The organism is Methylobacterium sp. E-016, from assembly GCF_022829745.1.
Taxonomy (GTDB): Bacteria; Pseudomonadota; Alphaproteobacteria; order Rhizobiales; family Beijerinckiaceae; genus Methylobacterium.
Genome location: NZ_JAKSYF010000138.1, coordinates 1 through 52,783, shown reverse-complemented (window position 1 = coordinate 52,783; position 52,783 = coordinate 1). Strand labels below are relative to the sequence as shown.

General features: G+C 67.6%; 66 protein-coding genes and 1 tRNA gene (1 of these 67 cut by a window edge). 35 read left to right on the top strand and 32 right to left on the bottom strand.

What is annotated here, in order from left to right:
- A protein-coding gene (gene kdsA, locus MKK68_RS20235; RefSeq protein ID WP_244032650.1) for a 3-deoxy-8-phosphooctulonate synthase crosses the window boundary here: on the top strand, positions 1–842 show its 3' portion. It extends 16 nt beyond the left edge of the window; only the last 842 of its 858 coding nucleotides appear in the window; its start codon lies beyond the left edge, outside the window; its stop codon occupies positions 840–842.
- 3 nt (positions 843–845) lie between these two features.
- On the opposite strand, the gene MKK68_RS20230 is transcribed toward kdsA, so the two are convergent.
- A complete protein-coding gene (locus MKK68_RS20230) occupies positions 846–1,523 on the bottom strand; it encodes a class I SAM-dependent methyltransferase (RefSeq protein ID WP_244032649.1) in 678 nt (225 codons plus the stop codon).
- Positions 1,524–1,869: 346 nt separating this feature from the next.
- Here MKK68_RS20230 and MKK68_RS20225 point away from each other — a divergent pair, with 346 nt between their 5' ends.
- On the top strand, positions 1,870–2,112 hold the full coding sequence (locus MKK68_RS20225; RefSeq protein WP_147729487.1) for a DUF6894 family protein: 243 nt from the start codon (positions 1,870–1,872) through the stop codon (positions 2,110–2,112).
- Positions 2,113–2,355: 243 nt separating this feature from the next.
- Complete coding sequence (locus MKK68_RS20220) at positions 2,356–3,702, top strand: APC family permease (protein WP_244032645.1); 1,347 nt, start codon at positions 2,356–2,358, stop codon at positions 3,700–3,702.
- Positions 3,703–3,780: 78 nt separating this feature from the next.
- Here MKK68_RS20220 and MKK68_RS20215 read toward each other — a convergent pair whose 3' ends face one another.
- Complete coding sequence (locus tag MKK68_RS20215) at positions 3,781–4,443, bottom strand: SAM-dependent methyltransferase (protein ID WP_244032760.1); 663 nt, start codon at positions 4,441–4,443, stop codon at positions 3,781–3,783.
- A gap of 273 nt (positions 4,444–4,716) precedes the next feature.
- Here MKK68_RS20215 and MKK68_RS20210 point away from each other — a divergent pair, with 273 nt between their 5' ends.
- The 5 genes from MKK68_RS20210 (at position 4,717) to MKK68_RS20190 (ending at position 6,557) form a co-directional block, all read left to right on the top strand.
- The gene (locus MKK68_RS20210) at positions 4,717–4,950 is read left to right on the top strand and encodes a DUF2171 domain-containing protein (RefSeq protein WP_243933815.1); all 234 of its coding nucleotides are present in this window, start codon (positions 4,717–4,719) and stop codon (positions 4,948–4,950) included.
- Positions 4,951–5,120: 170 nt separating this feature from the next.
- A complete protein-coding gene (locus MKK68_RS20205) occupies positions 5,121–5,333 on the top strand; it encodes a hypothetical protein (protein ID WP_243935838.1) in 213 nt (70 codons plus the stop codon).
- Positions 5,334–5,630: 297 nt separating this feature from the next.
- Positions 5,631–5,906, top strand: coding sequence for a PsiF family protein (locus MKK68_RS20200; protein ID WP_147728969.1), 276 nt, complete (start codon positions 5,631–5,633; stop codon positions 5,904–5,906).
- Positions 5,907–5,991: 85 nt separating this feature from the next.
- Positions 5,992–6,393: a hypothetical protein gene (locus MKK68_RS29555; RefSeq protein WP_279596018.1), complete on the top strand. Its 402-nt coding sequence runs from the start codon at positions 5,992–5,994 to the stop codon at positions 6,391–6,393.
- Positions 6,390–6,557: a hypothetical protein gene (locus MKK68_RS20190; RefSeq protein ID WP_187275395.1), complete on the top strand. Its 168-nt coding sequence runs from the start codon at positions 6,390–6,392 to the stop codon at positions 6,555–6,557. Before MKK68_RS29555 ends, MKK68_RS20190 begins: the two co-directional genes overlap by 4 nt.
- A gap of 87 nt (positions 6,558–6,644) precedes the next feature.
- Here MKK68_RS20190 and MKK68_RS20185 read toward each other — a convergent pair whose 3' ends face one another.
- A complete protein-coding gene (locus MKK68_RS20185) occupies positions 6,645–6,845 on the bottom strand; it encodes a hypothetical protein (protein WP_244032643.1) in 201 nt (66 codons plus the stop codon).
- A gap of 385 nt (positions 6,846–7,230) precedes the next feature.
- On the opposite strand from MKK68_RS20185, the gene MKK68_RS20180 reads away from it, so the two are divergent.
- The 9 genes from MKK68_RS20180 to MKK68_RS20140 all read left to right on the top strand — a co-directional run bounded on the left by MKK68_RS20180 (position 7,231) and on the right by MKK68_RS20140 (position 17,220).
- The gene (locus MKK68_RS20180; RefSeq protein ID WP_244032641.1) at positions 7,231–8,334 is read left to right on the top strand and encodes an LLM class flavin-dependent oxidoreductase; all 1,104 of its coding nucleotides are present in this window, start codon (positions 7,231–7,233) and stop codon (positions 8,332–8,334) included.
- Positions 8,334–9,269 carry an ABC transporter substrate-binding protein gene (locus MKK68_RS20175; RefSeq protein WP_244032639.1) on the top strand — a complete coding sequence of 312 codons (936 nt, stop codon included), beginning with the start codon at positions 8,334–8,336 and terminating at the stop codon, positions 9,267–9,269. The genes MKK68_RS20180 and MKK68_RS20175 overlap by 1 nt, the downstream gene beginning before the upstream one ends.
- Before the next feature lie 25 nt (positions 9,270–9,294).
- Positions 9,295–9,816 carry a cupin domain-containing protein gene (locus tag MKK68_RS20170; protein ID WP_244032637.1) on the top strand — a complete coding sequence of 174 codons (522 nt, stop codon included), beginning with the start codon at positions 9,295–9,297 and terminating at the stop codon, positions 9,814–9,816.
- Positions 9,817–9,925: 109 nt separating this feature from the next.
- Positions 9,926–11,293 (top strand): LLM class flavin-dependent oxidoreductase, encoded by a 1,368-nt coding sequence (locus MKK68_RS20165; protein WP_147841575.1) that lies wholly within the window; start codon positions 9,926–9,928, stop codon positions 11,291–11,293.
- A complete protein-coding gene (locus MKK68_RS20160; RefSeq protein ID WP_244032635.1) occupies positions 11,290–12,615 on the top strand; it encodes an LLM class flavin-dependent oxidoreductase in 1,326 nt (441 codons plus the stop codon). The genes MKK68_RS20165 and MKK68_RS20160 overlap by 4 nt, the downstream gene beginning before the upstream one ends.
- A gap of 209 nt (positions 12,616–12,824) precedes the next feature.
- On the top strand, positions 12,825–14,189 hold the full coding sequence (locus MKK68_RS20155) for an amidohydrolase family protein (protein ID WP_244032633.1): 1,365 nt from the start codon (positions 12,825–12,827) through the stop codon (positions 14,187–14,189).
- Between the two features lie 234 nt (positions 14,190–14,423).
- Entirely contained in the window at positions 14,424–15,176 is a 753-nt protein-coding gene (locus MKK68_RS20150) for a bacteriorhodopsin (RefSeq protein ID WP_244032631.1), read from the top strand.
- Positions 15,176–16,117 (top strand): Brp/Blh family beta-carotene 15,15'-dioxygenase, encoded by a 942-nt coding sequence (locus MKK68_RS20145; RefSeq protein WP_244032626.1) that lies wholly within the window; start codon positions 15,176–15,178, stop codon positions 16,115–16,117. Before MKK68_RS20150 ends, MKK68_RS20145 begins: the two co-directional genes overlap by 1 nt.
- A gap of 404 nt (positions 16,118–16,521) precedes the next feature.
- Positions 16,522–17,220 (top strand): L,D-transpeptidase, encoded by a 699-nt coding sequence (locus tag MKK68_RS20140; protein ID WP_244032624.1) that lies wholly within the window; start codon positions 16,522–16,524, stop codon positions 17,218–17,220.
- 372 nt (positions 17,221–17,592) lie between these two features.
- Here the strand turns inward: MKK68_RS20140 and MKK68_RS20135 are convergent, their stop codons facing one another.
- The 7 genes from MKK68_RS20135 to MKK68_RS20105 all read right to left on the bottom strand — a co-directional run bounded on the left by MKK68_RS20135 (position 17,593) and on the right by MKK68_RS20105 (position 23,883).
- Positions 17,593–19,635, bottom strand: coding sequence for a hypothetical protein (locus tag MKK68_RS20135; RefSeq protein WP_244032622.1), 2,043 nt, complete (start codon positions 19,633–19,635; stop codon positions 17,593–17,595).
- A gap of 4 nt (positions 19,636–19,639) precedes the next feature.
- Positions 19,640–20,086 (bottom strand): hypothetical protein, encoded by a 447-nt coding sequence (locus tag MKK68_RS20130; RefSeq protein WP_244032620.1) that lies wholly within the window; start codon positions 20,084–20,086, stop codon positions 19,640–19,642.
- Positions 20,086–20,382 (bottom strand): hypothetical protein, encoded by a 297-nt coding sequence (locus MKK68_RS20125; RefSeq protein WP_244032618.1) that lies wholly within the window; start codon positions 20,380–20,382, stop codon positions 20,086–20,088. The genes MKK68_RS20130 and MKK68_RS20125 overlap by 1 nt, the downstream gene beginning before the upstream one ends.
- On the bottom strand, positions 20,379–21,098 hold the full coding sequence (locus MKK68_RS20120; protein WP_244032616.1) for a hypothetical protein: 720 nt from the start codon (positions 21,096–21,098) through the stop codon (positions 20,379–20,381). Before MKK68_RS20120 ends, MKK68_RS20125 begins: the two co-directional genes overlap by 4 nt.
- The gene (locus MKK68_RS20115; protein WP_244032614.1) at positions 21,098–22,492 is read right to left on the bottom strand and encodes a DNA-packaging protein; all 1,395 of its coding nucleotides are present in this window, start codon (positions 22,490–22,492) and stop codon (positions 21,098–21,100) included. Before MKK68_RS20115 ends, MKK68_RS20120 begins: the two co-directional genes overlap by 1 nt.
- Positions 22,476–23,060, bottom strand: coding sequence for a hypothetical protein (locus tag MKK68_RS20110; protein ID WP_244032612.1), 585 nt, complete (start codon positions 23,058–23,060; stop codon positions 22,476–22,478). The genes MKK68_RS20115 and MKK68_RS20110 overlap by 17 nt, the downstream gene beginning before the upstream one ends.
- A gap of 139 nt (positions 23,061–23,199) precedes the next feature.
- The gene (locus MKK68_RS20105; protein WP_244032610.1) at positions 23,200–23,883 is read right to left on the bottom strand and encodes a recombinase family protein; all 684 of its coding nucleotides are present in this window, start codon (positions 23,881–23,883) and stop codon (positions 23,200–23,202) included.
- Between the two features lie 66 nt (positions 23,884–23,949).
- Between MKK68_RS20105 and MKK68_RS20100 the strand changes: the two genes are divergently transcribed.
- Complete coding sequence (locus MKK68_RS20100) at positions 23,950–24,135, top strand: hypothetical protein (protein ID WP_244032608.1); 186 nt, start codon at positions 23,950–23,952, stop codon at positions 24,133–24,135.
- Here the strand turns inward: MKK68_RS20100 and MKK68_RS20095 are convergent.
- The 8 genes from MKK68_RS20095 to MKK68_RS20060 form a co-directional block, all read right to left on the bottom strand.
- The gene (locus MKK68_RS20095; protein WP_244032606.1) at positions 24,132–24,728 is read right to left on the bottom strand and encodes an AAA family ATPase; all 597 of its coding nucleotides are present in this window, start codon (positions 24,726–24,728) and stop codon (positions 24,132–24,134) included. The two genes, MKK68_RS20100 and MKK68_RS20095, sit on opposite strands and share 4 nt — an antisense overlap.
- A gap of 28 nt (positions 24,729–24,756) precedes the next feature.
- Positions 24,757–25,008: a hypothetical protein gene (locus MKK68_RS20090; RefSeq protein WP_244032604.1), complete on the bottom strand. Its 252-nt coding sequence runs from the start codon at positions 25,006–25,008 to the stop codon at positions 24,757–24,759.
- A 200-nt stretch (positions 25,009–25,208) separates the two neighbouring features.
- A complete protein-coding gene (locus MKK68_RS20085) occupies positions 25,209–25,436 on the bottom strand; it encodes a helix-turn-helix domain-containing protein (RefSeq protein ID WP_244032602.1) in 228 nt (75 codons plus the stop codon).
- Between the two features lie 84 nt (positions 25,437–25,520).
- Positions 25,521–25,979, bottom strand: a complete 459-nt coding sequence (locus MKK68_RS20080; RefSeq protein WP_244032600.1) for a hypothetical protein — start codon at positions 25,977–25,979, stop codon at positions 25,521–25,523.
- Between the two features lie 2 nt (positions 25,980–25,981).
- Entirely contained in the window at positions 25,982–27,172 is a 1,191-nt protein-coding gene (locus MKK68_RS20075; protein ID WP_244032757.1) for a tyrosine-type recombinase/integrase, read from the bottom strand.
- 142 nt (positions 27,173–27,314) lie between these two features.
- Positions 27,315–27,404, bottom strand: a tRNA-Ser gene (locus MKK68_RS20070).
- A gap of 78 nt (positions 27,405–27,482) precedes the next feature.
- Entirely contained in the window at positions 27,483–28,640 is a 1,158-nt protein-coding gene (locus tag MKK68_RS20065) for a tyrosine-type recombinase/integrase (RefSeq protein WP_244032599.1), read from the bottom strand.
- Between the two features lie 42 nt (positions 28,641–28,682).
- A complete protein-coding gene (locus MKK68_RS20060) occupies positions 28,683–29,192 on the bottom strand; it encodes a hypothetical protein (RefSeq protein ID WP_244032597.1) in 510 nt (169 codons plus the stop codon).
- 108 nt (positions 29,193–29,300) lie between these two features.
- On the opposite strand from MKK68_RS20060, the gene MKK68_RS20055 reads away from it, so the two are divergent.
- The 11 genes from MKK68_RS20055 (at position 29,301) to MKK68_RS20005 (ending at position 39,067) form a co-directional block, all read left to right on the top strand.
- A complete protein-coding gene (locus MKK68_RS20055) occupies positions 29,301–29,513 on the top strand; it encodes a helix-turn-helix domain-containing protein (RefSeq protein WP_244032595.1) in 213 nt (70 codons plus the stop codon).
- Positions 29,514–29,716: 203 nt separating this feature from the next.
- On the top strand, positions 29,717–29,911 hold the full coding sequence (locus MKK68_RS20050) for a hypothetical protein (RefSeq protein ID WP_244032593.1): 195 nt from the start codon (positions 29,717–29,719) through the stop codon (positions 29,909–29,911).
- Positions 29,912–29,914: 3 nt separating this feature from the next.
- Entirely contained in the window at positions 29,915–30,721 is an 807-nt protein-coding gene (locus MKK68_RS20045) for a helix-turn-helix domain-containing protein (RefSeq protein ID WP_244032591.1), read from the top strand.
- The gene (locus MKK68_RS20040; protein WP_244032590.1) at positions 30,711–31,352 is read left to right on the top strand and encodes a hypothetical protein; all 642 of its coding nucleotides are present in this window, start codon (positions 30,711–30,713) and stop codon (positions 31,350–31,352) included. Before MKK68_RS20045 ends, MKK68_RS20040 begins: the two co-directional genes overlap by 11 nt.
- 352 nt (positions 31,353–31,704) lie before the next feature.
- The gene (locus MKK68_RS20035; RefSeq protein WP_244032588.1) at positions 31,705–32,337 is read left to right on the top strand and encodes a hypothetical protein; all 633 of its coding nucleotides are present in this window, start codon (positions 31,705–31,707) and stop codon (positions 32,335–32,337) included.
- Positions 32,338–32,424: 87 nt separating this feature from the next.
- Positions 32,425–32,643, top strand: a complete 219-nt coding sequence (locus tag MKK68_RS20030) for a hypothetical protein (RefSeq protein WP_244032586.1) — start codon at positions 32,425–32,427, stop codon at positions 32,641–32,643.
- An 11-nt stretch (positions 32,644–32,654) separates the two neighbouring features.
- A complete protein-coding gene (locus MKK68_RS20025) occupies positions 32,655–33,725 on the top strand; it encodes a hypothetical protein (protein WP_244032584.1) in 1,071 nt (356 codons plus the stop codon).
- Between the two features lie 107 nt (positions 33,726–33,832).
- The gene (locus tag MKK68_RS20020) at positions 33,833–34,906 is read left to right on the top strand and encodes a head maturation protease, ClpP-related (RefSeq protein ID WP_244032582.1); all 1,074 of its coding nucleotides are present in this window, start codon (positions 33,833–33,835) and stop codon (positions 34,904–34,906) included.
- Position 34,907: 1 nt separating this feature from the next.
- On the top strand, positions 34,908–35,099 hold the full coding sequence (locus MKK68_RS20015) for a hypothetical protein (RefSeq protein WP_244032581.1): 192 nt from the start codon (positions 34,908–34,910) through the stop codon (positions 35,097–35,099).
- Positions 35,100–35,118: 19 nt separating this feature from the next.
- A complete protein-coding gene (locus tag MKK68_RS20010) occupies positions 35,119–35,490 on the top strand; it encodes a hypothetical protein (RefSeq protein ID WP_244032578.1) in 372 nt (123 codons plus the stop codon).
- Between the two features lie 85 nt (positions 35,491–35,575).
- Positions 35,576–39,067 (top strand): phage tail tape measure protein, encoded by a 3,492-nt coding sequence (locus MKK68_RS20005; RefSeq protein ID WP_244032577.1) that lies wholly within the window; start codon positions 35,576–35,578, stop codon positions 39,065–39,067.
- A gap of 62 nt (positions 39,068–39,129) precedes the next feature.
- Here MKK68_RS20005 and MKK68_RS20000 read toward each other — a convergent pair whose 3' ends face one another.
- Positions 39,130–39,537 carry a hypothetical protein gene (locus MKK68_RS20000; protein ID WP_244032576.1) on the bottom strand — a complete coding sequence of 136 codons (408 nt, stop codon included), beginning with the start codon at positions 39,535–39,537 and terminating at the stop codon, positions 39,130–39,132.
- Between the two features lie 59 nt (positions 39,538–39,596).
- On the opposite strand from MKK68_RS20000, the gene MKK68_RS19995 reads away from it, so the two are divergent.
- From MKK68_RS19995 to MKK68_RS19980, 4 genes are all read left to right on the top strand, one after another.
- The gene (locus MKK68_RS19995; RefSeq protein ID WP_244032575.1) at positions 39,597–39,815 is read left to right on the top strand and encodes a hypothetical protein; all 219 of its coding nucleotides are present in this window, start codon (positions 39,597–39,599) and stop codon (positions 39,813–39,815) included.
- Positions 39,816–39,948: 133 nt separating this feature from the next.
- Positions 39,949–40,152: a hypothetical protein gene (locus MKK68_RS19990; protein ID WP_244032574.1), complete on the top strand. Its 204-nt coding sequence runs from the start codon at positions 39,949–39,951 to the stop codon at positions 40,150–40,152.
- 144 nt (positions 40,153–40,296) lie between these two features.
- Positions 40,297–40,698 (top strand): antitoxin Xre/MbcA/ParS toxin-binding domain-containing protein, encoded by a 402-nt coding sequence (locus tag MKK68_RS19985; protein ID WP_244032572.1) that lies wholly within the window; start codon positions 40,297–40,299, stop codon positions 40,696–40,698.
- Positions 40,685–41,179: an RES family NAD+ phosphorylase gene (locus MKK68_RS19980; protein WP_244032571.1), complete on the top strand. Its 495-nt coding sequence runs from the start codon at positions 40,685–40,687 to the stop codon at positions 41,177–41,179. Before MKK68_RS19985 ends, MKK68_RS19980 begins: the two co-directional genes overlap by 14 nt.
- Positions 41,180–41,280: 101 nt before the next feature.
- Here MKK68_RS19980 and MKK68_RS19975 read toward each other — a convergent pair whose 3' ends face one another.
- The 6 genes from MKK68_RS19975 to MKK68_RS19950 all read right to left on the bottom strand — a co-directional run bounded on the left by MKK68_RS19975 (position 41,281) and on the right by MKK68_RS19950 (position 43,560).
- Positions 41,281–41,469 carry a hypothetical protein gene (locus tag MKK68_RS19975; RefSeq protein ID WP_244032569.1) on the bottom strand — a complete coding sequence of 63 codons (189 nt, stop codon included), beginning with the start codon at positions 41,467–41,469 and terminating at the stop codon, positions 41,281–41,283.
- Positions 41,470–41,568: 99 nt separating this feature from the next.
- Positions 41,569–41,871, bottom strand: a complete 303-nt coding sequence (locus MKK68_RS19970; RefSeq protein ID WP_244032566.1) for a hypothetical protein — start codon at positions 41,869–41,871, stop codon at positions 41,569–41,571.
- A gap of 63 nt (positions 41,872–41,934) precedes the next feature.
- Positions 41,935–42,192, bottom strand: a complete 258-nt coding sequence (locus tag MKK68_RS19965; protein ID WP_244032564.1) for a hypothetical protein — start codon at positions 42,190–42,192, stop codon at positions 41,935–41,937.
- 1 nt (position 42,193) lies between these two features.
- On the bottom strand, positions 42,194–42,403 hold the full coding sequence (locus MKK68_RS19960) for a hypothetical protein (protein ID WP_244032562.1): 210 nt from the start codon (positions 42,401–42,403) through the stop codon (positions 42,194–42,196).
- 66 nt (positions 42,404–42,469) lie between these two features.
- The gene (locus MKK68_RS19955) at positions 42,470–42,832 is read right to left on the bottom strand and encodes a hypothetical protein (protein ID WP_244032560.1); all 363 of its coding nucleotides are present in this window, start codon (positions 42,830–42,832) and stop codon (positions 42,470–42,472) included.
- Positions 42,833–43,026: 194 nt separating this feature from the next.
- The gene (locus MKK68_RS19950; RefSeq protein WP_244032559.1) at positions 43,027–43,560 is read right to left on the bottom strand and encodes a hypothetical protein; all 534 of its coding nucleotides are present in this window, start codon (positions 43,558–43,560) and stop codon (positions 43,027–43,029) included.
- A 227-nt stretch (positions 43,561–43,787) separates the two neighbouring features.
- Here MKK68_RS19950 and MKK68_RS19945 point away from each other — a divergent pair, with 227 nt between their 5' ends.
- Positions 43,788–44,318, top strand: coding sequence for a Panacea domain-containing protein (locus MKK68_RS19945; protein WP_244032558.1), 531 nt, complete (start codon positions 43,788–43,790; stop codon positions 44,316–44,318).
- Between the two features lie 597 nt (positions 44,319–44,915).
- On the opposite strand, the gene MKK68_RS19940 is transcribed toward MKK68_RS19945, so the two are convergent.
- The 5 genes from MKK68_RS19940 to MKK68_RS19920 form a co-directional block, all read right to left on the bottom strand.
- The gene (locus tag MKK68_RS19940) at positions 44,916–45,164 is read right to left on the bottom strand and encodes a hypothetical protein (RefSeq protein WP_244032556.1); all 249 of its coding nucleotides are present in this window, start codon (positions 45,162–45,164) and stop codon (positions 44,916–44,918) included.
- Positions 45,165–45,203: 39 nt separating this feature from the next.
- Positions 45,204–45,620 (bottom strand): globin family protein, encoded by a 417-nt coding sequence (locus MKK68_RS19935; protein WP_244032555.1) that lies wholly within the window; start codon positions 45,618–45,620, stop codon positions 45,204–45,206.
- A gap of 90 nt (positions 45,621–45,710) precedes the next feature.
- Positions 45,711–45,971, bottom strand: a complete 261-nt coding sequence (locus tag MKK68_RS19930) for a hypothetical protein (protein ID WP_244032552.1) — start codon at positions 45,969–45,971, stop codon at positions 45,711–45,713.
- On the bottom strand, positions 45,968–46,267 hold the full coding sequence (locus MKK68_RS19925; protein ID WP_244032756.1) for a YARHG domain-containing protein: 300 nt from the start codon (positions 46,265–46,267) through the stop codon (positions 45,968–45,970). Before MKK68_RS19925 ends, MKK68_RS19930 begins: the two co-directional genes overlap by 4 nt.
- 286 nt (positions 46,268–46,553) lie before the next feature.
- Entirely contained in the window at positions 46,554–46,739 is a 186-nt protein-coding gene (locus tag MKK68_RS19920; RefSeq protein WP_244032551.1) for a ribbon-helix-helix domain-containing protein, read from the bottom strand.
- A gap of 257 nt (positions 46,740–46,996) precedes the next feature.
- On the opposite strand from MKK68_RS19920, the gene MKK68_RS19915 reads away from it, so the two are divergent.
- A complete protein-coding gene (locus MKK68_RS19915) occupies positions 46,997–47,257 on the top strand; it encodes a hypothetical protein (RefSeq protein WP_244032550.1) in 261 nt (86 codons plus the stop codon).
- Positions 47,258–48,537: 1,280 nt separating this feature from the next.
- On the opposite strand, the gene mdoH is transcribed toward MKK68_RS19915, so the two are convergent.
- Positions 48,538–50,709 (bottom strand): glucans biosynthesis glucosyltransferase MdoH, encoded by a 2,172-nt coding sequence (gene mdoH / locus MKK68_RS19910; protein ID WP_244032549.1) that lies wholly within the window; start codon positions 50,707–50,709, stop codon positions 48,538–48,540.
- A gap of 86 nt (positions 50,710–50,795) precedes the next feature.
- Positions 50,796–52,307 (bottom strand): glucan biosynthesis protein, encoded by a 1,512-nt coding sequence (locus tag MKK68_RS19905; protein WP_409567279.1) that lies wholly within the window; start codon positions 52,305–52,307, stop codon positions 50,796–50,798.
- Positions 52,308–52,783 lie beyond the last annotated feature (476 nt).

Here is a 52,783-nt window from a genome sequence, read left to right as displayed (position 1 = left end):
ACAGCCCAACGCCCAGAACCGTCCGCGCCGGCACGGTCGCCTTCGGCAACCACCTGCCGCTGGCACTGATCGCCGGCCCGTGCCAGCTCGAGAGCCGCGACCACGCGCTCGAGATCGCGGCCGCGCTGAAGGAGATGGCGGAGTCCCTCGGGATCGCCCTCGTGTTCAAGGCCTCGTTCGACAAGGCGAACCGCACCTCGGGCGGCGCCGCCCGCGGCATCGGGTTGTCCGGCGCGCTGCCGATCTTCGCCGAGATCAAGGCGCGCTACGGCCTGCCGGTGCTCACCGACGTGCACGATGCCGGGCAGTGCGGGCCGGCGGCCGAGGTGGTCGACGTGCTCCAGATCCCGGCCTTCCTGTGCCGGCAGACCGACCTGCTGCTGGCCGCCGCCGCCACCGGCCGCGTGGTCAACGTGAAGAAGGGCCAGTTCCTCGCACCCTGGGACATGCAGCACGTGGCCGCCAAGGTCACCGGGGCCGGCAACCCGAACGTGATCGTCACCGAACGCGGCGCCTCGTTCGGCTACAACACCCTGGTCTCCGACATGCGCAGCCTGCCGATCATGGCCGCGGTGACGGGCGGCGCGCCGGTTGTGTTCGATGCGACCCACTCGGTGCAGCAGCCGGGCGGGCAGGGGGGAAGCTCGGGCGGCGAGCGCCGCTTCGTCGCCGTGCTGGCGCGGGCCGCCGTCGCGGTTGGCGTCGCGGGTGTCTTCATCGAGACCCACCCCGATCCCGATCGCGCCCCCTCCGACGGCCCCAACATGGTGGCGCTGCGGGACATGCCGGCGCTCGTGTCCGAGCTCCTGGCCTTCGACCGGCTGGCCAAGGCGCACCCGTAAGGCTCAGGACGTCGTCGCCGCCACGAGGACGTGCGCGCGCAGCGGCTGCGACAGGACGTGGCGCCCGTCCGCATCCGTCCCGGCGGCGGCCGCGAAGGCGTCGGCGATCGCCGACGCGTTGTCGCGGATCGCGGCACGCCGCGCCGGATCGACCGCCGCCACGCGCTCGAGGAAGGCATCGCGGTCGGCGAAGGCCTCGCGACGCACGAACCTCGTGTCGGACAGGCAGAGGAACGCCCCGGCCGCGATCGCTGCGGCGATGGCGCCCTGCGCCGCGGCGCGGATCGCGGTCTCGTCCTCGACCGGCTTGAGCGCCGAGAAGAAGCTGCCCTCGGCCAGCGGCTCGACCACGACGATCCGGCCGCCCGGTGCGACGACGCGGGCCGCCTCGTCCAGCGCCGCGCGCGGGTCGGGAACGTGGTGCAGGGCGTTGAGGATGACCGCGCCGCCGAAGGTCCCGTCGGATAACGGCAGGGCCTCGGCGGAGCAGATCTCGAAGGCGCAGTCCGGCGCCCGGCGCCGGGCCGCCGCGACCACCGCTTCGCCGGGGTCGATCCCCGTCACCCGCGCGCCGTGGCCGGCCAGCGCAGCCGACATCGCCCCGGGGCCGCACCCGATATCGACGATGCGGCGCCCCGCGATCGGCGAGAACGCGTCGAGGACGAGCGAGAGGGTATCCATGGGGCAAGGTCCGGTCCGGGCGTTCCGGAGCACCATCGCGGGGCGGCCGGCACGGTGCAACCGCCGCGGGGCGGAGAGCGGGAACGCCGCGATCATCCGGCTGCAGCGGCCCGCGGGTTCTGTCGGGGCGTTACGAACGCGCCGCTTCGTGATCGCGAGATCAATCGTCGCGCCTGTTCACCCGTCCATCCCCCTGATAGTTTCCCGTTCATCACACGCATTCGGTTCTCGCAGCAGGCATCCATCACCGGAGGTCCTGATCGGCGTCACCTGCGACCGAACGATCATTCCCACGGAAGAGCGGATGCCGCATCTGTGGGATAAAATCCCACGGATATGTCCCGCAATGCCGCGCTTCACCATCGACCTGCATGACGGCGCGCACTTCGTGCGCGACACCGAGGGCTTCGATCTGCCCGATGCGGATGCCGCGCGCGAGAAGCTCGTCCGGATCATGTCGAAGATCGCGCAGGGCTTCGCGGCCGTCCCCGAGCGCCAGGACTACCTCGCGGTGGTCCGCGACGAGCACCGGAAGGTCGTCTTCCGGGCCCGTCTCTCGCTGGACATCGAGACGTTCGACGTCGGCTGAGCGCCGAGGATGGACCCTCGCGCGGCGCCGGCCGGGCATCGGCGCGTCACCGCGGCGTCGCGGGGCCGGCGGCCGAGCGCCTGGCGATGTCGACGACCTGCTCGGGCGTCGGCGGGTGCCCGCCGATCGGCCGCCGCATCCGCCGAGGCCGGTGCCTGCCCCTCTCCGGGCGGAACCGCGCCGTCTCCGGTGCCCGAGCCCTCGCGCTTGATCGCGCGGGTCGGCGCGGCGATGATCGCGGCCATGTCCGACATCGGTGATCCGCCCGCGGCGCGAACGGCGCCGCTCGTCTCGACCCGGGCGGCGACGTCGATCGTGATCGCCGACATGGTCGGGGTCGGCGTCTTCACCAGCCTCGGCTTCCAGGTCACGGACATCACGTCCGGCTTCACGCTGCTGCTGCTGTGGTTCGTCGGCGGCGTCGTCGCCCTGTGCGGGGCGTTCAGCTACGCCGAGCTGGCGGCGATGTTTCCCCGCTCCAGCGGCGAGTACAACTTCCTCACCCGCGCCTACGGCCCCGCCTTCGGCTTCATGGCCGGCTGGCTCTCCGCGACGGTCGGGTTCGCCGCGCCGGTGGCGCTCGCGGCGATGGCGTTCGGCCAGTATGCGCAGGCGATCCTGCCGGGGACCCCGCCCCTGCCCCTCGGCCTCGCGGTCGTCTGGGGGGTGACCGCCATCCGCCTGGTCGGGAGCCGCCACGGCGATGCGATCCAGGTCGGCTTCACGCTGCTGAAGCTCGCGCTGATCGTGCTCTTCATCGTCGCGGGCTTCGCCGGCGGCGGGGGCGGGTCGACCGACTTCGCGCCGAGCGCCGCCGACCCGGGCCAGATCTTCAGCGCGAGCTTCGCGGTGAGCCTCGTCTTCGTGATGTACGCCTACACGGGCTGGAACGCGGCGACCTACATCGTCGGGGATCTGGCCGATCCGCCGCGCAGCCTGCCGCGGGCGCTGTTCGTCGGGACGGGCGTCGTGCTCGTGCTCTACGTCGCGCTGAACGCCGTGTTCCTCTACACGACGCCGACCGCGGAGCTCGCCGGGCAGATCGAGGTCGCCCTGATCAGCGGGCGCCACGTGTTCGGCGAGGCGGGCGGGCGGCTCGTCGGCATCCTGATCTGCCTCGGCCTGATCCCGACGATCAGCGCCATGATGTGGATCGGGCCGAGCGTCACCGTGGCGATGGGCGAGGACGCGCCCTTGCTGCGCGTGTTCGCGCGGCGCGCCCGCACCGGCGTGCCCGTGGCCGCGACCCTGCTGCAGGCCGTCGTCGCGAGCCTGCTGCTCCTCACCCGCAGCTTCGAGGCGGTGCTGGAGTTCATCCAGTTCAGCCTGATCCTGTGCTCGTTCCTCACCGTCCTCGGCGTGATCAGGCTTCGCGTCACCCGGCCCGACCTGCCGCGGCCGGTCCGCGCCTGGGGCTATCCGGTCACGCCGCTGATCTTCCTCGGCGTCACGCTGTTCATGCTGGTCCACCTGGTCGCCTCGCGACCGCTCCAGTCGCTCGCGGGCTTCCTCCTGATGCTGGCCGGCCTGCTGCTCTTCGTCGTGGCGGACGGGCTGGCCCGGCGCAGGGACCGGACGCCGATGCGATGAGGCCGCTCGATCCCGAAGCCGATGCGTGCGACGCGAGGCCGGCCGAGACCGCTGGCGCGCACCGTTCCCGAAGCGCGATCACGGCGTCGAGGCGGCGCCCGGCTTGGTCGCGCGCAGCACGTCGAGCCGGTACTCGGCGGTTCGCGACTGCGCCAGCACCCGCGCGAAGCCCTTCGCGCCGGCGATGAAGCCTTCGGCCGCGTCGTCGCCGGAAAGCGGGTAGTGGGTGACGCCGAGCCAGTGCACCAGCACGATGTCGGCCTCGGGCAGCACCGCGTTCTCCACCCGTGCGACGAGACGCGCGAGATCGGCCCGGTCGAGGTAGTAGGCCACCTCCGAGATCACGATCAGGTCGAACCGCCCGTTGGGCCATTGCCCCGGAACGGCGGCGAGCTGGAAGCGCGCATTCGCGCAATCGGCGCAGCGGGCGCGGGCCGCCTCGATCACGGAGGGAACCACGTCGAGCCCGACCACGGCATCGCAGCGCTGGCAGAGCTGGTGCGTGAACACCCCGATCGAGCAGCCGACATCGAGGGCGGACGCGTAGCGGGGCCGGGGCAGGGCGGCGAGCGTCGCCTGGTACTTGGCACGCTCGTAGGCGCTCGAGGCGAACTGCCAGGGATCGGCCTCGGTGGCGTACATGCCCTTGAAGTAGTCGGTGTCGAGGGACTTCGCGCGCCGGCCCGTCTCCGTCACAGCCGGCCCTCCCGCCTCGCTCTCCGCACCCGCGACGGCCGTCATCCCGAGCAGCGTGCCGGCGACGACGCCGCCCCCGGATCGCAGCAGGCTCCGGCGTGACGGTCGCTTGCAGTCGCGCACGATGAACCTCACCCCGTCCGTAGGCCTGTGATGAGCGCAACCGTATCCGCCCGGGACAGTTCCGCCGGAGCCCGCCCGCGTCAGGACGGCCCGATCGACAGTTCATGCCCGATCGACGGCCTGTGCCGGGAGCGTGAACGAGGAACATCGACGCGGCGCATCCCGTTGAGACAGCCGTATTATGGGAGAAAACGCATGGTCGACGTCGCGCAGATCAAGGAACACGCCGAGGTCGTCGGCTCGGACGGAGCCCACGTCGGCACGGTCGATCACGTCGACAAGGGCGAGATCAAGCTGACGAAGAAGGACGCGGCCGCCGGGGGCCTGCACCACTACATCCCGGTCGATTTCGTCCAGGCGGTCGAGGGCGACACCGTCCGCCTCGACCGGCCGGCCGAGGAGGTCAAGCGCGAGTGGTCGACGTCCTGACCCCATGGGATCCGCGGCGCCTGGGCGTCGCGTTCCGCCCCCGCACAGGCCCGAACGCGGTGTCCACGGCGTTCGGCGCAACGGGCGACGAGCCCCCGGCCAACCGCTGCCGGGCTCCGTCATCGTCTCCGATGAGCGACCGGGAATGGCATCAACCGTGTTGAGCCGCGATGTCCGATGACGATGCCGAGGCGTTTCTGCGCGAAGTCCGCGCGGCGCTCGCCACCGCTCGCCCCGAGGAACCGTCCCTCGACAGCCTGCAGCGCCTGATGACCTGGCTGCAGACCACCGAGATGGAGGAAGCCCCGCCCGAGGCCGGCCGCGACGGCACGGAGGACGGGAAGGACGGCGAGGGCGCCGTCCCCGAAGTCTCGGAGCCGTGACAGACGATCCGGACGGAAGGGCCGGCCGGAGCGTCGCGCCAGGCCCGGGGAGGCGACCCTGCCCGAGGGGGCAGGCAGGGCCGCCGCAGCGGATCGGGCAGATCTGCTGGCTGCCGAGGCAGTCAAGGCATGGTGCGGCAGACAGGTTGCCGAAGAATGACCGAGCGGCGCCCGAAACGGCGTTCGAATCGGACCGGAGTCGCAGAACCCGCGCAAACGCGTCGATCAACGATCCGTGTGGGGCGGAACGCCGGGCTGGGCGGATCCGTTTCAGCCGCCTCACGGGAGCCTACCATCATGAAGCTCGGTCTCGCCGCCTCTCTGGTCGCCAGCAGCCTTCTCCTCGTCGCCCCCGCACGTGCGCAGGGCACGGCGAACGCGCCCGGCGCGGTGCCGGGGTCGGCGGCCACCGCACCGGCGGCCAATCCCACGGCACCGGGGAGCAAGCCCGCGGCGCCGAAGGCGGATCGCACCGCGCGATCGAAGGAATGCTCGATGCAGGCCGACAAGCAGGGCCTGCACGGCAAGGCGCGCAAGGCCTTCCGGAATTCGTGCAAGCACGGCCGATCCTGATCCGGTCGTCCGGCGCGCCACCTTGATCCCGCTCTCGCCGACCGTGCGTCCGCGACGTTTGCCCATCGGTGATGAGGTCGGCCGGATGCGGCTGTCCCTCCTCGGTGCCTGCATCCTGCTCGCCCTCGGCGGCTGCCAGGATCCGAAGCCCGGCCCCGCCGGCCCGGCCGGGCCGAAGGGCGATGCCGGCCCGCCCGGCCCCCGAGGGGACGCGGGCCTCACCGGCGCGACCGGGCAGCGCGGCGCGACCGGCGACAGGGGCGAGCGCGGCGAGCCCGGTCCCGTCGGCCCCGCCCTCGACGGCCTGGTGCGGCAGGACGTGCTCTGCCGGCGCGACGAGATCCTGATCGGCGCCTATTGCCAAGGCTACGCGGTGCTTCCCTCGGTCACGATCACCGACGGCATCGCCACCGTCGGATGCATGGACCTGCAGTCCAAGCCCGCCAAGAACGCCCGACCGGTCGCGACCTGCCTGAAGAAGCCATGAGCGACCTCCAGTTCTGGCTCTTCCTCGCGGTCGCCATCCCCATCCTGCTCCTGCCGGCTGGGATCGCGGCCTGGAAGGGACGCAACCTCTGGCCCGTCATCGCCCTGAGCCTCGTGTTCTGGCCGGGCGCGCTGGGTTTGGCCCTGCGGACCAGGCGGCGGTGACGGCGCTGACCGGTACTGCCCTGCATGCCCCCGGCATCGAGCGGACGACGCCGTTGCGCACCATGCGCCGCGATGGTCCGCGGCGCCCTACCGGATGATTCGCCCGCCGGCCGATGCGGACGATGCTGGCGGCCCCGGGATCACCGAGCCGCGGTCGCGCTCGCGGATGAAGTCGGCGACCGACTCCGATTGCAGCGGCACCGAGAGGCGCTCGATGTGCGGGTCGTGCGCGAGCGCCTGCGTCATCGCCCGCACGTTGGCGTAGGGGTTGGCCCTCGGCGCGCTCAAGGAAGTAGGGTCCGTCGATCGATGACGGCATCGAGCGCACGCATCCGTTCGCGAGACGGCGAGGGTTCGGTACCGCTCTCGATGTCGCCGATGATGCCGCGGGATCGGACGAAGGGCAGAAGGTCAGGAGCCTTTTGAAGAGTAGAATATAGTTCGCCAGCGGCCCCAGATCGGAGATCGTCTTTCTGGCTCGCCGTCTGCATTAAAAATTCCCTCTCGTTGACTTCGGGCGAGGCCGGGCGGATTTTTCGCAGCCCTTCCCGGTCCCGTCCGACAGGCGTCGGACGCGCGTCCTCGCTCGGGTCGACTGCTTCGGGCGGCTGCACGCGCCATCGCGGCGCGCGGCACCCCGGCCTTCGAACGCCCGAGCGATCAGGAGAGTCCCATGAGCCATCTCCCGCCCGATGCCGTCGAGTTCATCGGCTTCGCGGCCCCCCGGCTGACCTCCGAGATCCATCCGGCGGAGGGTCCGGCGATCGACCGGGACTACCTCGACCGCCTCGCTCAGGCGCACGAGGCCGGCGGCTTCGACCGCATCCTCGTCGCCGCCTACTCGACGGCGCCGGACGCTCTGCTGATCGCGTCCCGGATCGCGGCGGTGACGCGACGGATCGGGCTGATGATCGCCCATCGCACCGGCTTCACCGCGCCGACGGTGGCCGCCCGGCAATTCGCGACGCTCGACCAGCTCACCGGCGGCCGCATCGCCATCCACGCGATCAGCGGCGGCGACGATCGGGACCTGGCACGCGACGGCGATCACCTGAGCAAGGACGAGCGCTACGCCAGGACGCGGGAATTCCTCGACGTCGCGCGCCTGTCCTGGACCGCGGAAACGCCGTTCGACTATTCTGGCAGCTTCTACCAAGTCGAGCAGGGGTTCTCGGAGGTGAAGCCGGTGCGGGCCGACGGCATCCCGGTGTTCTTCGGCGGCGCCTCGCCGGCGGCGCTCGACGTGGCCGGGCGCCATGCCGACACCTACGCCCTCTGGGGCGAGACGCTGGATCAGGTCCGCGACCTCATCGCCCGCGTCCGCGCCGCGGCGGCCCCCTACGGCCGGGATCCGCGCTTCAGCCTGTCGTTCCGGCCGATCCTCGCCGACACGGAGGCGGCGGCCTGGGCGCGGGCCGAGGCGATCCTCGCCAGGACCAGGGCCGTGCGCGCGGCCAGGGGCCTCGGCCCCGCGGCGACCCCGCAGAACGAGGGCGCGCGAAGGCTCCTCGCGGCGGCCGCGAGCGGCACCCGCCTGGACAAGCGCCTCTACACGGCGATCGCCGCCGAGACCGGCGCGGCCGGCAATTCCACCGCGCTCGTCGGCACGCCCGATCAGGTCGCCGAGGCGCTGCTCGACTATCACGACCTCGGCGTGCGCACCTTCCTGATCCGCGGCTTCGATCCGCTGGAGGATGCGATCGGCTACGGTCGCGACCTGCTGCCGGCCTTCCGCGCGCAGCTCGCCAACCGCTCCGCCACCGCGGACGCCGCCTGATGCGCGCGCTCCTGACGGTTCTCGCGCTCCTCGTTGCCCTGATCCCCGCCCGGGCCGAGGACGTCCTCCGGGTCGGCGACCAGCGCGGCAACGCACGCGCGCTGATAGAGGCCGCCGGCGTCCTCGACGGGCTGCCCTACCGGCTGGCCTGGAGCGAGTTCCCGGCCGCCGCCCCGTTGCTCGAGGCCCTGAACGCCGGCGCGATCGATGCCGGCGGCGTCGGCGACGCGCCCTTCACCTTCGCCGCCGCCGCGGGCGTTCCGGTCAAGGCCTTCCTCGCCTTCCGGAACCGCCAGGACGGGCTCGCGATCCTGGCGGCGGCGAATTCGCCGATCCGCACGGTCGCCGACCTCAAGGGCAGGCGCATCGCGACGAACCGCGGCTCGATCGGGCATCAGGTGGTGCTCGCGGCCCTGGAGGAGGCCGGGCTGCCGGCCGATGCCGTCACCCTGAGCTTCCTGCCGCCGGCCGACGCCAAGATCGCCCTGGCCTCGGGCAGCGTCGACGCCTGGGCGACCTGGGAGCCCTACACCTCCACCGCCGAGCTCGCGGGCCTGGTCCGTGTCGTGCGCGACGGCAACGGCATCACGCCAGGCCTCAGCTTCGCCGTGGCGAGCGACGCCGCGCTGAAGGGCAAGCGCGCGCTGCTCGCCGATTTCGGGGAGCGGCTCGCGCGGGCCCGGGCCTGGGCGCTCGCCGACCCCGCCCCCTACGCGAAGGTCTGGTCGAAGCTCATCGGCCTGCCGGAGGCGGTGCCGCTGCGCTGGTTCGGCCGGGCGCAGTACCGCAACGTCCCGATCGACGAGGCCGTGATCGCCGACGAGCAGGCCAACATCGACCTCTACGTGCGCGCAGGCCTGATCCCGAAGGCGCGCGCGCCGCGGGCCGAGGCGATCTTCGACACGGGATTCCCGCAACCGGCTGCGTTACGCTGATCGGCCGACGAGCAGGATTCGAGCGATGCACGATCACCACGACGACCCGCACGACCACCCGCACGTCCAGGGCGAGCCGGGTCCGGGCGCCGAGCGCTGGAAGCACAACGGCGTCCGGGTGATCCCCGGCGACAGGCTCGACGCCAACACGGCGCAGACGCCGGGCATGTTCCGGCAGGCGGCGATCAACCATGCCCGCGTCGGCGCGCAGAAGATCTGGGCCGGCACCGTGGCGATCGAGCCCGACGCCAAGACCGGGGTGCACCATCACGGCGCGCTGGAGAGCGTGATCTTCGTGCTGTCGGGGCGCGCCCGGATGCGCTGGGGCGACCGGCTCGAATACGTCGCCGAAGCGGGCCCCGGCGACTTCATCTTCGTGCCGCCCTACGTGCCGCATCAGGAGATCAATGCCTCGCCCGACGAGACGCTGCAATGCGTGCTCGTGCGCTCCGACAACGAGGCGGTGGTGATCAACATCCCGGAGGTCGAGCCGGTGGAGCGGCCCGAGACCGTCCACTGGATCGATCCGATCCACAAGCATCCTTGAGGCCCGGCGCCGCGAGCGCTGAAACGGCGCAGGTCGCGGCGCGTTCTGCAATGCGGGCACCCGAGAGGCCCAGCGCGACATTCACCATCGGCCGGCGGGGCGGGACACCTTGAGACAGGACACGATGCGCCTCGGCGCGTTCTTCTACGCCACCGGCCACCACGTGGCGGGCTGGCGCCACCCGTCGAGCGAGGCCGACGGCGGCCTCAACCTCGAGCGCTACGTCGGCTGGGCGCAGCGGGCCGAGGCGGCGAAGTTCGACCTCGTCTTCCTCGAGGACGGCTCCGGCATCCGCGACTCGAACCTGCGCTCGAGCGAGCGGACCGCGCGCTCGGCGCATTTCGAGCCGGTGACGCTGCTGTCGGCGCTGGCCGCCGTCACCAGCCGGATCGGGCTCGTCGCGACCACCTCGACCAGCTTCAACGAGCCCTACAACGTCGCCCGGCGCTTCGCCTCGCTCGACCACCTCAGCGGCGGCCGGGCCGGCTGGAACCTCGTGACCTCCACGACCGACGCCGAGGCCGCCAATTTCGGCGAGGCCGGCATCGCCCGCCACGGCGACCGCTACGCCCGGGCCGAGGAGTTCGTCGACGTGGTGCTGGGCCTGTGGAACACCTGGGACGACGGCGCCGTCGTCATCGATCGCGCCAGCGGCCAGTTCTCGAAGCCGGACGGCTTCCGCCCGCTGAACCATCGCGGCACGCATTTCGAGGTGCGCGGACCGCTCAACATCGCGCGCACGCCGCAGGGCCAGCCGGTGGTGGTGCAGGCGGGCTCGTCGGGGCCGGGCAAGGATCTGGCGGCCCGCACCGCCGAGGTCGTGTTCACCGCCAACCAGACGCTCGCGGAAGCGGTCGAGTTCGCCGGCGACCTCAAGGCGCGCCTGCCACGGTTCGGCCGCGAGCCCGGCGACCTCAAGGTCATGCCGGGCCTGTTTCCCGTCGTCGGGCGCAGCGAGGCGGAGGCGCGGGCCAAGTTCGAGGCGCTGCAGGACCTGATCGACCCGGTGGTGGGCCTCGCCCTGCTCGAGCGGATGGTCGGCGGCTTCGACCTCTCCGGGTTCGATCCCGACGGCCCGGTGCCGGAGCTGCCGGAGGCCGAGGGCGCCAAGTCGCGCCAGCAGCTGATGTTCGACCTCGCCCGCCGGGAGGGGCTGACCCTGCGCCAGCTCTACCTGCGGATCGCCGGGGCGCGGGGCCACTCGCAGATCGTCGGCACGCCCATGCAGGTCGCCGACGAGATGGAGGCCCGCTTCCGCGCCGGCGGCGCCGACGGCTTCAACATCATGCCCGCGACCCTGCCCGGCGGCCTCGACGACTTCATCGAGCTGGTCCTGCCGGAGCTGCGCCGGCGCGGCCTCGTCCGGACGGAGTACGAGGGCCGCACGCTGCGCGCGCATCTCGGCACGCGTCCGCCCGCGGGCTTCGGCCCGGCGGCGCCGTCCGGCTCGGGCAGCGGCACGAAGGAGGGGCGATGAGCCGGGACCGACGCCTGCATCTCGGGGCGTTCATGCGCCCGCTCGGCATCCATACCGCCTGGTGGCGCTATCCCGGCGGGTACCCGGACGCCAACTTCAACCTCGAGCATCTCGTCCACTTCGCCCACCGGCTGGAGGCGGCGAAGTTCGACGCCTTCTTCATGGCCGACCATCTCGCGGTGATGAACATGCCGCCGGCGGCCTTGCGCCGCTCGGCCACCGTGACCTCGTTCGATCCGCTGACCCTGCTGCCGGCGCTCGCCATGGTCACCGAGCGCATCGGGCTGATCGCCACCGCCTCGACGACCTACAACGAGCCCTACCACGTCGCCCGCAAGTTCGCCTCGCTCGACCACATCTCGAAGGGCCGCGCCGGCTGGAACCTCGTCACCTCGGGCAATCCCGACGAGGCGCACAACTTCGGCCGCGACGCGCATGTCGAGCACGCCACCCGCTACGCCCGCGCCCGCGAGTTCTTCGACGTGGTGACCGGCCTCTGGGACTCGTTCGCCGACGACGCCTTCCGCATGGACCCCGAGAGCGGGCTGTTCTTCGACCCCGACAGGATGCACGTCCTCGATCACCGCGGCGCGTTCCTGAAGGTGAAGGGCCCCCTCAACGTCGCCCGGCCGGTGCAGGGCTGGCCGGTGATCGTGCAGGCCGGCGCCTCCGAAGCCGGACGGCAGATCGCCGCCGAGACCGCCGAGGTGGTGTTCGGGTCGAGCTCCACCCTGGAGGCGGGCCAGTCGTTCTACGCCGACGTGAAGGGACGCATGCCGGCGCTCGGCCGAGACCCGGACCACCTCAAGATCCTGCCCGGCGCCTTCGTGGTGCTGGGCGGGACCGAGGACGAGGCCAGGGCCAAGAAGGCGCGGCTCGACGAGCTCGTCCATCCCGACAGCGGGCTCGCCAACCTCTCGGTGCGCCTCGGCGTCGACGCCTCGGGCTTCGCCCTCGACGCGCCGCTGCCCGAGATCCCCGAGACCAACGCGAGCAAGAGCGGGCAGGCGCAGATCGTCGACTACGCCCGCAGGACCGGCGCGACGGTGCGGGAGCTGGCGCGCAAGGTCGGCGGCTACGGCGGCCTTCAGATGGTCGGGACCGCGGCACAGGTCGCCGACCGGATGGAGGAGTGGCTCGACGGCCGGGCCTGCGACGGCTTCAACGTGATGTTCCCCTTCGTGCCGGAAGGCCTCGACGACGTGGTCGACCGGCTGGTGCCGGAACTGCAGCGCCGCGACCTGTTCCGCCGGGACTACGAGGGGACGACCCTGCGCGACCATCTCGGCCTGCCGCGCCCGGGCAACCGCTTCTTCGCCTGAGGGCGCCCCCGGCAGACGATCCATCCCGGCACGCCCGTGCGCCGGTCCGAGGCTGATCGAAGCGCCGGGCAGCACCGCACGCCCGGATCGCCTCGACAAACCGGACGAAACGCCGTCAGATCGGCGCTCGAGAACCGCGCGGGGTCCCAGGTCGCACGCCAGAAGGAGCGACCGGCGAAGTCCCGTCGGCGATCCGGGAGGAGAGTGCGATGCGTCGGAACGCGCTGCTGTCGGCCCTGGCCGTCGCCACGAGCCTGTCCTGCATCGGCGGGGCCGCCGCCAAGCCGCTCGCCTTCACCGGCATCCGGCTGATCGACGGCCTGTCGGCCGAGCCGGTCGCGGATGCGGTGCTGGTCGTCGACGGCGACCGCATCGTCGCGGCGGGGCCGCGCATGGCGGTCGCGGTGCCGTCCGACGCCGAGATCCGCGAACGGCCCGGGCACACGATCATGCCGGGACTGATCTCCGATCACTCTCACGTCGGCATCGTAAGGGGCGTCGACGTCGGCGCCCGGAACTACACGCGCGAGAACATCCTCGCCCAGCTCGAAGCCTACACCGCCCGGGGCGTCACCACGATCATGGCGCTCGGGCTCAACGGCGCGATCATGCCCGAGATCCGTGCCGAGGCGCATGCGGGTCTCATCCCCGGCGCCGACCTGTTCGGCGTCGACCGCGGCATCGGGGTGCCCGACGGCGGCCCGCCGCAGGCGATGGTGCGCGTCAGCCCGGATCAGCTCTTCCGCCCGGCGAACGCCGACGAGGGCCGCGACGCGGTCCGCGCGATGAAGGCGCGCGGCACCGACATGGTGAAGCTCTGGCTCGACGATTTCGGCGGCTCCGTGCCGGCCAAGATGCAGCCTTCCGTCTCCGCGGCGGTGATCGACGAGGCCCATCGCCTCGGCCTGCGGGTCGCGGCCCACGTCCACGATCTCGAGGACGCGCGGGCCGTGGTCCGGGCCGGAGCCGACGTGCTGGCGCACGGCGTCCGCGACAAGCCGGTCGACCCGGACTTCGTCGCGCTGCTGAAGGCGCACGACACCTGGTACATCGCGACCCTGGCCCTCGACGAGGCGACCTTCGCCTACGCCGACGCGCCGGCCTGGGCGCAAACGCCCTTCGTCCGGACGGCGCTCGCGCCCGACCTCAAGGCGCGGTTCGACGACCCCGCCTGGCAGCGCGACACCCGCGCGAGCGCCAAGGCGCAGGCCGCGCGCGCCTCGCTGGCCACGAACCTCGCGAACCTCAAGGCGCTCCAGACCGCCGGCGTCCGGATCGGGTTCGGGACCGACAGCGGCGCGGCTCCCGAGCGCGTCCCCGGCGTGGCCGAGCACCGCGAGCTGGCGCTGATGGTGCAGGCCGGGTTCACGCCGATGGAAGCCCTGACCATCGCGACGGCGCGGGCGGCCGACCTCCTCGGCCTCGCCGACCGCGGCCGCCTGGAAGCGGGTCGCCGCGCCGATTTCGTCGTGCTCGCCGCCGATCCGTCCGAGGACATCGCCGCCAGCACCCGGATCGTCGAGGTCTGGCAGCGCGGGCTGCCGCAGGCGGTCGCCCCGTCTGCCGCGCCCTGACGGCGCGTCGCAGCGTCGGCATTCTGGCGGAGCCTGCGACGCTGCCCGGGCACGCCGGCCGAGGTCGAGCGCTCGCAGGACAGGGCGAACCCCGCGTTCGCCGAGGCGGCGACGCGCCGCAGGGGCTCACGCGCCTGTGACGCGGCGGCTTGGCAACAATCGGGGGCGAGGGTGATTGGGCAGGGGCGCCACGGTCCCGGGCGCCCCTTTCATCCCCATACCGACGAGAGATTTATGACGCCTCAATTCTGGCTGTGGCTGGGCTTTGCAGGAATGGCGGCAGGCGCCGCCGTGATCCTGTTCATCGCGAAGCGGCGCACGCCCGCCGAAGAAGCCGACGGGATCATCCACGGAATCGTGCCGATCATCGCGGCCTGCTCCTACTTCGCCATGGCGACGGGCCAGGGCAGCATCACCCTTCCGGCCGGTCCCGATGCGGCGGAGGCTGCGCGGCAGTTCTACTTCGCACGCTACATCGACTGGACCTTCACCACGCCGCTCCTGCTCGTCGGGCTCTCGCGCACCGCGATGCATTCCGGCATGCGCCGGCCGGCCGTCGTCTGGGGGCTGATCGGCTCCGACCTGCTCATGATCGTGACGGCCCTGGCCTTCGGCCTGTCCGACGTCGCCGCCGTGAAGTGGACGTGGTTCGCCATCTCCTGCGGCGCGTTCCTGGCCGTGTTCTACGGGATCTTCGTGCAGTTGCGCGAGGAGAACGCCGGCGAGCGGGCCGACGTGCGCAAGGCCTTCCTGCGCAATGCCGTGTTCCTCACCGGGGTGTGGTGCGCCTACCCGGTGGTGCTGCTCGTCGGCCAGGACGGCCTCGGCATCCTGTCGCCGAGCCTCGCGCTGGCGGTGATCGCGATCCTCGATCTCACCGCCAAGGTCGTCTACGGCATCATGGCGACGCTGGAGACGACCCGCGCCGTCGACCGCGACCTGTCGGAGGGGCGGGCGGCCACGACGCCGCTGCGCCGGGCGGCCTGATGCTCCTGGCGGCTCGATCGTCCCTCTCCCGCCTCGCGGGGCCCGACGGCGCGAGCCGCCACCGCATCCATGCGGGGGTGACCGGCCTGCCCCAGCTCGCCGCCGCGCTCGTCGCGCTCGGGCTGGTCGCCTCCGCGTTCCTCCCGCGCGAAGCCTCCTGGCTCGTCGCCCTGACGGTCGTCATCGTCCTCGGCGTTCCGCACGGTGCGCTCGACGGCGCGGTGGCGGCCCCGCTGCTGCGCCCGCGCTACGGCCGAGCGTGGTTCGGGGTCTTCGCCATTCCCTATCTCGGCCTCTCGGCCCTCGTCCTCCTGGCCTGGCAGATCGCCCCCCTGGCGACGCTTGCGGGCTTCCTCGGGTTGTCGGTCCTGCATTTCGGCGAGGAGGATTCGGGCCCGGGCCGACCGTTCGAGGCGCTCGTGCGCGGTGGCCTCCCGATCGCCCTGCCGGCGCTCCTGCATCCGCCCGAGACGGCGGAGATCTTCTCGGCGGTCGCACGGGTGCCGATGCCGTCGCTTCCCGCCTGGTGGACGGCCGCCGCCTGGCTCTGGCTCGCCCTCGCGGCGGCCTGGCTCCTCGGCCGTCGCGTGCGGCCGGCGGTGCTGGCCGAGATATCCGTCCTGGCCGCCGCCTTCTGGCTGCTGCCGCCGCTCACCGCGTTCACCCTGTACTTCGTCGTCCTCCATGGCCCCCGGCACATGCGGGCGCTGGTGCGGGACCCGGCGAAGGCGCCCGGCGTCGACACGATGCCGCGCGCCGTCCGCGCCGCGCTGCCGGTCTTCGCGTTGACGCTGCTGCTCGGCGCGGGGCTGTGGCCGCTCTACGCCGCCGGCGCCGCGGATGCGCCGGCCAACCTCCTGACCCTGACGCTCCAGATGCTGTCCGCCCTGACCGTGCCGCACGTCCTCCTCGACCGCATCGCGAGCCGGTCGCAAGGCTGATCCCGGAGCCGTCGATGCGCGGATCGCGCGGCGATCCGATCGGATCCGGCTCCGGGCTCGCCCGAGGGACCTCGGCATCGATCACCTACGGCATCGATCCTCTCGCGCCGGCCACTGTAGGCGAGCGCGGCGACGCGCAGCGATCATCACCGCGATCGCCCAGTGTCGGACAGCTCCGAACGCACGCGCGACTTCGCGGCAAGTGCATTCGACCGATGTCTTGAAGTCGCCATCGGCGGACGATCAGAGCCGCCGAGTGACTTTTGCCACACTCCCGACGCAAAAGCCGAGCTTGCAAGTCCCGTCGGCTGTCACCGGTCTCGGCTTGGCAGTACATTGGCGCAGCGTCGGTCGGAGCGTGCTTCGATCGGGTCGCAGGACATGGGACGCTCGGGATCACGATCATGGATGGTGGGCGTGCCGATGCCGGCGCGATGGACCGGACCGCTCGGCTTCGGACGGCGCTTCTGAGCCGCAGGTCGTTCCTGGCCGGCTCGGCGGTCGGCCTCGGCGCCCTCGGCCTCGGCAGCTGCGCGACCACCGACGGCATCCTGCTGGCCGAGGCAGCCAAGACCTACGGGCCGATGCCGGACGAGAAGTTCCCGATCCCGGCGGTCGACATCAGCAAGGTCGACCCGAAATACTATCGCCGGACGGTACGCTACGAGACCAAGGAAGCGCCCGGCACGATCGTCGTCGATCCCGCCAACTACTACGTCTACCGCATCGAGGGCGACGGAGCCGCGACCCGCTACGGCGCCAATGTCGGGCGCGACGGGTTCCTCTGGCACGGCGACGCCTATGTCGGCCGCAAGTCGGAGTGGGCGACCTGGACGCCCCCCAAGGAGATGAGCCGGCGCCAGCCGGAGGCGGCCCAATACGCCCGCGGCATGCCGGGCGGCCTCGACAACCCGCTGGGCGCCCGCACCCTGCATCTCTACCAGAACGGCGCCTACACGCTCTACACGATCTACGCCTCGAGCGAGCCCGACACGATCGGCACCGGCATCACGAGCGGCTGCGTCGGCCTGCTCAGCCAGGACATGATCCACCTCTACGCCCGGACGCCGGTGAAGACCAAGGTAGTCGTCCTCCCGGCGTAGCCGAACGTTCGACCCTGCCCGGGAAGCCGAGCCGGCGCGCCGTCTCGCGGCGGCGGTCTGCGCCGCGCCGAGGAGGGCGGGAAGACAGGCGGAGGGGGTGTCCGCGCGTTCGGTCGAAAATCTCCATTATATTCAGTCCTTTACCGATTTCTCATCAACGCTTACCCACATTTTCACCCACGGCCGTTCGACAAATTTAGGCGAACGATAGCGGACGAAGGCGGCCACCCGAGGGGTCGCTATCGATGTGACCGAGCGGTAATTTCATCGAAACAACTGACCGGTAAGTGTCGCCTGTCAGACTTCGGTCAGACCGTCCGCACCCATTTTTGAGATGGGCCCCTTCCTGCTTCACGCTGGGCGTGGACGTTATTATTCACTCGGCGCTGTTCGGATCATGCTGCCGAGGTCTGCGCGGCGAGCCAAATCCTCGGCGAGCCGCCGGCGCTCTCCTGCCAGTGTGATGCCGTCGCCGATCACGCGACCGGCGAGGCCGGGGTCGAGGAAGTTCAGGACGTTCTTCCAGAAGCCGTCGCCGATCTTGGGCGCGGCCAGCACGCCCTTATCTTGCGCGGCCTCTGCCAACCCCCAGATGCCGAGGGCGCCGAGAGCTTTGCCGACAATCCCCATCTTGCCGCCGCCGGCTGCGCCCGCCGCACCTGCCGCGCCCGCTACGGCACTTCCGCCGCCGAGCTTCACCGCAGCCGCTTCGAGGGCAACCGCCGCCGTGCTGAGCTGCGTCGCCGCGGCCGGCAGACCGAAGCCTGTGAGCGTCTTCAAGGTGCCGTAGCCCATGGCCGCGGCGCCCGTCCCGACCACGCCCAGCGTCGCGGCGGTCCCGACCCCCGGTCGATCCTTCACCGCATCGGCAAGGCCAGCGATGGCGTGCGCGATGGTGTTGAGCATCGGCGCGATGCCCTGCGCGTCTCCCAGCGCCGTCTTGAGGGTCGTGAACGCTTCGGAGACGCCCTTGGAAGCGGTCTCGAAGTCCTTGCCGCCGCCGAGTAGGTTGTCATAGGCGTTGATGCCCATGGCCTGCTTGTATCGGTGCCCGAGTGCATCGACCTGTTCGGGGCTCGAAAGGTACAGCGAACCCATCCGCCGCGCGGTATCGGTGCCGAAGATGCGATAGACCTGCTTGTTCTGGTCGTCGCGCGAGGTGATGCCCTTGGCCTCAAGCGCGGGACGCACCTCCTTGTCGATGAAGTCCTTGAACGTGCCCTTCGTCAGGGTGTCGTAGCCCTTGATCGCCTTGGCCGGCTCGGTGATCGTGATCTTGCCCGCGTCCGAGACTTCCTGACCCTGGCCTGTCAGAAGCCCGAAGTCTTTGAGAACGCCGGCCACCTTCGAGGTCATGGTGCCGCCGACGAACTGACGACCGACCGCGGAGAGCGACGTGCCGGTGCGGGCGCCGCCCATGTCCTCCATCGCGGCGAGCGCGCTCATGTAGAGGTCGTCGGACGACATGCCCTTGGCCATCGGCCCGGCCTGACGCACGAACTGTTGCAAATCGTTGGTCGTCAGAAGTCCCTGCCCGACGACAAGTGCCTTCGTGGCCGCATCAAGCTCTTCCACGAACATCTTCGGGATGATCTTGTGCTGTTTTGGATCGATAGCCTTGCCGCGGAGTTCAATAAACTTGAACAGCCTCCGCATATCTTCTTCGTTCTCGCGCCCGGTAGCGGCCGAGATGACGGAACGTGCTTTGGCAACTTCGGGCAGCAACGCGGCCGAACCTGAGTTGTCCTGCGTCGCCGCGCTTAACTCGCGGAACAGCTTGAACTGCTCGGTGACATTGATGTCGGGGACGGTGCGCGCCGAGTTGTAGGCCGCCTGTAGACCGAGGGCAGCGTCGGACTGACTGTTGCCCGCCATCTTGAATAGGTTGGTCTGGCGCTGAAGCTCGCCGCTGCGGTGAAGGATGCCGCCGCCGATCCGCTCCACGTTCATGCCGGCGAGGATGCCCGACTCCGTAGGCCCCATCGCAATCGTATCGAGGACGCCGGGGCCGTGACCGGGGCGGCGAATGCTTCGACCGCCCGCAGAGCCCGCGCTGCGAAGCTTCCCGATCAGGTCGTTCACCCGCCGCTCAACCGCGGCGACTTCTGTGCCCCATCCGCCGATCGCCGCCTTGACGGTATTCGCCTCGTTGCGAACGCCCCCGAACGCGCGGGCGAAGTCCTTATTGATCGAACTCGAGACTTTGCCGGCCGTACCGGACAGAAGCCCCATCTCTTTGTTGAGTTTTGAAAGCCCCTCGAAGGCTCCCTTCCCCAGCGTCAGCCGACCCATCAGGCCGTTCGTCTTGACGATCTGCTTGTCGAGGCCCGCGAACAACGATGCGATCTCGTGAAGCTGGCGCTGCCAAGCCCCGGTGATCGTGAGTTCGGTTGCAATCTTGTAGATGTCAGCCATCGGCTCAGTCCTCAACAGATCCGCCGAGCAAATGCCGGTGCATCCGCTGGCCTATGATTTCGGCGACGTTCTTGCCGTCCTGCTTAGCTGCGGTGCCGAGCACCGGCCGCGGAGGCATCTTTGAGGTGCCATTCTCGAAGAGAGGGGCGCGCGGGTCGTTTGACCCTACCGAGGCGAGGCGCGCGTTGATGACGCGCCGCTTGTAGCTTTTCCGAAGCGCGCCAGTGCGTAGCAGCGGCTCGTCCTCGGGAAAGCCTTTGCGGACACGGTCGGCCTTCGTGGCGTCGGCGAGGCTCGCCCAGCCGTCATGGTACCGGCCGGGGATTTTCTGAACCTCGGCGAGATGGTGTGCCGAAGCCGTCTCCATGGCCTTGTGCTCGGCCTGCGGAACGGTGCGGGCTACACCCTGTAGGAAAGCAGCGAAGGCGGCAGGGCTGTCGAAGCTACGCATCAGGCGGCCTCCCCCGGCTCGAAAATGCGCCGTAGCCTTTCGTCGCTCTCCTCGATCACGCCGGCCGCGTGCGTGAACACGGGCGCGACCTGTAGCGCCCACCGCTTCAGCGCCTCATGCTGGGCCAGGGTGATGCCTCCGGCGTGGTGCGCGGCAGTGATCGCGTTCACGGTCTCGGCAAGGCCGGCGAAGGCATCGCCGAGCAAGCCAATCCTCTCGGCAGCTAGGTCGCCCGCCTGTTCCATCGAGAACTGCCGCGCTCGCTGCCGGGCCCTTCGTTCGCTGAACTTCATCATTCAGCATCCGCCACCGCTTCGAGTGACTGCATGGTCGCCTCGAAGCCTTCGGGCGACATACCGGACGCCTTAAACAATTCGTTGCGGACGTAGACCGCGACCTGCTGCACCTCGCGATAGTCCGTCTCGATGGCTTCGATCTCGGCCAATGCTGGCCCGTGCAACTTCTTGACGGCCGCAGCGCGCAGGCGATCGAAGGTCTTACTCTCGGGCATCTGCAAAGCGGCGTCGTCGAGCCCGCAGGTGAAGGCGGGCGTGTCGAACAGCGCGGCGGCCTGCTCGGGGTTCGTTGCGATCTCCTGCGCGAGCGTCAGGCGGGCGCCGGGCTCCAGGCTTCGTAGGTATCCGCGGATCTCCTGACGCTGCAGCTCGCCCACGATGTCGGTGCGGTCGGGCTTCGGCAGGCCAAGGCCGGCGCGCTGTGCCTCAAATCGGCCGAGAGCCTTGCGGACGGCGCGACTGGCGCGGGCGAACTCGCCTAGACGCTCCTTACGGACTGTCTCGACCAGTTTGCTCCTCCGACCGACCGACGAGAGGTTGCCGTCACCTTCCAGCTTCGTCGCGACGGCGGTGTGCCGCGTTTCGACCTCGGCAAGCGCCTGGATCGTGGAGACGGCGTGGTCGGTGTGCGGCTGCCCCTTGCGCACACGGTCGGTCATAGCCTGATAAAAATGCAGGTTCATGATGCGTCTTTTCCCTCTATGGCGCTCGGCCATTACTTGATCCAACCCATTCGACGGGCGCGTTCCTCAGAGCAAAGGCCGAGACGCACAGCTTGAGCCGGCGGCAGGCGATTGATTGCTTGGGCGTGACCTGATCGGCCTGTGTCGTAGCCGACGACATGGTAGGTCTGAGACGAGGCGGTCGGCACCGAATGCTTGACCGCAAGCTCGGTTATGGCCCACACAAGTGCGTCGACGCGGTCGGGCGAGTAGCCCGCCAGCGAGCGGCTGAAGTCCGACGTGAACGCGCACATCTGGTCTTCGAGGGGAGCGAAGGTGCCGACGTGGTGGACCTTGTGCTGTTCGTAGAGCGCCGAGACGGGTTCGGCCCGGATCGCCTTGCCGCGGGAGGCGCGGACCTCGCGGTAAGGCACGAGAGGGTCGGCCATGCGGATCGTCGCCTCGACCAAGGCGCCGCCGTTGTTGACCTCGGCGACGATGCGGTCGGCCTGGTGCCGGCGGTAGAGCGCGACGGCGCGCTGCGCCCATTCTAGCGGTCCGAGCTTCGCGGTGGCGTCTTCGAGGACGTAGACATGATCGTCGGCCGAGATACCGGCGGCCACGATGCCGGTCTCGTCGCTGTTCTCGTTGTTCGTGACGGCGGGATCGACCGCGATCACGATGCGCACCAGATCCGGCGCGCTCGTCACCCGGTCCTGGTCGATCCAGGCGCGCTGGAACAAGGCGCCAGGCACATCCTCGAGATACTCGCCCTCGATTTCCTGCCTGCCGAGCCGGGTGCCACCGTACCGCGCCTCCATGGCCTCCACGAAGCCGGGGGCGAGGTTGGCGGCATTGTCCCGCGTCCGGCCGCGGGTGATGACGACGCCCTGGCCCTCGCGGTTCATCAGGTCGCGAAGGATGCGCAACGGCTTCGGTGTCGTCGTCACCACCACGCGCGGACGCGCGCCGAGACGAAGGCCGAGCTGCAACTGGTCCCAAGCCTCCATGTAGCGCCAAGCGCCCAACTCGTCGGCCCAAGCTGCCGCGTGCTGTGGCCCGCGAAGGCGCTCGGGCTCGTCCGCCGAGAACAAGGTCGCTATGGCGCCGTTCGGCCAAGTCAGCCGGCGCTTTGAGGGTTCGTAGAACGGGCGGGCATGGTTCGGGGCGATGGCGAGGATGCCGGATTCACCTTCGACCATCGTGTCCCGCGCGTCGGCGGCCGTCGGGGCCACCAGTGCCAGCCGGCTCATCGTGCCGGACATGGCCTGCTCCTGGCACCACTCGGCGCCCGTGCGGGTCTTCCCAAAGCCGCGCCCCGCCAGCACCAGCCACGTTGACCAGTCGCCGGTCGGGGCGATCTGCTCAGGCCGGGCCTTGCGGTGCCAGCTTCCGGCAAGGCTTTCGCGCAGGGCGGCGGCAAAATCGATCTCACGCGGCGCGGACATCGAGCACCCCCGTCGGCTGGGGGTTGGCCTCTAGCTCGGCGAGGCCGTCCATCACGGCGTCGAAGGCTTCCGGGTAGGGTCGGAGGCGGCTCGCCAGCATGGCCTGAAGCCGGTGCATGATCGGCGAGTGCATCAGCACCGCGACGTTGTTCGTGATGTTCTGGATCGTCGGCGCGTTCGCCATCTCGCCCGTGAACTTGCCGGTCTCTCGGATGACTTCGAGGGCCACGCGGGACAGGGCGGCGTAGGCGTGGTGGTCGTTGCCGGCCTTGGCGACGAAGGCCGCCTGCATCAGGCCGCCGCGGAGCACAGACAGGTTGTCGAGGATCGACCCGCCCTCGGCAGCCGCGCGCTCGGCGAGTTCGGAGATGGGGACATCGGCGGCCAGGGCCGCGCGGTAGTCGGGATCGAGGTTCGCCATGTGCCGGGCGATGGCGTCCCGATGCACGTCGAAGCGTGCCGCGATCTTGTCGAGGCTCACGCCCTTCAAGCGGGCGAGTTCGATCGACAGCCGCTCAGGATGACGGGTGATCTGGCTACGGCGTTCGGATTTGGCCTGAGAGGCCATGGGCGGGGCTCCGGTGACTGAGAGTCAGTCCGTGGGCCATCCAACCCGTGCACCGGTTCCTCATCCAAGGACGCCGGCAATCTCAAAATGAAGGAAGACTATCGGTTAGTCAATATTGGCGCGCGAAAATCCATCGCATTTAAGCAGGCATGCGCGCCAGCATCCGCTGAACCTGTACAGCCTGCCACCGGCCGCCCCGTGGTGTCTCGATTTCGCGGTCGTTCAGCGCCTTGGCGATGCCGCTTGCTGAAACGATGCCGGCCTCGCGGAGTTCGGTCACGACGGGGGCGAGGTCGGCGCTTCGAGCCGCCGCACGGGCCGTTCCTGCGGCCCTGCCAGCCTCACGGGCGGCATCGGTGGCAACGTGACCACGGAAGCCGCCCAGCTTGGTCCCACGGGCCTTGGCGGCGGCTAGCGCGGCCTTGGTACGAGCCGAGATCATGCCGGCCTCTAGCTCGGCCACGGCCACCATCTGATTGAGCATGAACTTCCCGGCCGGGCCTTCGATCTGAGGCAGGTCGGCGAAGCGCACATCGACGCCGCTCGCGAGCAACTTCGACAGGAACGCCACCGACCGCGTGAGGCGATCCACCTTGGCGACGACGAGAGGGACGCGATGCAGGCGGGCAGCGGCTAGCGCGGCGTCGAGGGCCGGGCGGGCGTCATTCCGGCCGCTCTCGACCTCCTGAAATTCGGCCACGATGCGCCAGTTGCCGCCGTTGAGGTAGGTGCGGACCGCCTCCCGCTGAGCGTCGAGGCCCAGGCCCGACTTGCCCTGCCGATCCGTCGAGACCCGGACGTAGGTGACGAAGTCGCCCTTCATGGCCTGCCCTTACGTTGCTAGCATCGAACGTTGCAAGCAACGTAAGTGGATTTGCGAGGATGTCAAATGCCTGATTTTGCGGGCTTTTCTGCCGGGATCAGCACGCGCGAGCCATTCTATGCGCTCGCCAGCTACCTGAGTGAAAGCAGCGCGCTGGCGCCGCGGCTGTCCTCGACCGTCACCTCGTTGCCGCCGGTCTTCCGGGCGTGGTGCACGAGCTCGACGGCGCAACCACAGTGGTCGGCGATCTAGGCCCAAACGGTCGCCACGGCGTTGATGGCGCCGTTGTCGTTCTCGCTCACGGCGTGGCTCGACACGAACGGATCGATAATCAGCACGTCGATCATGTTGGCGAGGATCGTCGCCCGGATCTGCTCGATCACAGGATGCGCGATCGTCAGACCCGCTCGGTTTTGCTCGGCGACGACGACGCGGGTGTCGCGGCCGGAATTGACGAACAGGCGGCCGGCGAGATCGGTGTCGTCGAGTTCGTAATGCAACGCCGTCGCCATCACGCGGCGCTGCAGCTCGTCCATCGGGTCTTCGAGGTTGATGTACCAGACCTTGAACCGGCCGTGCGGCTGACTGCCGATCAGGTCGCGACCAGTGACCATGCTCAGCGCCTCGGCGATCACCAGCGACGACTTGCCGATGCCGCCGGGGCTGACGGTCGCCGAGATGAACTTGCGGATGAGGTGCCGGCCCAAGAGCCATTCGCGCACCGGGATCGCCGACGGCTCGATCCATTCGAACCGGGTCGCCTTTATCGCGGGTCGACCCGGTGGGTCATCCTCGGCACGGCCACGCAGCGGCGGCCACGCGCGCTCCGGGCCGAGCGCGTGCAACGCTTCGGCGAGGTCGTCGGCGAAGGGCTCATGCCTCATGTGGCTGTCCCTTCTGGCGCAACGTTCCGTTCGCCTCCTTCAGCATTGTCATGACACTGATGGCCTGCCGCATGGCAGCCGTCGCCTTCCGGGTGGAAAGCTCGAGGCCGGTGTCGTCACCGACGGCGCCGTAGTCGACGCCCATCGAGGCGTAGAAGGCCACCATGTGCAGGCACTCGGCTACGAACTCGCGCAACGCGCCCGGCGAGCCATGGGCGATGTGATCGGGTGCGCTGCTCATCGGCTCGCCTCCCGCGGACCGAGCCCGCTTAACTCCGCGACAAGCGCCGCAACTTCGGGAGAGACGCCGTAGCGACGAGAAAGCCGTTGGACGATCGGGGTGTTGGTGCTATTTTCGAAAGTGTCGATCTGGCAGACGACAGCTTTCGAGGGACGTGCAGGCCTGGCAGCCTCGCGTCCCTCAACTGTTTTCAGCATGCGCTACGCCGCCTCCATCTCAAGCGACGCGAGATAGCTGCGCAGGCTATCAGCTGGGATGAGGGTCCGAGACCCCACCTTGATCATCCGAAGCTTCCGCTCAGCGATCAGCGCATAGAGCGTGGTCCGGCCGAGGCCGGTTGCGTACAGCGCCTCTGGCACCGTGTAGGCAAGCTTCTCCGGCGACGCGCGCAGGTCTCCCTGCGGCGCCTGAACTGTGTGAAGGTTCATGGCTGCACCTAATGTTTGCCCCACCTGTTCGTGCGGCGACATACGGACGCTAGAACCGACAAAGCCGGTTGGCGTCCTAAACAATTAGCCCGGTGTTTTTTTGCGCCGGAAGACGCTGCTCTGGCTCACCCGCATCGGGCGATGTCGCACGATCTGTTCAATCTGGATCGGAGTGAGTCTGGGGTACTTCGCGCAGAGTATGTCCACGGCAATCTGAGCGGCTGGGCGGCCACTGATCGAGTCGCGCATCCCCTCCATCAGGGATTTGTACCCCTCATAGATCTCTCTGCGCTGATCATTCTCTGATTTGGATCTTGCTTTGCGCCCCGGGCGGAGTCTGAACCCGCCGGAAAGAAACTCTACTAAGAGATCTCGATCGACTCTAGTGAGCGGATGGTCCGATAAGATATAGTCAATGAGGCGCTTCGAGCTGCCTCCGGCATTTTTGAATAGCTCCAAGTGAGCCGCCGCAAGCGCAGAGGCCGCTTCCCGCACTGCATTCGCAAATTCGAAATCGCCGCTCTCTGGCTCAGCATCCGACATGACTATGCTTCCAGTGCAACTTCGACGTACCGCGCCCAAGCATCCATCAGCTCGCGCCGCTTCTCGAATAGGTCGCCTCGACGGTAAGCCCGCTCAACCTTGGACTCGACCGTGTGGGCCAGCGCCATCTCCACCACCTCAGACGGGAAGTGCGTCGTCTCGGAAGTCCAATCGCGGAACGACGACCGGAAACCGTGTACGGTAAGATCGGTACGCCCCATTCGGCGGAGCAGCATGAGCATCACTGTGTTGGACAGCGGCTTGCTGCGCCGTCCGCTGGGGAACACGAAGGTCTCGTCAAAGCCGCGCATTTGCGCCAGGACGGCCAAGGCTGCGGCTGACAGCGGCACGCGGTGCTCCGTGCCGCCCTTCATCCGCTCAGCCGGCACGATCCAAATTCCAGCTTCCATGTCGATCTCAGACCAGCGAGCGCCGAGTGCTTCACCTGTGCGGGCTGCCGTCAAGATCGTGAAGGCCATCAGCTTGGAGGCGATGCCAGGCTGACTTTCCAGCAGGCGCATGAACGCCGGCAGTTCTGCAAAGGGTAGGGCAGGGTGGTGCTCAACCCGCTGCACCTTTGATCGCTTGGGCAGGAGGTTCTGCAGGTGCCCCTTCCATCGAGCCGGGTTCTCTCCGCGCCGGTAGCCGCGCGCTGTCGCCCAATCCAGCACCGACTCGATCCGACCCCGCACCCGAGTGGCGGTCTCAGGCTTCGCTGACCAGATCGGTTCGAGGGCCTGCATCACAAGGCCGGTATCGACCGCCTGCACCGGCAGGTCGCCGAACGCCGGATAGGCATAGGTTTCCAGCGTCGCCGTCCACTGCGCCGCGTGCTTCGCGTTGCGCCAACCAGCCCGGTGCGCCCCGATATAGCTGGCAGCGGACGACCGAAAGGTGATGGCGCGGGCTGCCTCCACTGCTGCGTCCTGCCGTCGGCCAGATCGGATCTCGATCGGGTCCAAGCCTTCGGCCGTGAGCTTGCGGCAGTCCCGAGCCTTGTCGCGTGCCTCGGCCAAGGAGAAGGTGTTCGCCGACCCCAGCCCCATGGCGCGGGCTTTCCCGCCAAGGGTGAACCGATAGATCCAGCTTTTCGCCCCCTTGCCGGAGACCTGAAGCCACAAGCCGCCGCCGTCCCCGTACATGCCGGGGGCTTTCAGGCGCGCGACGCCCAGAGCAGTCAGCTTACCTTGCACGTCCAAGCTACCCACAATGCTACTAACATCGTAAGCCTGAATTTGCGCAAACGCCAGCGACCTGCCGCGAACGGCAGATTGATGATTTACCTTATATTTCGACGACTTAGCGGCCAGTGGCGAACGGGGAGGAACAGCCTTCTGGCGGAAGGGGTGGGATTCGAACCCACGGTGGAGTTGCCCCCACGGCGGTTTTCAAGACCGCTGCCTTAAACCACTCGGCCACCCTTCCAAACCTTTGTGGCAATTTGGTTTTCGGTCGGTAGGGCAGGGGGCCGAAACCCGCCTTTGCTACCGCTTTGCTACCATTTCACCCGGCGGTCTTACCTATGGCCGCGCGCAGTGCCGCGTCAACCTTCGCTGCCGCGTCCTCCTGCATCCCCGGCAGGACGTGGGAGTACAGATCCAGTGTGATCGCGATGCTGGAGTGCCCCAGGCGCTCCTGCGCGATCTTCGGATGGACCCCGCTCGCCAGCATCTGCGTCGCGTGGCTGTGCCGCAGATCGTGGAAGCGCACCTTTGGCAGGTCGGGCGCCTGGGCCAAGATCCGCGTGAATTCATGCGTGAGGCTGTTCGGCTGGACCGGCGAGCCGTCGGCCTGGGTGTACACGTAGCCATCGCTGGCCGCCCGCATCCCGAGCTTCAGCAGTTCCTCTGCCTGCCGGATGTGGTGAGCTCGCATTTCCTCGAGCGCGAAGGAGGGGAGAGCGACGCGCCTGCCACGGCCGCTCTTCGTCTCTTTCGACCGGGTGCCCTTCCGGGTCTGCTCGGTGCTCTCGACAATCTCGATGTGGCCGGTCTTCCAATCGACCGAGCGCCACCGGAGCGCGGTAACCTCGCCACGGCGCAGTCCGCACATCGTCCCCAGCACTACGGCAATGAAAACCCGGCTCGGTCGGAAGTGCGCGAACAGCGCCGCCGACTCATCTGCGTCGAGCGCACGCATTTTCAGTCGCTCGACTTTCGGCGGGTCAACAGCATCAGCCGGGTTCCGAACGAGGAGGCGCCATTTCACGGCCTGGCCAAGCGCCTGCCGCAGTATCCGGTGCATATGGTGGACGGTTCGAGGCGCAAGGCCGCCCTTGCCATCCCTGCGACCGCTGATAAGCGCCTTGCCATAGGCCGCGGAGATCTGCTCCGGCCGAAGCTTGGTGAGCACGGCGCCGCCAAGCAGCGGGGCGAGGTTCTTTCGAGCGATCTCGGTGTAGCGCTCGTGGCTGCGAGGCGAGACCTGCGAGCGGATGTGCTCCAACCAGCGCTCGAAGAACTGCGCGAGCGTTTCTTTGGCCGGCTCGACGTAGTCGCCGCCCTGCATCGTCGTGATGAGGCGCGCGCACTCCTTCTGCGCCTCGCGCTTCGTGCCGGTGAAGGTGTGCCACTTCCGGCGTCGCGCGCCGGTTTCTGGATCTCGCAAGTCCAAGACGACTGCCCATTTGCCAGGCGATCGCTCACGGATGTGACCCTTCATGTCCTGCTCTTCCCGAATCGATGGTGCGGCAGGCTCAGGCTATCAGTCGTCGTCACCGACGACTTCGACCGACTTCCGGCGCTTGTACGGCGGGTTGGAGCCACCCAGCCCAGCGAACCACTTAGCCTGATCTTCCACCGGCAGTTCGACCAGGTTGGTTGCCGCACCGCTCAAGCGGTCGCGTTCTATGCGGGCGAAATGATCCCTCGCGTTCTGGATGATCTTTGCGGCAGTTTGCTCAAACACCTGCGTTGCTGCCTCAGATTCATGCCACCTACATCCATAGGTATCTTCAATGTAGGACAATGCCGCGGCAGTCTTAACAGCTATATCATAATAGTCTTCGCCCCATTCATATTTATATTGCGCTTTCTGAGCCAGGGATATCTCCATACGTGTCTCCATCTCCTCAGAGAGAGATCGACCGTACTTCAATGCGCTTGCTTCAAGATCACGTCGCACCTCATCTCGGAGGCGAATTGTGAGCGATCCTCGCTTATTCTCGATCTTCGGCTTTGGAGCTCGCTTGGCCTTCGGCTCTTGGTCGGTCATCGATCATCCTCCGTCACGATGACGTTAAATCACGTCGCATCGCTTGCCAACCCCATCCGCTGGGGCTATCTCTTGAGTGACGTAATTTCACGTCACCACGAGGCAGGCATGAAAATGGATGAGACCAAGCGCTCCCAGGCACTGACCATCACGGTCGAGGAGGCGAGCCGGCGGCTCGGCATCGGCAAGAACCAGGCTTACGAGGCGGCGGGCCGAGGAGAGATCCCGACCATTCGGATTGGGCGGCGGCTGCTGGTTCCGCTCACCGCCTTCGAGCGCCTGCTCGACGGGCCGGCGATCTCCCGTGGCGGGGTCGCCTGACGCATGGCTCAGAAAACAGAGGAGGGACGCCGCGCCTGCCAGCGCTTGCGTCCCTCGAAGGTTGTCGCTCGCTCGACCGACGCCTTCGAGTTAGCACCCGATACCATCGTGAGCAACATGCTCGCCCGGCGCTTCGGGGTATCGGCGGAGGTTGCCAGTGTGGTCGCCCAACTTGCCGGGCTTGGTCCACGGGATGATGCGCGATGATGTGCAGGGATCTCGCCCCGATCATCGCGCGCATGCTCGTAGAGGGTTGCCTCATTCCCGGTCAGGGGCCTGAGGCCACCATCGCTTTGGCACGACGCCTCTGGCCGTCCGCGGCGCGTGCCGAGATCCTTCGCGGCTACGACATCGCGGTGGAGATTTACGAAGACGACTACCTGTTCGAGGCGGCCTGACCAATGGCGGCGGTCACACTCCTGCAGAAGTGGCAGCTGCTTCAGGCGATCATCGCCGATGCAGATCTGTCCCAGACGTCGAAGCTTGTGGCCGCTCGCCTGCTCTATCACCACAGCGCTCAGACTGGTCGCTGTTGCCCATCCTATCAAACCCTTGCCGACGGCGTAGCGCTGAAGCGACGTGCAGTGATCAATGCGGTTCAGGAGCTCGAAGCCGGCAGCTGGATAGTGATTAACCAGGTGAAAGGTGGTGCCGCCGCCGGCCCCAACCGATACGCGACGAACACCTTTCAGATCGATTTCTCGCGAGGAGATCGGGCTGGGCCAACAGTGCACGACGGTGCACCGTCAACGGTGCACGAGGATGCACTGTTACACGATGACAACAGTGCACCGCTGTGCACCCCCCCAGTGCACGACGGTGCACCGTCAACGGTGCATGGCGATGCACCCTACTCAGGGAAAGATACAGGGAAAGGAAACAGGGAAGAGTCTCCCCCTACCCCCTCGGACTTCGATGAGTGGTGGCGGGCGTACCCCCGGAAGGTTGGGAAGGACGCTGCCCAGCCTGTCTTCATCAGGATTACGAAGGCTCGGAAGGCGACCGTCGCCGAGCTGATCGAAGGCGCAAAGCGATACGCGGCCGAGCGCGCCGAGCAGGATCCCCAGTTCACCAAGCATCCGAAGACCTGGCTGAACGGCGGGCATTGGGCCGACGAGGCCGTGCCGAAGCCAGTGTCGCACGCGAACGGTCGGCAGCCCTTCAGCGCCCTCGGACGCCTGCAGGAGAACATGTACGATGACGACTGACATCACGTTGCGCGGGGACCATGCCGTTGCCCGGGCGGGTGCCCTGCCTGACCTGCGGCCGCAGCTGCAGATCGAGCGCCTGCTGACCGATCTCGGCCCCATCAACTGGCGCAAGGTCCTGCTGGAGAAGCCCTACGTCGGTGATCTCATCGGCTCCCCGCGGGCAATCGAGCGCCTGCGCCAGGACATCGCCGAGGCGCCGGATCTCGATCTGCTCATGCAGCTCGGGCAGGCCGCGGCTGCTGCGATCGAGGCGAAGCCAAGCCGTAAGATCACCGCGACGGCGGTCGCGCTCCTGTTCGATAGCCGCGCTCGTCAGCCTGCCAACCCGGTGACCTACCTCAGCGCCCTGTGCAGCGACATCTTCGAGCTCGGCTTCCAACCCGCTGTTATCGCCGCTGCATGCCAGCGGTTGCGCAGGACGACGACCTTCATCCCGGAAATTGCTGAGGTGATCGAGGTGTGCCGGAAGGTGCAGCGAGAGTACGTTGCGACCGCAAGCCTGTGCCTTCGAGCGATCGACTGCCGCGACGCGGCATTGGCTGCGATCGCGCAGGCTGAGAGCGCGCCCCGGGCATCCAAGCGGTCTCCGCCCCGAGATGATACACAGCCGGGGGATGCTGAGTGGTGATGACCCCTCAGGAGCATTCAGCCTGCCTAGCGGCCCTGGAGGCCGCAGAGCAGGCCGCCGAGGCCCTGCGAGCCGTCCTCGGTGTCTGCGGTCGTCCATCGACCGAACTGGTCCCATTGGCCATCGCCTGTCGTGCCTGGGGCGTGTCGAAGGAGACCGGACTCAAGCGAGCCCAGCGCGGCCTCGGCCTCAAGATCGCCGGCCGGTGGCACGTGCCTGCCGAGACCGTGGGGTTTGAGCAACAGCCGGGGGACCCTACGGGCACGCCGGCAGTACGGGTCGTAGAGGCGCGGCTTCTCCCTAGCGCCAGGGGTCAAAAACCACTTAACACCGGCGAAGCGAGCATCCAGTCATGACGATCATTACCAAGGCTGCACTTGCGGACGAACTCTCGATCTCTCGGGCGCGTGTCTCGCAATACGTGGCGAAGGGCCTGCCTGTACGGTCAGATGGCAAGTTGGATCGCAGTGAAGCTCTTAACTGGCTTCACACCAACGTGGTCGGACTTAACACCTTCGAGGATCGCGGGGTTAACCGGGCCGGCCGACTCGCGGCGGGCTCGAACCCGAAGCCTAAGCGCCAGCCTGAGCGCCGGACGCTCGCGCCGACGGATGCCGACATGCCCAGCATCCGCGATGTCCTGGTGGCGATGATCGACCGCGTCGAGGCCGTGGTCGCCTTCGCGGTGGTCGCCGCGAACGGTGTCCCTTCGACAGCCTACGCCGCAGCCGCCATCGCGCGAGCCGAGATGATGGAGGCAGCTAGCGACCTCGCAATGACCATGGGGGCGCCAGACGGTCCTGATGGTCCTCTCGGTCGGGTTGAGGCGACCGCGTACCCGCCGGACTGGCCGGCCCTCGCGGACCTGTTCGGGCATCCGCTCGACGTGGACGCTTGGCGAGAGGCCGAAGGCGACCTGGCGTACTGGCAGGACGTCGATCCGCCCGAGGCTCCGCACCCCTGGAGGGAACCCGCCGGAGTATAGCCGCGGCTATATTTGTCCGGTTTGTCCACCCTCGATGTCCGGTTTTGTCCACTGTGCAGGCCGGTCGAGGCCGCCGACACTGTCGGCATGTTCGACGCCATCACCTTCCCCGACCGGCTCACCGCCGCCGTCCCGACCGAGCTCGCTGAGGCCGTGCGTCTCACCGCGGCTGCCCGCGGACTGACTGTCGCCGACTACGTCCGCGGCAGCGTCCAGGCTCGGCTGATGCTCGATGGCGCCCGCTTCCGCCCCCTGCCCAACCTGCAGCGCCACGCCGCCCGCCCGGGCCGCGTCCGCACGCTTTGACCGGAGACACCATGCGCCGACCCACCGCCATCCGAACCGACGCCCCGCCGGCTGCCTCCCCCGAGGCCGAACTCGCCGGCCTCGTCACCACCCGGGCCAACCTGCAGGCCCGGCGCGATGCGCTGAAGGTCGAGGTCGAGCAGGCCATCGCCGCCCGTCGCGCCCTGCTCATCGAGGGCGGCGGCGCGGCGGCAATCTCCGATGCCGAGCGCGCCTGCCGCGAGGCCGAGGGTACGGCCTTCGGCGTCGACGACGCCCTCGCGGAGGTCGAGCGCCGCATCGCCGCCACCGAGGAGCGCATCCGCGAGCAGCGCGCCGCCTCCGAGCGCGAGACGTCTGCGACGGCGTTGGAGCGTGACGGCGCCGCGATCGACGCGGCGGCCGAGCAGGTCCGGCAGGCCGTCGCGACTCTGGCGAGCGCGACGACGGCTCTGGCCTCGGCGATCTCGCCCCGGGCCGCCCCCTTGTTCGCCAAGCGAGACATGCACGGCGTTCGCAACGGCGAGCCCCCGGAGCGGATCGCGGCATTCCTCGTCGGCCACATGATCGCGACGGCGATGCCGTTGATCGAGGTCGCGGAGGCGGGGCGGCAGGAACGGTTCGGATGGGTGTCACGGCGTGAAATCGAACCGAAGGACGGCAACGTCCCGGAGCGACCGCTCCTGACGGACCCGATGCGCGACCTCGCGGCCCGCGTCCGAGGCGGCGAGGCATCGCCGGTGCTCAGCGCCTACCACCAGCCGGAGCCCGACTTCGAGCCCGGCCGGGAGGAGATCGCGGTCTACGTGACCAGCGAGTTCTCCTACGTCCGGAAGACCGGATACGTCGCGGAGGTCGTGTCGGTGACGCTGGCGAGCCTACCCGTGCCGGTGGCGGAGCAGGCGATCAAGCGTGGCGTCGCCTCGCGAGACGAGCCCGATAACTGGTCCGCCCTGCTGCGGCAGGCCGAGCTGCGCAGCCGCCAGCACCGCAACATCTTCGAGTACCCGCCCCTCGGCTTCAACCTCGAGGAGTGGCGCGCGGCCGAGACGAAGCGCCGCCGCGACGCCTGGCTCGCCGAGCAGGGCCGCGAGGCCGCCTGATCCCAGATCGCCGGGTGGGTTTCTCCACCGCTCGGCGAGGCGCCCATGATGGCCGTGTGGTGCGGAGCTTCATGGGTGCCACCTCTTCCACAACTGGACATTATCCGATGACTTCACCCCTGATCTGTGACGGCGCCTTGATCCTCTACGGGGATGTAGGCGTGGCGAACTGGGCCGATGTCGAGGGATTCACGTCGAACGATGTGGTGGCCGCCCTCGCGGAGCTAGGCTCTGGAGCTGACGTGGTGGTCCGCATCAATTCCGGTGGCGGCAACGCCTTCGAAGGTGCCGCCATCCACGCCATCCTCTCGGCGCACCTCGGCAAGATCACGACGGTGGTGGAAGGCATCGCGGCCTCTGCCGCCTCGATCATTGCCATGGCCGGCACGGAACGCATCATCGCGTCCGGCAGCATGATGATGGTCCACGACCCAGCCGGTCTAACGATCGGGTCCGCCGACGACCATGACGATACCGCGGCGATGCTGCGCAAGCTGGCCGGGTCGATGGCATCGATCTACGCCGCCGCCACCGGCCGACCAGCCCGCGATCATATGGCGGAGATGGCCGCAGAGACGTGGTTGAGCGCCATCGAAGCGGTCGCCGGCCGCTACGCGACCAGGATCGGCACGGCGCCGACCTCGGCTACTGCTTGCGCACCATTTCCATTCCGCGCCTACGCCAAGGCACCGCCCGACTTGGTGGCATTGGCGGATGCCAAGGGCTGGAGTAGCCGAGCCTTCACCGCCTCGCACGTCGCTGGTCGCACTCCCGCCCAGGGTGAGAGAGGCCGGCATCGCCCTGCGGTCGATCCCGAGCGGGAGATCCGTGAGACCTGTGCCATTGCCGGTAAGCCGGACCGAGCTGCCGCGTACATTGCTGCTGGCACACCGCCGGCCGAGGTGCTTCGCCAGCTTCTCGCTGAGACCGCGCCAACGACTGCCGTTCCGCCCGTCGATCTCGTCGCCGACATGAAGCGCCGCCACGGTGTTGCCGATGGCACGGATGCACCGAGCGCCGGCCTCGCCGCCTCGCGCGCCAGCATGGAGCGGACGCTGCGCAGCCAGGGTCTCGTCGCTGCCGGGGCACCGCCCCGCGGGGTCAATGTCCTCGCCGCCGGCAACACCAGCATGCAGCGTGAGCTGCAGCGTGCCGGCCTTGTCGCCCGGTCGAGGTCGTAACATGCTCAGCGACCCTGCCTGCTCCCATGCCGACCTGTTGCGGCAGCTCGCGAGCCGCCTCGAAGCCATTGGCGGTCCGGCGGCCCTGTTGGCCATCGAGACGCTGAACGACTCGACCCTCGCCCACATCGAGACCGTCGAGGCGACCATCGCCCTCGTTCTGGCGCTCGAAGCTACCCCGCCCGTCCACTGAGCCCGACCCGGAGCGCACGATGTCCACCCATACGATCAAGCTGGAGGCCGCCATCGCCGGCCACGAGGCGGCCCGCGAGCTCGTCTTCCGCGAGCCGAAGTGGTCCGAGTTCATGCGCCTCGGCCCCTGCTACCGCTGGGTCCCGCGCGGCGACGGCAACATGATCGCCGTGCCCGACAACGACGTGATCGAGCGGTACGCCGAGGCCTGCTTGGTCAAGCCGAACGACCCCCTGATGCTTTCGCAGCTCGGGCTCGCCGACGCGCATAAGGTCGTGGACCTGTTCGTGGGTTTTGGCCTTGCCGCGGAGGGGGTCGCCGCGGCATCGAGGACGTCGTCGTCGACCTCATCGAAATCTTCGAGTGGCGACCCTCAGACCTCGGCGAGCTGACCTGCCGCGAGTTGCTTTGGTACTACCGTGAGCGGGTGGCCAGAGCCGAGCAGCGCGAGAAAGAACGCAAGCGGAAGGCGCCTTGATGGCCAAGACACTCGAAGCTTGCCTCGTCATTACCGGCGAGGACCGAGCCAGCCAGATCATCGACAAGATCACGACCGCAACGAAGCGGTTCGCTCGCGATGCGGACATGTCCGCGGCGATGCGGAAGAACGCGGAGGCAGCGGCCAAGACCGAGCAGGCGTTCAACGCGGTGGCGAAGGCCATGGCCGGCCGAGAGGGGTTCGCCAAGGCTCAGTCCGATCTGAAGGCGGCCGAGGCCGGCCTGCGCCAGTACACCAAGGAGCTCGACGCCGCCCGGGTGGCGAAAACCGCCTTCGGCAACGTGAAGCCGGCCGCGGGCACCGATGAGGCTGCCCGGTATGCGGCGGCGGCGAAGGGCCTGCGCGAGGCGACCGTCGCCCAGCAGCGGGCCGAGCGCGAGGTGGTGAAGCTGACGAGCGCCGTCGGCGCGCAGGCCACGGCCATGAAGCAGGCCGACAGCGCGGCAGCGCATCTCGGCGCCGATCTGTCGAACCTGTCCGCGCATCAGCAGAAGCTTCGGTCGACCTTCGAGGCCACCACCTCGGCGATCGCGAAGCAGGCTGCTGCGGAGGAGCGTGCGAGCAAGGTCGCCGCCGCCCGGCAGGCGCGCGTGGATGCGGTGAGGGGCGCGGCCGGCATCATCGGCATCGGCGCCGTCCACAAGGCCGAGCACTTCGCAGGGCACGCCCTGCACACGTACCAGCACTTCGACAACGAGCGCCGCTTCGGCAAGGTCGTGATGGACCTCACCGACGAGCAGCAGAAGCCCCTGGTGGATCAGGCGATCCACATGGGTGCGATCTCCCGCTACAACGACGTCAAGGTGCTTCACGCGCAGCGCGAGCTGGCGGCCCGCGGCCTGAACCGAGATCAGGTCCTCGGCATGATCCCGCACGTGAAGGATCTCGGCCAGGCGCTCGACATCGACATCGGCGCTGCGGCCAAGCAGGTCGAGGCCGGCATCTTCGCGTTCAAGAAGGACATCTCGACCCTCGACGCGGCGACCAAGTCGGCTCAGCAGACCGCCGACGTGCAGGTGAAGGCGGCCAAGATCTCCGGCATGACGCCGGAGGACATCCAGCAGGCCTACAAGTACGGCGCCACCCCGGCCCGCCTCGCACACGTCAGCGAGGAGCGCATGCTCGCCTTCGCGGGCGTGCTGAAGAAGGCAACGATCGGCGGCGACGAGGCCGGCGTGGCGTTCCGCGCGCTCATGTCCATGTCGAACGCGCCGACCGCTGGCGCGAAGGTGGCGATGCGTGCGGCCGGCCTCGACTACAACAACTACCAGAAGAAGCCCGAGAAGCTGGCCGTTGATCCTTTCGTGAAGCAGGTCGCTGAGAGCTACGGCGTAAAGCTCGACGGCACGGTGCAAGCTGGCCTTCGGAAGATCTTCTCAAACAAGGCGATCATCGGGGACTCGACCAAGTTCACCCCGGCCGTGATGGAACTGCTCGGCGACAACCTGGGCGGCGACGACGCCAAGTCGAAGAAGAGCATCGCCGGTCTCGCGAACCGCTACCGCAACGCCTCGATGCAGGGGGTCGATTCCAACCGGCTGATCGACGACCTACTGCTGAAGCTTCGCGACAACCTCGCCTTTGCCAATGCGCTGTTCGGCTCGAAGCAAGGCGGCCGCATCGCGACGGCGCTGTCCGACCCCGAGACCTTCAAGAAGATGCAGCATCTGCTTGGGGCTGAGCACTCCGCTGGGTACGCCGCGAAGGTGTCGGAGGCGCGAATGGCCGGCTTCGATGGTGCGGTGCTTCGGTTCCAGGGCGCTGTGACCAACCTCGAAACCAAGCTTGGGCGGGCGTGGGACAACGACGGAAAGGGCGGCGCGCTCACCGATATCACCAGCAAGGCCGGTCAATTCATTCAGCACGTCGCCGAACTGGACAACCGGGTGGTGCAAGCCGGCACCGTGGCGGCGGGCATCGGAACCGTACTCGTCGGGCTCAAGAGCATCGGGCTCCTACAGAGCGGCTTCGGCATGAAACCCGCCGCCGCGGAGCTGATGACCGCCGCCAAGATGCTGCAGGGCGCTGCCGTGAAGAATGGTGGCGGCCTCGGCGGCCCATCGGACAGCGGCGGCGGCAAGGGCGGCAAGCTGAAGGGCGCTCTGAAGGCTGGCGTGGCTGTTGCCGGTGCGTTCGGCTTGGAGCCCTTGGCCGAGCTCGCGCAAGAGCACCACATCTTCGAGATGCCAGACGTGGCCAGGGACGGTTGGCTTCGCTCGGGGCTCGACTTCCTCGACCCGCGGTTCGGCAACGCCTTCCTCGGCGATCGGTCGAAGGCGATCCCGAGCATGGCGATCAAGCCGGGGGATGCGCCTTACACCCTCAACGGCTCCGGCCTGAGTGGTTTCGGTCTCAACGGCCCGATCAACCCCGAGGCGCCGAAGCCCGCACTGCCGCCCCGCGCGCATCCGAAGATGATCGACGCCGAAGCCACGGCTCGCGAGGCAACAGAGGCCGGGCAGAAAGCCGGCGAGGCGTTCGGCAAGGCGATCGTGAACGCGCCCCTGCCGCCGCCGAGCGCGGACACGTGGGACCCGTTGAAGACGGCGGCCGGTGAGGCGGGAACGCAGGCCGGCGACCGTGCCGGGCGTGGCATCGCCGAGGGTGTGCAGACGCAGGCGCCCGCCGTCGAGCAGCAAGGCCGCAGCATCATGCAGCGGCTTCAGGAGCTGTTCTCGGCCGGCATCTTCGTGCCGATCCACCTGAAGGGCGGCGAGGGCCTGGGCGGCGAGGGCGGAGGTGCGGGGGGCGGAGGCGGCGGCAGCGGGCCGGGCGGCCTGATTCATCGCGCGAGCTTCGGCGGCGGCGGTGAGGGCGGTACGTTCGGCGGCAGGGCCCTCCCGGTCGGCGAGGGCGCTGGGATCGGCCACACCGCCTCGAAGGCCGAGCGCGCCGCCTACACCCGGCAGGCGGCGATCGCTCGCGGTATGGACCCCGATGTCGCACTGCGGGTGACGCAGTCCGAAGGCTTCAACAACTACGTCGGCGACCAGGGCCGATCGTTCGGCGACTGGCAGCTGTTCACCGGCGGCGGTGTTGGCAATCGTGCGCTCGCCGCCGGTATCAACGTGCGCGACCCGTCGACATGGAAGAAGCAAACCGACTTCGCCCTTGATGTCGCCAAGAAGGAGGGGTGGAGCCAGTGGCACGGTGCGCGCCGAGTCGGCATCGGCGACTGGCAAGGCATCAACGCCAGGCGCCGTCCGAGCGTCCCCGAGATGCCGACCGTGCCCGACGCCCCGCCTGAATCTGCGGGTGCTGGCGGTCGAGGTATCGACAAACACGTGGACGCGTTCGGTCAGCACGTGGACCGGCTCGCCGGCATGGGCTTCCACGGCCAGATCGACCTGTCGGTGTCGGGTGGCGGCGGCCAGGTCCGCGCTACCAGCCTGCGCGTGAAGGGTCGCGGCGCCATGACGGCGGACATGGGCATCACCATGCCGGATCTCAAAGACAGCGATTGGGCCTAGGGAGAAGCAAGTATGCTTGAGGTCCCCGCACAGACCGAGGCTTCTCAGCGCCAGATGGGGCGTCAAGGACGATGCGGTTTGCTAAGGTCAATTTCAGCTGCGTAGATCACGATTACACTGCCATTGCTCCCAAAGCCGGTAGGTGTCAGCACCACGTCGAAAGTGCAGGCCGGGCGGGTCAGCGCTGACTGCCCTTTGCACAGGCCGACTAGCTTTTCGGCAATGGACTGCTCGGTGATAGCTCCGAGCACCGAAGCGTTCAGCTGCAACCGATCAGCGCCGCTTGCGGCCTCGCATAGAAATTTGGCACCGCCTGGGTCAACGCACCGGATACGGCGTACGACAACAATCTCACCCTTGTACTTCGCTGGGTTTGCGATGAGCTGACGCGGTGTAACAGCGGCGTCGTCGCGCCCGCTTGCGGCGCCTATGAGCGTGACGAGCACAAGGACGGCGAGGGCGGTACGCATTTCGGCAAGATACCCGCCAAGGTGCGGTTGTCGAGGCCATCACGTCACGAGGACATCGCATGGCGATGACAGATGCCGAACGGCAGGCACGATACCGTGCCAAGCTGCGAGAGCGGGCCGCAGCGCCAATTGAGGCGATGGGCGAGCGTGAGCGACAGGCCATCTTCGCGGACTGGATCGACCAGATGCAGCACGATAACGGCCCCGAAGCCATTGCCTCATCCGTGACGTTGCGGCACGACCGGCGCGCGCGGGAGAAGCCTTCTAAGATTGGCTGACGGGAATTTTCAATCGGGGCATTGAGGACGAGGTCGCTCAGGCTCGGAAAGAAGCGAGCCGGGGGCGGAAACAAAGACAGCGTGATCTGCTTCGTGACGTGACGTAGGCGAGGCGTGCGGGTAGACCGCCGCTATGGAAAAACTCGATGCCCTCCTAGACCGCCTGAAAGCTCGCCAGCGCGATCTCATTATGGAAGCCGCTCAGTACGAAATGATGCCAGCGGACAGCACGTTGAAGCGGATCGCGGAGCTAGAGAACGCGATCGCGGCGGTAGAGGCGGTGGCTGATGAGGAGCGCGGAAAGGGTAGGGCAGCGAGCGCTGGCCCGCGACGATGAGTACCTAGCGCCGTGGTCACATGAAAGCGTTAATCATTTATTAACGGTTGACGGGCAGGTCCTTACCTCTTCCGTAGGGATGCACCCGCGTGCAACGCTGTCGCATCTGCTATGTGCCTGCTCAACCAGGATCAGGTGACTATCATGGGTCAGACGGTTTTCAGCCAGCTCGCAGAGATTGCGGAGCAGACCGCGCGTAGATCTCCGACTCACTACTCGCTGCCGGCTCATACCCTCAAAGCTATCGAGCAGCATGGGGTGGGTGGTGATCTGATCGAGCGAATGTTTGGACCTCGAAACAAAATCACCAAACTAACAAATCGTAACGAGCCGCTGAGCGAGGACCAGACAGATAAGGCCATTCGTCTGTTGCGTATCATCAGTTTGGCAGAAAAGGTTTTCCGGAATCCAAGCAAAGCGATGATGTGGCTTAATCACGAACATCGCCAGTTCAAAGCCAAACCAATGGATTTATTGGTTCGCGAAAACGGAGCAAACCTCGTAGAAGAGATGCTGTTGCGGATTGAGTACGGTGTCTACGCTTGAGCCCGCGCCTAAGCACATATGGCGGCTGTCGAAATATGATGATTTGAGCGGGCGAGGTGGTCTTCGCGTAGATGGGCGTTGGCACACTCGTCCACAATCTATTGTCTACTGTGCTGAGCATCCGCACACCGCCTTTCTTGAGCTTGAGCGGCATACTGGCGGAGAGATGTTTTTCCCCGACGATTTGCTTGCACTCAAAATCGAAGTGCCAAATCATGCAAAAATGCAAGTCATTGCAGAAGCTGATCTAGACCCACTATGGTCGGATGAAGTTAGCGGCTATAGGGTTTGTCAGCCTATCGGAGACGATTGGTTGCGCTCCATTCGAACACCACTGCTTTGCGTCCCTTCCGTTGTCGAAGTTGGGCGGCGGAACATTTTGCTTAATCCCGCTCATCCAGACGCGACAGATTTCCGCTTAGCTGAGATCGTGCATCCCGCGACGGGTCAGCCATTTCCTGACTACATACGCAAACCTTGAAGCCATAGCTACTTGCCAACTCATCGCTTTCGAAAAATAGTTGCGCACCCTACTAGCAAGCACGCCGTCGTTCTCACCCTATATCGGCCTCTACTTACGCATTACCGTCGCACTAGACGAAGCGTGATTAAGGTCGCCATCAGGGCGGCGCCTGCCACGATGAAAATAGCGGCGGCCGGATTATGCGGGTGGATGAATTTCGCCTCGATCGTGAACGCCACACCGATGATGCAGCCGCAGGCAATGACCAGGGTGTCGCGCGTCTGGTCGTGCTGTTCGGGCTTGCGCATGGCCGCCTACCTCTGAGGTGTCGCCTCTCACCCTACGCGACAACGATGCCCCCCTGCTGCGTTGCCGGAGGGCAGGATGCTCGTATCACGGGACTGACATCAGGGCTGCACCGCCTCGATGTCGTCCTCGTAGATCGAGTCCGGCTGGCAGGCGTGCCATTGCCGCTTCTCGTCGGTCTGGCCCTTGCGCCCCCAGCAGTAGCCGGCCTGTGCCAGGCGGCCGCTCAGCCGGTCGCGGAGACGGCACTGCTCTCGCAGGACGTCGGCATCCCCGGAGCCCTCGCACGCCCGCGAGGCCTTCGCCTCCGCCGTCAGCAGCTCCGCCACGGTCGGCATCTGCTGCTGCGCGCTGGCACCTCCGACCGTGACGGCAAGAGCGAGGGCGGCAAGGGCTGTACGCATCCGGGAATGATACCGACCAGAGCGGCGGTGTCGAGACGGCTCACTCATGAGCTCGCGCGTGCCCTACACGACCGCGTTCGGATGCGGCGATGGGGTGCCGCAGTAGATCTTCGGCAGCAACGGGCAGCCATCGTGCTTGCGGTGGTGGGCGTACCGCCGCGTTTCAGTCCAGGTGAACGTGCCGGGCATCGTAAGGCGGCCATGGCATGCCGGGCACCGCTTCTCCGCCGCAACGAACTCGGTGGACGCCTCGGCAAGGCTGACCCTAAGCCACCGCCCATCGACCTTCACTTCACACTGGCTCGGGGCCGGCTCGGCCATGCTAGTCTCGACGCTTCCGGTATCGGTTGCCGGTGGCGTCGGTGAGAATGTTGGATGCCGTTGTGACCGGATGCGGCACCGAAACCGCCGTCTCGGCGATGGCTGCAACAGACTCGCTCCGCGTTGTCTGCTCCGACGCCACGGCGCTCAGCGCGGCTACGGTGATGGCCAGCCACAGGCCAGCTACAGCGAAAGTCGGAATCTTCGGCACGCACACCCTCGCGATTGATCGTGGAGCGCTGGTGATCGGTCAATGCGGCTGATCCGCGGCGGCCGATCAGTCCAAGAAGACGCGGACGCCCTCGGTGTTCAGGATGTTCCGCTGATCGGCGCACCAGCGCTCGGGACCGACGTCCGCGATCTCCTGCGCGAGTCGCTTGCCCTCGTCGTCGACGGCGGTCTGAGCCTGCTTGGGTCCGAGGCTCTGATCGAGGGTGGGGCGCACGATACGGGAGAGGCCGTCCGACACCGTATCGTCGATCGCGTAGAACTGTCGGCAGTGAAGGACGATGCCGGCCTGTGCACCGATGATGCGCACCAGCCCATCGATCTTCTCCGCTCGCCGTTCATCTCCACTCGGCTGAGCGAGACAGACGGTAGCCGTCAGGAACGTCGAGAGGGCGGCAATAGCGTGGCGCATCCGTCAAACCTAACCGATGGGATGTCGTTGTCGAGGCAAGATGGCGCTGCGCTAGTTTTCGCATGACCGCTAGCGACCATATCTGGATGGCGGTGCTCGGCGGGCTGACGGTTCAGACACAACTCTATCAGTGTGAGCCGCAGGATATGGCGTTCGACTACCCGGCCGACGCCGAGGGCTTCGAGCATCTCGGCTCAACGCGGGATACGGACTGTAATTCCGGAGCCGGGACCCGGCGGGACGCCGAGTGCGGTTTCGACGCCAGTGCTGGCGCGAACATCGATCAGGACGGTCTCAGGGTCGATTAGAAGGCCGATGAGCCGTTCCGACTCCGGCCGGGGCTGCATAACCGACTTGGCGCGATATACCTCCAGTCGGGCGATAGCGTTGGCCATAGCTCGACGGCAGAGGCCGCGGACGTAAAAGCGGTTGAACTCGCCTTCGGCCATAACCTCCGCTGCGTTGTGCGGCACCTTGGCTTGCGTGTAGCCACTTCGCGTCCGACGCATCGTAGTCGTGTTCAAAGACCGTGCGGCCCGTAGACGGCGCGCTAACGTGTCATCTGAGCCAGAACGGACAGCTTCCCGCAGGAAGTCGGACCAATCGCCTTGTGCCCGCTGCGTGAGATTGGGGCTGAGATAGATGACCTCGGCAGCGACATCCATCTCAATCTCTTCGAGCATGAAGGCGCGCGTCTCATTATCGAGGTTTTCGTAGCGCAGGCCCATGGCTTCCCCGAATCACTAACTAAGCCATAAGCGTGCCTTGAAATTGATAAGGTTTCCATCTTTGAGATTGACTTGAGGGGCCTAGCCTTGCGCTTTTTGACCGGCAACGATTCGAGGGGCTTAGTCCTCCATTCCAAGGCTGCGGCAACGAGAACGTTTGCAGAACGCTTGCAGGATCCTGTACCCTGCCCCAAGTGATTCGGGGTGAGACGTTCTATGGAATGCCAATGGACAAGTCGCTAGGGGCGGCCACGTCGGCCGCAGCCGCAGCAAATGAGTTTTTACAACTCGGCTGGGCTGAGCCGCATGTCCCCTCTATAACCCAGATGAAGTTACAGAAGCTTCTATTTTATGGCCACGCATGGCACTTGGCTGTGAATGAGTGCCCTCTGTTCAGCGAGGATTTCGAGGCTTGGCCTTGGGGTCCTGTGCAAAGAGATATTTATTTTCAGACAAAAGATTATGGAAAGAACCCTATCAGCTCGCTGCTTACTTCATTTAATTATTCAGACTCCTCAGGGTTTGACTTCAGAGTCTATGAACCAAAGATTGAAAATCAAGATCTTAAAAAATTCATTAATTCTGTCTGGGAAAGTCATAAAAGGTACACGGGGGTCCAGCTATCTAATTCGACGCATGCTCAGGGTGAGCCCTGGACAATAGTCAAAGATAAATTTGGTAGTCTCGACACAAAACCTACCATACCGAATGAGTTAATTTATAACGTATTCAGGAAAAAACTGAATGGCGGAGGTTAGGATACCTCCGCCATCTGGTGACTTGTCGCCATCGCCTGATAAGGCAACCCAAAAGGCCGATGACTTCACATCAGGCTCAGCAGAGAACCGTGTTTTATTTATAGATCTGAGATTTTTTCGCTACGGAACTAATGATAAAACTCATGCCGCAGCTATCGCGCTATCCCTAATAATACTTATTGTGATTGTATTCGTAATAATAGTTGGCTCTTTCTCCAGCAATCAATCTTGGCTCGAAAAGATATTTACGTGGCTTGGGTCTGCCTTTTTGTTCACAAGTGGTGTGGCCGTAGGGCGCGGAAGCACAGTGGCTAAGCAAAAAGACGACACAGGTTCGTCCGACTAACCCAGCAAGTAGCCTCAACAGGCACGACACAGGATGTGTGAAAGCGGCGTTCTTTGACCTGAGGTACTGGACGCCGTTGCTGACGCGGCGATGATCCTCCGCCTACCGCCCGACCTCCCACACCGGCACGCCTCCCCGGCCAGTCCCGCCGATAGGTCTGGTTCCGTAGCGGATCCAGGTGTCGCCGATCGCCCTGATGCGAGACCTGCACGCTCTGCGACGCTGCTGCTTCGCCAAACACTGCGATCGGCTTACCGACGCGATAACCGAAGCGTGACGGCGGTCGCGATCAAGGCGGCGCCCAGCACGATCAGCATGGCCCCGATCGGATGCCCCGGCGAGATGAATTTCAGCTCGACAATAAAGGCCAAACCAATGATGCAGCCGCCAGTGAACGTCACGACCGCAGGCGGATTGCCGCCATCATCGCGCTTTCGCATTTTTGCTTGCCTATGAGGTGCCGCCTCAAATTCATGCGGCGCCGACGAAATCATCGCCATTAAGCCGGGCGCTCGGTACCCGCGCCTACCCAATTGGGGTTACCGCTGCAACTCAGCGGCTGCCGCTTTCATGGTATCGGCGACGATCCCATAAGTCTCAACCCAAGCCTCCCGCACCTCCGGCGTGAACTCAGGGCCAAGGCCTTGCTCCAGCGTCCAGAGAAGGGCCGCGCCAACCGGCTCGTAATGGGCCGCCTGAGTGCCAAAGGCCACGTGCTGGCGGCCGAGGCTCTGGAGCGCAGGCACAACCGTCTCAGGCTTATCGAGGTTCGCGACGGCCAAACCGAGCATGGCCATCAGCTTCTTCTTCTGCTCCTTCATGTCGTCGGGGAACATGGGCCGCACCTGTGGCGCAATCTCGAACAAGCGCCCGTAGAAGAGGTCGGCGGCCGCTTCAGCGATCGGCCGCACCTTCCCGAAGCTTTCCTGCACGAGCTTCACTTGATGCGGTGTCATAGTTACCTCTCGGGTTGCCTCGGCTAGGGGGCGCAATCCCTATTCGGCGTGTTGGTCAATTCGGAAGGTTCGATCGCCTTCGCGGGTTGATCATTGCTCCACCGGCTGCTCGACGAACGAACGGATGCCGCGCAGGGCGACCTCTTGTTCGAAAGCGTCATAGGCGTCCTGATCGTCCGCGAAAGTCCCATCCCAGGCGGTATGGCCGCCCTCGTGGTCGACGATCTCCAGGGTCCATTCATCGTCTGTGCCGGCGAACCGATAGATGTGAACCTCTACCGTGATGCCGTCGCGAGTGACGCTGCCACCGAGTGGCGAGTCCTCGATCTCGCGGTCAGGGATGCTGGTCATCGTGTGCAGCCCAGCTGCCGCTCCGTCCCTCGGATCTGAGCCACCTGCTCCCGCTGGCGTGTCGACAATGGCACGTCCGCCTCGTCGTCGAATTGGCAGCCAGCATTGCCAAACGCTTGAATGGCCTGCGGGGTACGGAAGCAGTAGCCCGCAGCCTTGAAGATCGCATTCCGCTCGGACCAAAGCTCTTCACACGATGAGGAGGCAGATCCACTCGGCCCAGGGCTGCCGCTTGTGGCCGTGCGGCAGCAGCCGACAAATCGGGCGCTGACCCACCCTGACTGTCCAGATGGCAGTCGGATGTTGACCCAGCCGCCTCGGCGGCCGATCTCGGTGAACAGGGTGTCGGGACCGAGCCTGGCGATACGGACGCCTTCGGTGCCGCTGGGAAGGCTGCGCAGCGCCAGGAAGTTGTCGCCGTAGGGGTCGAGGCCGACCGGGTAGCTGAAGGCCTCTTGCTGGACTTGCGCGGAAGCCGGCCAGCTCAAGACGGTGACGAGTGCCGCGATGGCGGCTAACCGACCGAGAGCAACACGTCTCATTCCCGATTGTCCTTCGTCTTCGGGGGGCCGGAGAAAACCATCAGTTCGCGCCTTCAGGATCTTCCCGGTGCCGCACATAGCCCTGGCCCGTGAGCCAGTCAGTCAGGGCGTGCCGGATCGCCTCCGGCCGTGAGGGCTTGGGCTCGGGTTGATCTGCAATCCAGGCGTCGAGGGGAGCGAGCAACGCGGGCGGCGCCCGCAGATTGATCGCGGTGCTGTTCACCACCGGCCTGCCGCGGCCTCGTTTATTGTTGGTGCCAGCTATTGACGACATGATTTGATGGTGCCATGAAATAGGACGGGCCGCAACGGTGCTGGACACACCGGAACGGCCCTGACCACAACCGTTGTCTGAGGACGATCATGGCTACTCACGCCCATAGCACACGCACGCCCTTATTACCCCAGGCTGGCGCTCAGTCGGCCTTATTACCGCGCGGGGCCGGCCGGCAGCTCGGCCCCGTCACGCTGGCCCTCCGCGCCATGCAGGCTTCCGATCCCGACCAAGCCACGGACGACGCCATCGAGGCCATCCGCCGGGGCTTAGATCGCCACTTCTCGGAGGCTGATCATCGGCTGCTTCAGGCATTTCGCCAGCATGTCGCCGACCGGATCGAGCGCGACCTTGCCTTGCTCGACGCCTTAGCCGGCGACGTCGACCTCGAGGACGCTGACGCCGAGATGACGGCGGCCGAATGGCCCGGCACCGGCGCGCACCGCTTCAACCATGGGGTAGCAGCATGATTGCCCCCTCCGATCGCCGCGGGTTCCTCCGCGGCCTCGTCTCGCTCCCGCTCATCGGCGGCGGCGTGACGCTTCTCGGGGCACCGTCTGCCGTTGCCGAGCCGATCACGGTCCGGTTGCTTCGCGAGTATCACGACTGGCTCATGTACGAGCGGCATGAGCTCGTGTTGGAGTTGAACCAAGGCGACGATCGCCGCTTCGGGCCAAACTCCTGCTTTGGCGCCGCACAGCGCTGGCATTGCGCTCGGGGACCGCTGGGGGCGGACTCGAATGGCCGTCGGATTGGAGATGGCGTGTCGTTCCCATCCGGACGCGCTGCCCTCGTCCTCAGCGCAGTGGGCTGCAACTGGCGGGAGGGCGCGGCATGCCTGTAAACTTGCACCCTCTCGTCGTCCGCAGCTCCCTACAGGCTGCCGTCGCTGCCCTGGTGCTGTCTCGCCTCGCCATGATCGCGGGACGGTTCGAGGATTGGCTATGGCGCCAAGCTGCGAACCGGATGCGGCACGCTCAGGCCCTCGCCGATCTGGCAGCGCCTCGCTGAACAAGCTCGGCTCTCACGCTACCAACCTATTTGCACGTCGCGCATGCAAACCTCGGGAGCATCCGCGCCCGTCTCCTTCGCGATCAGGGAAAACGCCAGAGACGGGCGCGGAAGTTCGGCGAACCACCGACAATCACGGCTACCAAGCGCAAGCGCGATATACAACCCCTGCGTGTAAGATCGATCGTCAGATTGAGCCTCGCGCAAGTGACTTTGGACCGATTAGTCCTGCCTCAGCACGTGCGCACAGCCCATGATCATGATCATCGCTCCGACGAGAACGATGAGTGCGAGTAGCGCCATCTCAAGCATGAGAGCAGTCCTGGGGAGAGCAAGCTGCTCCACTCCAGGCGCTCAGGATGAGCGTGGGAGGTCCGCGTTCAAAACGGATCACTGGCGATCATGCGCCTGATCTCGTCAAAGCCAAAACAGGCGCATCCGTTCGGAGGGGCGATGAGATGCTGCGGTCTTTCAGACCGTCCCGCGTCGGAGAACAGACCAGGGCCGCTTGCTACCGCTTTTGCTACCCAACTCATTGATACGAGCAGGGACAGGGAACGATGAGAGAACGCCCACAATCCGATTTCTGCAGTCAGAACAATACGTTGAATGACTGCCTGGGATTGGGCGGGATGGCCGGGAGCGAATTTCAAGACCGCTGCCTTAAACCACTCGGCCACCCTTCCGGCGGATCGGGTTGTAGCGGAGTTCGGGGCCGCCGGACATCGGGAAAATCGGGTCAGGGGGCGAGGCGCACGAGGCGGTCGAGCAGGGCGCGGTCGTGGAGAAGGGCCATGCGCTCCTTGGGGCTGAGCCAGGTGCGGGCCTCGTCGAGGGTCTCGGCCTCGACGACCTTGGCCTGAGCGAGGGTGTGGTCGACGTCGACCCGGCCGCGGGGGCGCGGCTCGGCGCTCGGCAGCATGCGGGTGTGGGCGTCCGCCAGGGCCGGGTCGGCGTGGAGCGACGCGAGCGCGTCGGCCTCGTCGAGGCCGCGGGCCTGGTTGCGGGCGGCGAGCGCGCCGGCGCGGGTGGCGATCGGCGGCGGGTCGCGCTCCTCCGGCGTCATCAGCAGGCCGCGCCGCTTCAGGGCGAGGCCGAGCGCCAGCTGCCCGCTCGCCCAGGAGATCGGGATCGCAAGGACGAGGCCGAGGATGGTCGGCGCCATCCAGAGGAACAGCGAGGTGGCGATGGCGAAGGCGGCGATCCCCGAGACCAGCCCCAGCACCGTGTGCCAGCGGTGGCGGCGGACGATGTCGCCGAGCGGGATCGAGCCGTCGTCGCGCCGTTGCGGGTTCCAGCCGGTGTCGCGCCCGGCGAGGATGCTGAACACCGAGCCCGACTGGATCACCATCGCGATCGGCGCGATCAGCGCCGAGAGCAGGATCTCGATGAGGCAGGACGCGACCAGCCGGCCCGCGCCGCCGCAGGCCCGACGCACCGGGCCGTCGATCAGCGCGAGGAGAAGACCCAAAAACTTCGGGGCCAGCAGGATGCCCATGGTCAGCCCGAAGAGCTGCAGCGCGCGCACCGGATCGAAGCGCGGGAAGACCGGGTAGAGGCCGAACTCGGTGGTGAAGTATTCGGGCTTCACGTAGGCCGTCTGCAGCACCAGCGCGATGCCGACCACGAGCTGGCACAGCCAGAACGGCGAGGCGGCGTAGCCGGCGATGCCGGTGGCGAAGTGCTGGCGCGAGGCCGCCTTCAGCCCCGCCGCCCCGATGATCCGCGCGTGCTGGAGGTTGCCCTGCGCCCAGCGCCGGTCGCGGACCGCCACGTCGATCAGCGAGGGCGGGCTCTCCTCGTAGGAGCCCGGCAGCGTCGGCAGCATGTACACCGCCCAGCCAGCGCGGCGGATCAGGGCGGCCTCCACGAAGTCGTGGCTGAGCACGTGCCCGCCGAAGGGCGGCGTCCCGGGAAGGTCCGGCAGGCCGCAGGCGGCGGCGAAGGCCTTCGTGCGGATGATCGCGTTGTGGCCCCAGTAGTTGCCGTCGCGGCCCGACCAGTGGCCGAGGCCGGTGGCGATCACCGGGCCGTAGATGCGGGCGGCGAACTGGGTCACCCGGGCGAACAGCGTGTTGCGGTTGATGATGAGCGGCAGCGTCTGGATGATGCCGGCATCCGCGTCCGCCTCCATCGCGCCGGCGAGCCGGACGACGCTGTCGCCGGTCATAAGGCTGTCGGCGTCGAGCACCAGCATGTGGTCGTAGGCCCCGCCCCAGCGGGTGACGAAGTCGCCGATGTTGCCGGCCTTGCGGTGATGGTTCCTCCGGCGGTGGCGGTAGTACAGGCGGGCGTCGGGGCCGAGCGCTTCGCGCAAGGCCAGGAAGGCGCGCTCCTCGGCGATCCAGGCGTCGGCTTGCGTCGAATCCGACAGCACGAACCAGTCGAAGGCCGTGCCGAGGCCGGTGGCGTCGACCGCCTCGCGCATCGCCTCGATCGCCGCGAAGGTGCGGGCCGTGCCCTCGTTGTAGACCGGCATCAGGATGGCGGTGCGGGTGGCGAGGGCCGCCGGCACCGGCGGCAGGCGCGGGCGGCGCAGCAGCACGGCGAAGCCGAGGATCGCGCTCGTGAAGGCCAGCGCGATCCACGAGAAGGTCAGGAGGAACAGCGCGACCAGCACGTACTGCAGCGCCGTCGGCGAGCCCGAGACCGACACGGTCTCGTACATCTGCCAGCCGCCATAGGCGGTGAGCGCGACCGCGCCGCCGAAGACGAGGAGGCGGGACGCGTGAGGACGGGCAGGGTGCCGCGACGGCGCATGCCCGAGCGCCGGGTCCCAGGCGGACAGGCTCTGCACCGGCATCGCCAGGGGCGATTCCGGCGGCAGGGCGTCGGGGAACGATCGCTCGCCCGGGTGGCCCGACGGGGCGTCGCGCCGTGCGGTCGCGGGGAGGGCGGCGAAATCGTCCATGCGCACGGCCTTTGATCCATCCTCGTCTTCGGAGTCTCGCGGGGCCGGCCGATGCGGTCCGCCGGTCCCTCGAACGCCGCTGCCTTCTACGGCGTCCAGCGATAGAGCCAGGTCTCGGTCACAGCCCGGCCGCCCCGCACCAGGGCGAGGCGCAGCTCGCTCGCGCGCTCGCTGCCGGGATCGAGCTCGAAGGCGACCCGGACGGTCCTGCGCTCCGGGTAGCTGAAAAACTGCTGGCGCGCGATGCTGCCCGGGGCCGCCGCCAGGGCGATGTCGAGGCCGCCCTCGGAGAACAGCCCGTCCCCGGTGAAGTCGACCAGGAACAGGCGGCGCGCGCCCGCGCTTCCGCGCCCGCTGCGGGTGCCGGTCACGGTGGCCAGTGGCGCGGCGGGCGGCTGCCAGCACCAGTGCTGGCGGTAGCGGAAGGTGGTCTCGGAGCCGGCGACGACGGGCTCCTTCGGCCGCCAGTAGGCCAGCACGTTCTCGTTGAATTCGGAATCGCTCGGGATCTCGATCAGCGTCACCGCGCCGCCCGCCCAGGCATCGGCCGGCTCCAGCCAGAGCGAGGGCCGCCACTCCCAGTGCTGCACGTCGTCCTCGAAGTCCTCGTAGGTCCGCGCCCGCTGCATCAGCCCGAAGCCCTTCGGGTTCTCGTCGACGAAGGACGAGATCTGCAGCGCGTCGGGGTTGTGGACCGGGCGCCAGATCGCCTCGCCGGCGCCGTTGCGGATCTGCAGGCCGGCGGCCGAGAAGGCGGCGGCGCGCGCGTCGTCGACGCGGCGGCGATCCTCGGAGCCGAACAGGTAGCTCGCCTGCATGCCGCCCAGGCCCAGGTGATCGATCGCCTTGCGGGCGAAGATCGTGGTCTCGACCTCGGTGGTCGAGGCCTCGGTGCCGGGCCGCAGCACCATCCGCAGGGCGCCGGAGGCGGAATCGGAATCGATCAGGGCGTGGAGCACGAGGGCGCCGTCGGCCGGGCGCTCGATGAACACCGCGCGGAAGATCGGGAACTCCTCGCCGCGGGCGTCGGCCGGGCGCAGCGTCAGCGCGCGGGCGTTGATGCCGAAGCCCTGGCCCTTGGCGACGAGGCGGAAGAACGAGGCGCCCTGGAACACCGCGAAGTCCGACAGGTCGGGGCCGTCGGGGAAGCGGGCGCGCAGGCGGAAGCCGGAGAAGCCCGGATCATCCGGGAATTCCGGCAGCGCGAAGCCGCCGGTGTCGAAGCTCGCCGGATCGTAGGCGATCGGCCGGATGCGGCCGTCCTCGACCAGGAACAGGGCGACGCGGCCGGTGAAGATCGCGCCGCGATGCAGCGGCTCGATCGTGAAGCCGAGATCGTCGCCGGCCCAGATCGCGGCGGCGGGCTTGGTGCGGATGGCGCCGTACTGCTCGCGGCTGAGCCCCTTGAGGCTAGCCGGGAGGTCGTCGGTGCGGGGGGCGGCGTAGGCGGCCTTGGCCAGCGCGCGGGCGAGGGCGGGCACGGTCGACGCGTCGAAGGGTGCGCCGGCGCCGGGCAGGGCGGGGGCGTCCTCCGCGGCGGCCGGAACGGGTCGGAACCCGGCGCCAGCCAGCACCGCAGCGACGGCCGACAGGCGCACGACGTCGCGGCGGGTACGGTCTCGCGAGACGGGGTCACGGATGGCGTCGGAGCGCGGATCGGTCGGCAGCGTCGTGCCCCTTCGTTCGGGTGGGTGGCGATAGGATCGGAAACAGCGAGACCTTGGAAACGGTTCGCAACAATCGGCCCCTCGTACCATCCCGGCACCTGAACCCTCGGTTAAGGTCGGCCGACGATGGCGAATTCCGTCCCCTGTGTGATCGAGGCCGCGCTTGCGGGCCGGACGATGCGCGCGGGACGCGCCGTTTTGCCGGACGGGCGCGATCGGCTAATCCGGTCCCCTCATCCCGTCGCCGCCGATCATGGCGGTCGGCACCAGCGAGCGTCCCCGGGAACCTGAACGCGATGACGACACCGGCCCCCGCGCAGCGAAGCCTCACCGCGATCGTGCTTGCCGCGGGCAAGGGCACGCGGATGCGCTCCGACCTGCCGAAGGTGCTCCATCGCCTGGCCGGG

Coding starts and splice junctions, on each gene's coding strand:
- MKK68_RS19930 (WP_244032552.1), bottom strand. CDS start 45,971: ATGACCAGCATCCCTGACCGCGAGATCGAGGACTCGCCACTCGGTGGC.
- mdoH (WP_244032549.1), bottom strand. CDS start 50,709: ATGGACGATTTCGCCGCCCTCCCCGCGACCGCACGGCGCGACGCCCCG.
- MKK68_RS19995 (WP_244032575.1), top strand. CDS start 39,597: ATGGCGATGACAGATGCCGAACGGCAGGCACGATACCGTGCCAAGCTG.
- MKK68_RS29555 (WP_279596018.1), top strand. CDS start 5,992: ATGCGGCTGTCCCTCCTCGGTGCCTGCATCCTGCTCGCCCTCGGCGGC.
- MKK68_RS20170 (WP_244032637.1), top strand. CDS start 9,295: ATGCACGATCACCACGACGACCCGCACGACCACCCGCACGTCCAGGGC.
- MKK68_RS20110 (WP_244032612.1), bottom strand. CDS start 23,060: ATGGCCTCTCAGGCCAAATCCGAACGCCGTAGCCAGATCACCCGTCAT.
- MKK68_RS20085 (WP_244032602.1), bottom strand. CDS start 25,436: ATGAACCTTCACACAGTTCAGGCGCCGCAGGGAGACCTGCGCGCGTCG.
- MKK68_RS20135 (WP_244032622.1), bottom strand. CDS start 19,635: ATGGCTGACATCTACAAGATTGCAACCGAACTCACGATCACCGGGGCT.
- MKK68_RS20120 (WP_244032616.1), bottom strand. CDS start 21,098: ATGGCCGAGCGCCATAGAGGGAAAAGACGCATCATGAACCTGCATTTT.
- MKK68_RS20220 (WP_244032645.1), top strand. CDS start 2,356: ATGTCCGACATCGGTGATCCGCCCGCGGCGCGAACGGCGCCGCTCGTC.
- MKK68_RS19915 (WP_244032550.1), top strand. CDS start 46,997: ATGCAGGCTTCCGATCCCGACCAAGCCACGGACGACGCCATCGAGGCC.
- MKK68_RS20230 (WP_244032649.1), bottom strand. CDS start 1,523: ATGGATACCCTCTCGCTCGTCCTCGACGCGTTCTCGCCGATCGCGGGG.
- MKK68_RS20145 (WP_244032626.1), top strand. CDS start 15,176: ATGCTCCTGGCGGCTCGATCGTCCCTCTCCCGCCTCGCGGGGCCCGAC.
- MKK68_RS20130 (WP_244032620.1), bottom strand. CDS start 20,086: ATGCGTAGCTTCGACAGCCCTGCCGCCTTCGCTGCTTTCCTACAGGGT.
- MKK68_RS20010 (WP_244032578.1), top strand. CDS start 35,119: ATGTCCACCCATACGATCAAGCTGGAGGCCGCCATCGCCGGCCACGAG.
- MKK68_RS19990 (WP_244032574.1), top strand. CDS start 39,949: ATGGAAAAACTCGATGCCCTCCTAGACCGCCTGAAAGCTCGCCAGCGC.
- MKK68_RS20175 (WP_244032639.1), top strand. CDS start 8,334: ATGCGCGCGCTCCTGACGGTTCTCGCGCTCCTCGTTGCCCTGATCCCC.
- MKK68_RS20080 (WP_244032600.1), bottom strand. CDS start 25,979: ATGTCGGATGCTGAGCCAGAGAGCGGCGATTTCGAATTTGCGAATGCA.
- MKK68_RS20115 (WP_244032614.1), bottom strand. CDS start 22,492: ATGTCCGCGCCGCGTGAGATCGATTTTGCCGCCGCCCTGCGCGAAAGC.
- MKK68_RS20050 (WP_244032593.1), top strand. CDS start 29,717: ATGATGTGCAGGGATCTCGCCCCGATCATCGCGCGCATGCTCGTAGAG.
- MKK68_RS20100 (WP_244032608.1), top strand. CDS start 23,950: ATGCCTGATTTTGCGGGCTTTTCTGCCGGGATCAGCACGCGCGAGCCA.
- MKK68_RS20055 (WP_244032595.1), top strand. CDS start 29,301: ATGAAAATGGATGAGACCAAGCGCTCCCAGGCACTGACCATCACGGTC.
- MKK68_RS20065 (WP_244032599.1), bottom strand. CDS start 28,640: ATGAAGGGTCACATCCGTGAGCGATCGCCTGGCAAATGGGCAGTCGTC.
- MKK68_RS20105 (WP_244032610.1), bottom strand. CDS start 23,883: ATGAAGGGCGACTTCGTCACCTACGTCCGGGTCTCGACGGATCGGCAG.
- MKK68_RS20090 (WP_244032604.1), bottom strand. CDS start 25,008: ATGAGCAGCGCACCCGATCACATCGCCCATGGCTCGCCGGGCGCGTTG.
- MKK68_RS20200 (WP_147728969.1), top strand. CDS start 5,631: ATGAAGCTCGGTCTCGCCGCCTCTCTGGTCGCCAGCAGCCTTCTCCTC.
- MKK68_RS19975 (WP_244032569.1), bottom strand. CDS start 41,469: ATGCGCAAGCCCGAACAGCACGACCAGACGCGCGACACCCTGGTCATT.
- MKK68_RS19935 (WP_244032555.1), bottom strand. CDS start 45,620: ATGACACCGCATCAAGTGAAGCTCGTGCAGGAAAGCTTCGGGAAGGTG.
- MKK68_RS19965 (WP_244032564.1), bottom strand. CDS start 42,192: ATGGCCGAGCCGGCCCCGAGCCAGTGTGAAGTGAAGGTCGATGGGCGG.
- MKK68_RS20020 (WP_244032582.1), top strand. CDS start 33,833: ATGACTTCACCCCTGATCTGTGACGGCGCCTTGATCCTCTACGGGGAT.
- MKK68_RS20180 (WP_244032641.1), top strand. CDS start 7,231: ATGAGCCATCTCCCGCCCGATGCCGTCGAGTTCATCGGCTTCGCGGCC.
- MKK68_RS19950 (WP_244032559.1), bottom strand. CDS start 43,560: ATGGGCCTGCGCTACGAAAACCTCGATAATGAGACGCGCGCCTTCATG.
- MKK68_RS20190 (WP_187275395.1), top strand. CDS start 6,390: ATGAGCGACCTCCAGTTCTGGCTCTTCCTCGCGGTCGCCATCCCCATC.
- MKK68_RS20035 (WP_244032588.1), top strand. CDS start 31,705: ATGACGATCATTACCAAGGCTGCACTTGCGGACGAACTCTCGATCTCT.
- MKK68_RS20030 (WP_244032586.1), top strand. CDS start 32,425: ATGTTCGACGCCATCACCTTCCCCGACCGGCTCACCGCCGCCGTCCCG.
- MKK68_RS20160 (WP_244032635.1), top strand. CDS start 11,290: ATGAGCCGGGACCGACGCCTGCATCTCGGGGCGTTCATGCGCCCGCTC.
- MKK68_RS20045 (WP_244032591.1), top strand. CDS start 29,915: ATGGCGGCGGTCACACTCCTGCAGAAGTGGCAGCTGCTTCAGGCGATC.
- MKK68_RS20125 (WP_244032618.1), bottom strand. CDS start 20,382: ATGATGAAGTTCAGCGAACGAAGGGCCCGGCAGCGAGCGCGGCAGTTC.
- MKK68_RS20205 (WP_243935838.1), top strand. CDS start 5,121: ATGTCCGATGACGATGCCGAGGCGTTTCTGCGCGAAGTCCGCGCGGCG.
- MKK68_RS19940 (WP_244032556.1), bottom strand. CDS start 45,164: ATGGCGATGATTTCGTCGGCGCCGCATGAATTTGAGGCGGCACCTCAT.
- MKK68_RS20140 (WP_244032624.1), top strand. CDS start 16,522: ATGGATGGTGGGCGTGCCGATGCCGGCGCGATGGACCGGACCGCTCGG.
- MKK68_RS20150 (WP_244032631.1), top strand. CDS start 14,424: ATGACGCCTCAATTCTGGCTGTGGCTGGGCTTTGCAGGAATGGCGGCA.
- MKK68_RS20005 (WP_244032577.1), top strand. CDS start 35,576: ATGGCCAAGACACTCGAAGCTTGCCTCGTCATTACCGGCGAGGACCGA.
- MKK68_RS20225 (WP_147729487.1), top strand. CDS start 1,870: ATGCCGCGCTTCACCATCGACCTGCATGACGGCGCGCACTTCGTGCGC.
- MKK68_RS19945 (WP_244032558.1), top strand. CDS start 43,788: ATGGACAAGTCGCTAGGGGCGGCCACGTCGGCCGCAGCCGCAGCAAAT.
- MKK68_RS20015 (WP_244032581.1), top strand. CDS start 34,908: ATGCTCAGCGACCCTGCCTGCTCCCATGCCGACCTGTTGCGGCAGCTC.
- MKK68_RS19955 (WP_244032560.1), bottom strand. CDS start 42,832: ATGCGCCACGCTATTGCCGCCCTCTCGACGTTCCTGACGGCTACCGTC.
- MKK68_RS19970 (WP_244032566.1), bottom strand. CDS start 41,871: ATGCGTACAGCCCTTGCCGCCCTCGCTCTTGCCGTCACGGTCGGAGGT.
- MKK68_RS19985 (WP_244032572.1), top strand. CDS start 40,297: ATGGGTCAGACGGTTTTCAGCCAGCTCGCAGAGATTGCGGAGCAGACC.
- MKK68_RS20060 (WP_244032597.1), bottom strand. CDS start 29,192: ATGACCGACCAAGAGCCGAAGGCCAAGCGAGCTCCAAAGCCGAAGATC.
- MKK68_RS20155 (WP_244032633.1), top strand. CDS start 12,825: ATGCGTCGGAACGCGCTGCTGTCGGCCCTGGCCGTCGCCACGAGCCTG.
- MKK68_RS20040 (WP_244032590.1), top strand. CDS start 30,711: ATGACGACTGACATCACGTTGCGCGGGGACCATGCCGTTGCCCGGGCG.
- MKK68_RS20025 (WP_244032584.1), top strand. CDS start 32,655: ATGCGCCGACCCACCGCCATCCGAACCGACGCCCCGCCGGCTGCCTCC.
- MKK68_RS20210 (WP_243933815.1), top strand. CDS start 4,717: ATGGTCGACGTCGCGCAGATCAAGGAACACGCCGAGGTCGTCGGCTCG.
- MKK68_RS20215 (WP_244032760.1), bottom strand. CDS start 4,443: ATGACGGCCGTCGCGGGTGCGGAGAGCGAGGCGGGAGGGCCGGCTGTG.
- MKK68_RS20000 (WP_244032576.1), bottom strand. CDS start 39,537: ATGCGTACCGCCCTCGCCGTCCTTGTGCTCGTCACGCTCATAGGCGCC.